The 52,986-nt window shown below is 74.0% G+C and carries 44 protein-coding genes (1 of these 44 running past the window's edge); 27 read left to right on the top strand and 17 right to left on the bottom strand.

The annotated features are described in order from the left end of the window. Positions 1–138: 138 nt before the first annotated feature. Positions 139–1,578, bottom strand: a complete 1,440-nt coding sequence (locus tag ACH4TG_RS35640) for an MFS transporter (RefSeq protein ID WP_398246809.1) — start codon at positions 1,576–1,578, stop codon at positions 139–141. 93 nt (positions 1,579–1,671) lie between these two features. Here ACH4TG_RS35640 and ACH4TG_RS35635 point away from each other — a divergent pair, with 93 nt between their 5' ends. Then, positions 1,672–2,625, top strand: a complete 954-nt coding sequence (locus tag ACH4TG_RS35635) for a helix-turn-helix transcriptional regulator (protein WP_398246808.1) — start codon at positions 1,672–1,674, stop codon at positions 2,623–2,625. A 4-nt stretch (positions 2,626–2,629) separates the two neighbouring features. Here ACH4TG_RS35635 and lpdA read toward each other — a convergent pair whose 3' ends face one another. Together lpdA and ACH4TG_RS35625 are read right to left on the bottom strand one after the other, a co-directional pair. Beyond that, positions 2,630–4,027, bottom strand: coding sequence for a dihydrolipoyl dehydrogenase (gene lpdA / locus ACH4TG_RS35630; protein WP_398246807.1), 1,398 nt, complete (start codon positions 4,025–4,027; stop codon positions 2,630–2,632). A gap of 58 nt (positions 4,028–4,085) precedes the next feature. Then, positions 4,086–4,616, bottom strand: coding sequence for a MarR family winged helix-turn-helix transcriptional regulator (locus ACH4TG_RS35625; RefSeq protein WP_398246806.1), 531 nt, complete (start codon positions 4,614–4,616; stop codon positions 4,086–4,088). Between the two features lie 79 nt (positions 4,617–4,695). On the opposite strand from ACH4TG_RS35625, the gene ACH4TG_RS35620 reads away from it, so the two are divergent. The 5 genes from ACH4TG_RS35620 (at position 4,696) to ACH4TG_RS35600 (ending at position 13,000) form a co-directional block, all read left to right on the top strand. Continuing rightward, the gene (locus ACH4TG_RS35620; protein WP_398246805.1) at positions 4,696–5,169 is read left to right on the top strand and encodes a MarR family winged helix-turn-helix transcriptional regulator; all 474 of its coding nucleotides are present in this window, start codon (positions 4,696–4,698) and stop codon (positions 5,167–5,169) included. Further along, on the top strand, positions 5,166–6,554 hold the full coding sequence (locus ACH4TG_RS35615; RefSeq protein WP_398246804.1) for an MFS transporter: 1,389 nt from the start codon (positions 5,166–5,168) through the stop codon (positions 6,552–6,554). The genes ACH4TG_RS35620 and ACH4TG_RS35615 overlap by 4 nt, the downstream gene beginning before the upstream one ends. 225 nt (positions 6,555–6,779) lie before the next feature. Next, positions 6,780–7,442 (top strand): ThuA domain-containing protein, encoded by a 663-nt coding sequence (locus ACH4TG_RS35610; RefSeq protein ID WP_398246803.1) that lies wholly within the window; start codon positions 6,780–6,782, stop codon positions 7,440–7,442. Positions 7,443–7,844: 402 nt separating this feature from the next. After that, positions 7,845–11,489: a glycoside hydrolase family 3 C-terminal domain-containing protein gene (locus ACH4TG_RS35605; protein WP_398246802.1), complete on the top strand. Its 3,645-nt coding sequence runs from the start codon at positions 7,845–7,847 to the stop codon at positions 11,487–11,489. Positions 11,490–11,827: 338 nt separating this feature from the next. Then, the gene (locus ACH4TG_RS35600; RefSeq protein WP_398246801.1) at positions 11,828–13,000 is read left to right on the top strand and encodes an ROK family transcriptional regulator; all 1,173 of its coding nucleotides are present in this window, start codon (positions 11,828–11,830) and stop codon (positions 12,998–13,000) included. Positions 13,001–13,145: 145 nt separating this feature from the next. Here ACH4TG_RS35600 and ACH4TG_RS35595 read toward each other — a convergent pair whose 3' ends face one another. Next, on the bottom strand, positions 13,146–13,937 hold the full coding sequence (locus ACH4TG_RS35595; protein WP_398246800.1) for a VOC family protein: 792 nt from the start codon (positions 13,935–13,937) through the stop codon (positions 13,146–13,148). Between the two features lie 216 nt (positions 13,938–14,153). Here ACH4TG_RS35595 and ACH4TG_RS35590 point away from each other — a divergent pair, with 216 nt between their 5' ends. After that, complete coding sequence (locus ACH4TG_RS35590) at positions 14,154–14,993, top strand: sulfurtransferase (RefSeq protein ID WP_398246799.1); 840 nt, start codon at positions 14,154–14,156, stop codon at positions 14,991–14,993. A gap of 259 nt (positions 14,994–15,252) precedes the next feature. Here ACH4TG_RS35590 and sepH read toward each other — a convergent pair whose 3' ends face one another. The 3 genes from sepH to ACH4TG_RS35575 form a co-directional block, all read right to left on the bottom strand. Continuing rightward, on the bottom strand, positions 15,253–16,326 hold the full coding sequence (gene sepH / locus ACH4TG_RS35585) for a septation protein SepH (protein ID WP_398246798.1): 1,074 nt from the start codon (positions 16,324–16,326) through the stop codon (positions 15,253–15,255). Positions 16,327–16,700: 374 nt separating this feature from the next. Then, the gene (locus tag ACH4TG_RS35580; RefSeq protein WP_398246797.1) at positions 16,701–18,056 is read right to left on the bottom strand and encodes a D-arabinono-1,4-lactone oxidase; all 1,356 of its coding nucleotides are present in this window, start codon (positions 18,054–18,056) and stop codon (positions 16,701–16,703) included. Further along, entirely contained in the window at positions 17,980–19,260 is a 1,281-nt protein-coding gene (locus ACH4TG_RS35575; RefSeq protein WP_398246796.1) for an MFS transporter, read from the bottom strand. Before ACH4TG_RS35575 ends, ACH4TG_RS35580 begins: the two co-directional genes overlap by 77 nt. 241 nt (positions 19,261–19,501) lie before the next feature. Here ACH4TG_RS35575 and ACH4TG_RS35570 point away from each other — a divergent pair, with 241 nt between their 5' ends. Beyond that, complete coding sequence (locus ACH4TG_RS35570; protein WP_398246795.1) at positions 19,502–20,644, top strand: ferrochelatase; 1,143 nt, start codon at positions 19,502–19,504, stop codon at positions 20,642–20,644. A 12-nt stretch (positions 20,645–20,656) separates the two neighbouring features. Further along, positions 20,657–21,478 (top strand): inositol monophosphatase family protein, encoded by an 822-nt coding sequence (locus tag ACH4TG_RS35565; RefSeq protein WP_398246794.1) that lies wholly within the window; start codon positions 20,657–20,659, stop codon positions 21,476–21,478. A 125-nt stretch (positions 21,479–21,603) separates the two neighbouring features. Here ACH4TG_RS35565 and ACH4TG_RS35560 read toward each other — a convergent pair whose 3' ends face one another. Beyond that, complete coding sequence (locus tag ACH4TG_RS35560; RefSeq protein WP_398246793.1) at positions 21,604–21,777, bottom strand: hypothetical protein; 174 nt, start codon at positions 21,775–21,777, stop codon at positions 21,604–21,606. Between the two features lie 337 nt (positions 21,778–22,114). On the opposite strand from ACH4TG_RS35560, the gene ACH4TG_RS35555 reads away from it, so the two are divergent. The 4 genes from ACH4TG_RS35555 (at position 22,115) to ACH4TG_RS35540 (ending at position 25,721) form a co-directional block, all read left to right on the top strand. Next, entirely contained in the window at positions 22,115–22,768 is a 654-nt protein-coding gene (locus ACH4TG_RS35555; protein WP_398246792.1) for a response regulator transcription factor, read from the top strand. Between the two features lie 5 nt (positions 22,769–22,773). Then, positions 22,774–24,057 (top strand): sensor histidine kinase, encoded by a 1,284-nt coding sequence (locus ACH4TG_RS35550; RefSeq protein ID WP_398246791.1) that lies wholly within the window; start codon positions 22,774–22,776, stop codon positions 24,055–24,057. Positions 24,058–24,568: 511 nt separating this feature from the next. After that, on the top strand, positions 24,569–24,868 hold the full coding sequence (locus tag ACH4TG_RS35545) for a DUF4193 domain-containing protein (RefSeq protein ID WP_031512922.1): 300 nt from the start codon (positions 24,569–24,571) through the stop codon (positions 24,866–24,868). 133 nt (positions 24,869–25,001) lie between these two features. Next, positions 25,002–25,721 (top strand): hypothetical protein, encoded by a 720-nt coding sequence (locus ACH4TG_RS35540; protein ID WP_398246790.1) that lies wholly within the window; start codon positions 25,002–25,004, stop codon positions 25,719–25,721. On the opposite strand, the gene ACH4TG_RS35535 is transcribed toward ACH4TG_RS35540, so the two are convergent. Together ACH4TG_RS35535 and ACH4TG_RS35530 are read right to left on the bottom strand one after the other, a co-directional pair. Then, on the bottom strand, positions 25,705–26,178 hold the full coding sequence (locus tag ACH4TG_RS35535; protein ID WP_398246789.1) for a DUF3093 domain-containing protein: 474 nt from the start codon (positions 26,176–26,178) through the stop codon (positions 25,705–25,707). The two genes, ACH4TG_RS35540 and ACH4TG_RS35535, sit on opposite strands and share 17 nt — an antisense overlap. Positions 26,179–26,205: 27 nt before the next feature. Then, on the bottom strand, positions 26,206–27,090 hold the full coding sequence (locus tag ACH4TG_RS35530; RefSeq protein ID WP_398246788.1) for an SDR family oxidoreductase: 885 nt from the start codon (positions 27,088–27,090) through the stop codon (positions 26,206–26,208). Positions 27,091–27,235: 145 nt separating this feature from the next. Here ACH4TG_RS35530 and ACH4TG_RS35525 point away from each other — a divergent pair, with 145 nt between their 5' ends. From ACH4TG_RS35525 to ACH4TG_RS35475, 11 genes are all read left to right on the top strand, one after another. After that, positions 27,236–27,841, top strand: coding sequence for a PaaI family thioesterase (locus tag ACH4TG_RS35525; protein ID WP_398246787.1), 606 nt, complete (start codon positions 27,236–27,238; stop codon positions 27,839–27,841). Positions 27,842–27,926: 85 nt separating this feature from the next. Next, positions 27,927–28,457, top strand: coding sequence for a dUTP diphosphatase (gene dut / locus ACH4TG_RS35520; RefSeq protein ID WP_398246817.1), 531 nt, complete (start codon positions 27,927–27,929; stop codon positions 28,455–28,457). 2 nt (positions 28,458–28,459) lie between these two features. Beyond that, complete coding sequence (locus tag ACH4TG_RS35515) at positions 28,460–29,227, top strand: DUF3710 domain-containing protein (RefSeq protein WP_398246786.1); 768 nt, start codon at positions 28,460–28,462, stop codon at positions 29,225–29,227. Positions 29,228–29,393: 166 nt separating this feature from the next. After that, the gene (locus ACH4TG_RS35510; RefSeq protein ID WP_398246785.1) at positions 29,394–32,738 is read left to right on the top strand and encodes an FtsX-like permease family protein; all 3,345 of its coding nucleotides are present in this window, start codon (positions 29,394–29,396) and stop codon (positions 32,736–32,738) included. Further along, complete coding sequence (locus ACH4TG_RS35505; RefSeq protein ID WP_398246784.1) at positions 32,735–35,662, top strand: hypothetical protein; 2,928 nt, start codon at positions 32,735–32,737, stop codon at positions 35,660–35,662. Before ACH4TG_RS35510 ends, ACH4TG_RS35505 begins: the two co-directional genes overlap by 4 nt. Before the next feature lie 35 nt (positions 35,663–35,697). Next, complete coding sequence (locus tag ACH4TG_RS35500) at positions 35,698–36,675, top strand: ABC transporter ATP-binding protein (protein ID WP_398246816.1); 978 nt, start codon at positions 35,698–35,700, stop codon at positions 36,673–36,675. Then, positions 36,672–37,406 carry an ABC transporter ATP-binding protein gene (locus tag ACH4TG_RS35495; protein WP_398246783.1) on the top strand — a complete coding sequence of 245 codons (735 nt, stop codon included), beginning with the start codon at positions 36,672–36,674 and terminating at the stop codon, positions 37,404–37,406. The genes ACH4TG_RS35500 and ACH4TG_RS35495 overlap by 4 nt, the downstream gene beginning before the upstream one ends. Positions 37,407–37,606: 200 nt before the next feature. Continuing rightward, complete coding sequence (locus ACH4TG_RS35490) at positions 37,607–40,162, top strand: DUF4118 domain-containing protein (RefSeq protein WP_398246782.1); 2,556 nt, start codon at positions 37,607–37,609, stop codon at positions 40,160–40,162. After that, on the top strand, positions 40,137–40,820 hold the full coding sequence (locus tag ACH4TG_RS35485; protein WP_398246781.1) for a response regulator: 684 nt from the start codon (positions 40,137–40,139) through the stop codon (positions 40,818–40,820). The genes ACH4TG_RS35490 and ACH4TG_RS35485 overlap by 26 nt, the downstream gene beginning before the upstream one ends. A 96-nt stretch (positions 40,821–40,916) precedes the next feature. Next, positions 40,917–41,315, top strand: a complete 399-nt coding sequence (locus ACH4TG_RS35480) for an OB-fold nucleic acid binding domain-containing protein (RefSeq protein WP_398246780.1) — start codon at positions 40,917–40,919, stop codon at positions 41,313–41,315. Positions 41,316–41,318: 3 nt separating this feature from the next. Beyond that, positions 41,319–42,155 (top strand): DUF3159 domain-containing protein, encoded by an 837-nt coding sequence (locus ACH4TG_RS35475; RefSeq protein ID WP_398246779.1) that lies wholly within the window; start codon positions 41,319–41,321, stop codon positions 42,153–42,155. Positions 42,156–42,258: 103 nt separating this feature from the next. On the opposite strand, the gene ACH4TG_RS35470 is transcribed toward ACH4TG_RS35475, so the two are convergent. Both ACH4TG_RS35470 and ACH4TG_RS35465 read right to left on the bottom strand, forming a co-directional pair. Beyond that, positions 42,259–42,942: a potassium channel family protein gene (locus tag ACH4TG_RS35470; protein ID WP_398246778.1), complete on the bottom strand. Its 684-nt coding sequence runs from the start codon at positions 42,940–42,942 to the stop codon at positions 42,259–42,261. Further along, positions 42,939–43,607 (bottom strand): potassium channel family protein, encoded by a 669-nt coding sequence (locus ACH4TG_RS35465; RefSeq protein WP_398246777.1) that lies wholly within the window; start codon positions 43,605–43,607, stop codon positions 42,939–42,941. The genes ACH4TG_RS35470 and ACH4TG_RS35465 overlap by 4 nt, the downstream gene beginning before the upstream one ends. A gap of 201 nt (positions 43,608–43,808) precedes the next feature. Here ACH4TG_RS35465 and ACH4TG_RS35460 point away from each other — a divergent pair, with 201 nt between their 5' ends. Further along, a complete protein-coding gene (locus tag ACH4TG_RS35460) occupies positions 43,809–45,875 on the top strand; it encodes an APC family permease (protein WP_398246776.1) in 2,067 nt (688 codons plus the stop codon). A 188-nt stretch (positions 45,876–46,063) separates the two neighbouring features. Beyond that, entirely contained in the window at positions 46,064–47,383 is a 1,320-nt protein-coding gene (locus ACH4TG_RS35455; protein ID WP_398246775.1) for a class I SAM-dependent RNA methyltransferase, read from the top strand. A gap of 42 nt (positions 47,384–47,425) precedes the next feature. Here ACH4TG_RS35455 and ACH4TG_RS35450 read toward each other — a convergent pair whose 3' ends face one another. After that, complete coding sequence (locus ACH4TG_RS35450) at positions 47,426–48,136, bottom strand: DUF4232 domain-containing protein (protein ID WP_398246774.1); 711 nt, start codon at positions 48,134–48,136, stop codon at positions 47,426–47,428. A gap of 213 nt (positions 48,137–48,349) precedes the next feature. Beyond that, positions 48,350–48,475, bottom strand: coding sequence for a hypothetical protein (locus ACH4TG_RS35445; protein ID WP_398246773.1), 126 nt, complete (start codon positions 48,473–48,475; stop codon positions 48,350–48,352). An 88-nt stretch (positions 48,476–48,563) separates the two neighbouring features. Between ACH4TG_RS35445 and ACH4TG_RS35440 the strand changes: the two genes are divergently transcribed. Further along, a complete protein-coding gene (locus ACH4TG_RS35440) occupies positions 48,564–48,818 on the top strand; it encodes a hypothetical protein (protein ID WP_398246772.1) in 255 nt (84 codons plus the stop codon). A gap of 98 nt (positions 48,819–48,916) precedes the next feature. On the opposite strand, the gene ACH4TG_RS35435 is transcribed toward ACH4TG_RS35440, so the two are convergent. The 3 genes from ACH4TG_RS35435 to abc-f all read right to left on the bottom strand — a co-directional run. After that, positions 48,917–49,480: a CGNR zinc finger domain-containing protein gene (locus ACH4TG_RS35435; protein ID WP_398246771.1), complete on the bottom strand. Its 564-nt coding sequence runs from the start codon at positions 49,478–49,480 to the stop codon at positions 48,917–48,919. Positions 49,481–49,671: 191 nt separating this feature from the next. Next, the gene (locus tag ACH4TG_RS35430) at positions 49,672–51,336 is read right to left on the bottom strand and encodes an ABC-F family ATP-binding cassette domain-containing protein (protein WP_398246770.1); all 1,665 of its coding nucleotides are present in this window, start codon (positions 51,334–51,336) and stop codon (positions 49,672–49,674) included. Between the two features lie 76 nt (positions 51,337–51,412). Further along, positions 51,413–52,986 carry the 3' portion of a ribosomal protection-like ABC-F family protein gene (abc-f, locus tag ACH4TG_RS35425; RefSeq protein WP_398246769.1) on the bottom strand. 61 nt of this gene lie beyond the right edge of the window, so 1,574 of the gene's 1,635 nt are visible here — the last part of the coding sequence; its start codon lies off the right edge, out of view — the gene reads right to left on this strand; it ends in the stop codon at positions 51,413–51,415.

Genomic DNA, 52,986 nt, shown 5'->3' with positions numbered 1-52,986 from the left:
GCGGGCCCCCCCCCCCCCCCGGCCGGGGGGCGCGGGGCCGGGGCGGGGGGGGGGGGCGCGGCCCCCCCGCCCCCCCCCGGGGGCGGGGGGGCGCCCCCCCCCCCCCCCCCCCCCCCCCGACTGGTGTCTGCGAGGACGTCATCCCGCCAGCGCGGGCGCCTTCGCGGGCTCGACCGCGGGACCCTCGGCCTCCGGGGTGCGGGCGGTCCGCCGGGGCAGGGCCGTCATCAGGGTGGCCACGATCGCGAGCGCGCCGACCATCCAGAACATCGCGTGCTCGAAGGCGCGCACCGGGGTCGGACCGGTGAAGGCGACCGAGACCAGCGCCAGGCCGAACGCGTTGCCGAGCTGGTTGGTGGTGTTGATCAGGCCGGAGGCGGACCCCGCGTGCTCCTGCGGCACGTCGGACAGGACCGCGTCCGTCAGGGGCGAGAAGACCATGCCCATCCCGGCGCCCATCACCAGCAGCGGCAGCGCCATCTGCCACGAGTGGACCGCGTGCCCGTAGCGGTGGGCCTCCGCGATGTAGAGGAGCGCGCCGGCAGCCGTGGTCAGCGCGCCGGCCTGCAGCACCTTGCGACCGAAACGCGGCACCAGCAGCTGCACGGACATCCCCGCCGAGGCCGAGCACGCGACGGTGAACGGCAGCCCGGTCAGGCCCGCGTGCAGCGGGGTCCAGCCGAGGCCGATCTGCATGTAGAGCGTCCAGACCAGGAAGAAGATGCCGCAGGCGACGCCGAAGACCAGCTGGACGCCGATGCCGGCGGCGAAACTGCGGGCCCGGAAGAGCGCCAGCTCGACCAGCGGGGAACCGTCCCTGGCCTTCTTCGCCCGCTCGTAGCGGACGAAGCCCGCGAGGACCGCGAGCCCGCCGGCCATCATCGCGTAGCCCCACAGCGGCCAGCCGTTCTCCCGGCCCTGGACCAGCGGGTACATCAGCAGCAGCAGACCCGCGGTGGCCAGCGCGACACCGATCAGGTCGAGCCGGAGTGCCTGCGCGGCCTTCGACTCGTCGATGAACCGGCGGCCCAGGACCAGTCCGGCGATCCCGACCGGCAGGTTGATCAGGAAGATCGGCCGCCACTGCAGCCCGAGGATGTCCCACTGGGTGAGCAGCGCGCCGAGCAGCGGGCCGGTGACGGCGGCCAGGCCGATGATCGCGCCGAACAGCCCGAAGACCTTGCCGCGCTCCTCACCGGAGAAGGTGGCATGGATGATCGACAGCACCTGAGGCACCATCAGCGCGGCCGCCGCGCCCTGCAGCAGGCGGGTCGCCACCAGCATCTGCGGATCGGCCGCCACGCCGCACAGCAGCGACGCGACCGTGAAGCCGGCCGTGCCGATCAGGAACACCCGCTTGCGGCCGTAGATGTCGCCGAGCCGCCCGCCGGTGATCAGGCCGACCGCGAACGCGAGGGCGTACCCCGCGGTGATCCACTGGACCGCGCTGAAGCCGGCGCCGGTGTCGCGCTGGATGCTCGGCACGGCGATGTTGACGATGGTCGCGTCGACCAGGTCCATGAAGCTGGCGGTCATCACGACGGCGAGGGCGATCCAGCGCCTGCGCTCGGTACTCATCTACGGCTCCTGCCTGCGTCTTTCGTTGACAGGCCCTACGCTATGAAGGATGTAGGACAGTTCCTGTCCTAGACGGCGCGGACGCTGGAAAACATGATGGACACCCCGGCACGACTGCTGAATCTGCTCTCCCTCCTGCAGACCCCGAGGGAGTGGCCCGGAACGGAACTGGCCGAACGGCTGGAGGTGAGCACCCGCACCATCCGCCGCGACGTGGACCGGCTGCGCGCGCTCGGCTACCCGGTCGAGGCGACGATGGGCTCGATCGGCGGCTACCGCCTGGTCGCCGGCACCGCCCTGCCGCCGCTGCTGCTGGACGACGAGGAGGCGGTCGCCATCGCGGTCGGCCTGCGCGCCGCGGCGGGCAGCGCGGTGGACGGCATCGAGGAGGCGTCGCTGCGCGCGCTGACCAAGCTGGAGCAGGTGCTGCCGTCCCGACTGCGGTACCGCGTCGGCGCGTTGGGCTCCGCGGTGGTGACGATGACCGGTGGCGGCCCGCGGGTCGAGCCCTCCGCGCTGACCGCCCTGGCCGGTGCGATCGCCAACCACGAGCGCGTCCGGTTCGCCTACCGCGCGGGTGACGGTGCCGAGACCCGCCGGCACGCTGAACCGCAGCGGCTGGTCGCCACCGGCCGGCGCTGGTACCTGGTCGCCTGGGACCTGGACCGCGACGACTGGCGCATGTTCCGGGTCGACCGGCTCACCGGCGTCACCGCGACCGGGGCGCGGGCGGCGCCGCGCGCCCTTCCCGCCGCCGACGCCGCGGAGTTCGTCGATTCCAAGCTGCGCAACCTGTGGCCCACGGCGCCGGCCGTGGTGGACGTCGACGCCCCCGCCGACGTCCTGCGGTCGAAACTCGGCCAGGCGCCGGGCGAGGTCGACTCCCTCCCGGACGGCACCTCACGCTGGCGGGTCGACGCGGACCGCGTCGACTGGATGGCCATCCGGCTGCTGATGCTGGACCTGCCGTTCCGCGTGCAGTCGCCGCCGGCCCTGATCGACCGGCTGCGCACCTTCGGCGAGCGCGCGCGGAGCGGGACGGAGTGACCTCTCAGAGGTTGATCATGTGGCCGGCGAGCCCGTGCAGCGCGTCCTGGACCGCCTCGCTCAGCGTCGGGTGGGAGTGGACGTTCCTGACGAGCTCGTTCACGGTGAGGTCCCACTTCTGCGCCAGCGTCAACTCCGGCAGCAGTTCCGTCACATCGGGACCGATCAGATGGGCGCCCAGCAGCTCGCCGTAGCGTCCGTCCGCCACCAGCTTCACGAACCCGGCCGTGTCGCCGAAGCCGTGCGCCTTGGCGTTGGCGGAGAAGGGGAACGTCGAGACGCGGACGTCGAAGCCCTCCTCGCGCGCCTGCGCCTCGGTCCAGCCGAAGCTCGCGATCTGCGGCTGGCAGAAGGTGGCCCGCGGGATCATGCGGTAGTCCAGCTCCATGGTCTCCACGCCGGCGATCGTCTCGGCGGCGACGATGCCCATGGCCTCGGCCGCGTGCGCCAGCATCAGCTTCGCGGTGACGTCGCCGATGGCGTGGATGTGCGGCGTGCTGGTGCGGCAGCGGCCGTCCACGTCGATGGCGCCGCGCTCGGTGAGCCGCACGCCGGCGGCGTGCAGGCCGGCGCCGGCGGTGCGCGGCTGGAAGCCGATGGCCTGCAGCACCTGGTCCGCCTCCAGGACCTGCTCGGTATCGCCCTGCCGGACCCGCACGCGGACGCCGTCCGCGGTCTCCTCGATGGACTGCACGGCGGTCGACGTCATGACGCGGATGCCCTGCCGCCTGAAGCGCCTGGCGAGTTCGGCGGAGACGTCCGCGTCCTCCAGCGGTGCGATCCGGTCGAGAAACTCCACGAGGGTGACGTCCACGCCGTAGGCGCGCAGCAGGTGGGCGAACTCGACGCCGATGGCGCCCGCGCCGGCGATGACCAGGCTGCGGGGAAGGGTGGCGGAGAGGATCAGCTCCTCGTAGGTCAGCACGCGCGGGCCGAGCGCCGTCCCGGGCAGCAGCTTCACCGTCGAGCCGGTGGCGATGACGGCGGAGCCGAACCCGAGGGTGATCTCGAGGTCCTCCGTCCGCACGTGCAGCGTGTGGTCGTCGAGGAACGTGCCCTGCCCCTCGAACTGGGCGATGTTGTTCTTGCGCATGAGGTAGGTGACGCCCTTGGCGCGGCCCTCGGCCACCACCCGGCTGCGCTCGTAGGCGACCCGGTAGTCCAGGCCCACGTCCCCGCTGATCCGCACGCCGAACTTCTCCGCGTCGTGGAGGATCAGCTGGGCGACCTCGGCGTTGCGCAGCAGCGCCTTCGCCGGGACGCACCCGATGTTCAGGCAGGTCCCGCCCCAGAACCGGCCCTCCACGATGGCTGTGCGCAGCCCCAGCTGGGCGCAGCGGATGGCGGCCACGTAGCCGCCCGGCCCCGCTCCCAGGACGACGACGTCGAACTCGGTGTCCACGGCACCACCCCGTTCCAGGCGGTCAGGACGTCTTCCTGCCAGGACTTCCAGGGTCTCCCTATCCCGCCGATCCCGAAACCGCACGCGCTCCGGGCCCGGAGGCCGGGGGCTCGGGGGGGGAGGGGGCGGGGTACCGGAGGGCGTCGGTCAGTTCGCTGAGGTGCTCGAGGGCGGGGACGGCGGCGGTCAGGGCCGCTGCCTCGTCCGGGGGGAGCTGGGCGATCAGCCCGGTGAACGCCTCGACGTTCCTGCGGCGCCGGGCGCGGAGGTACTCCGAGCCCGAGGGCGTGATCGCCACCAGGACCACGCGCTTGTCGCCGGGGTCGCTGCGGCGCTCGGCGAAGCCGGCCCGCTCGAGGGTCGTCACGAGCGAGGTCACCGACGGCTGGGTGATGCCCGCGATCCTGGCCAGTTCGGTGATGCGGCGCGGGCCGGTGCGCTCCAGGGCGACCAGCGTGGCCGTGGACGTCGCGCTCAGGTCGCGCGACACCTGGAAGAACAGCGACGAGAGCAGCCGGTAGACCGCCGCGGCCGGGTGGTCCAGGCCGTCCGCCTCGTCGCCGCCGTCCGCGGACGTGGAGCTGCTCATGGTCCGAAGTATAGCCATCTCTATATGCATGGCTCTTCTATATTGACCATCTATATAGAAGCCCTATACGGTTTTTCCCGTGACAGGAGACGGGCCCCTCCAGATCTCCTCGCAGGCCGCTCCGGACGAGCTGGTGGCGGTCGCGGAGGCGCTGGAGCGCATCTCGGGCTGGACCAACTGCGCGACGCCGCGCGGCGGGCCCCGCGGTGTCGCCCTGTCCGTGCTGACCACGATCGCCTCGGCGGGCCCGCTGCGGATCTCGGACCTCGCCGGGCGGGAGCGCATCAGCCAGCCCGGCATGACCCACGTCGTCGACCGGCTCGTGGAGGCGGGTCTCGCCGAGCGGCGGACCGACCGGGCCGACGGGCGGATCGTGCTCGTCGCGGCGACTCCCGCCGGCCGGGAGCACCTGGCGGCGCAGCGGTCGTCCCGGGTCGACGCGCTGGTGGCCCGCCTGAGCCTGCTGCCCCCTCGTGACCGGCACGCGTTGTGCGCATCGATCGACGTGCTGAACGACCTCAGCACCAGTCCCACCCCAGAGGAAGCCCCATGAAAAGTCCCGCCCCTGACGACGCGGCCACCGAGACGGCGAGCGCGCCCAGCCCCTTCCGCCAGCCGAAAGCCGTGTGGGCGGTGGCGTTCGCCTGCGTGATCTCCTTCATGGGCATCGGGCTCGTCGATCCCATCCTGCCGTCGCTGGCCGCCAAGCTCCAGGCCAGCCCCAGCCAGGTGGAACTGCTGTTCACCAGCTACCTGGTGGTCACCGCGGTGGCGATGCTGGTGACCGGCTGGGTCTCCAGCCTGCTGGGCGCCAAGAACACGCTGATCGCCGGACTGACCCTGATCGTGGTGTTCTCGGCGGTCGCCGGCGCCAGCGGCAGCATCGGGGAGATCGTCGGCTTCCGGGCCGGATGGGGCGTCGGGAACGCCCTGTTCATCGCCACCTCCCTGGCGGTGATCGTCGGATCGGCCAGCGGCGGCTTCAAGGGCGCGATCGTGCTCTACGAGACCGCGCTCGGCGTGGGCATCGCCTGCGGCCCGCTGCTCGGCGGCCTGATGGGCAACGTGAGCTGGCGCGGACCGTTCTTCGGCGTGGCCGTCCTGATGCTCATCGCCCTGGTGGCCACCGCGATCCTGGTCCCGCCGACGCCCCGGCCCGCCCGGCGCTCGTCCCTCAGCGAGCCGATCAAGGCCCTGCGGCACCGCAGCCTGGCCACCACCGGCGTGACCGGCCTGCTCTACAACTGGGGCTTCTTCACCATCCTCGGCTACGCGCCGTTCCTGATGCACCTGTCACCGCTGCGGCTCGGCGGCGTGTTCTGCGGGTGGGGCGTGCTCGTCGCGCTCTTCGCGGTCTTCGGCGCCCCGATGCTCAAGGCCCGCTTCGGCACGGCCGTCACGCTCTACGGGTCCATGGTGCTGATGGCCCTCGACACGCTGGTGATCGGCATCTTCCCCGACCACCCGGGCGTCGTCATCGGCGCGGTGATCGTGTCCGGAGTCTTCATCGGCACCAACAACACCCTCGTCACCACGGCCGTGATGAGCATCGCCCCGGTACCGCGCCCCGTGGCGTCCGCGGCCTACGGGTTCGTGCGCTTCATCGGTGGCGGACTCGCCCCGTACGTCGCGGGCAAGCTGGTCGAGCACTACAACGTGCACGTGCCCTTCGTGCTGGGCGCGGTGACGGTGCTGGCCGCCGCCGTCGTGCTGAGCACGGTCCACCGCGCGCTGTGCGACGCCGACGCAGAGGAGACCCACGCGGGCCCGTCGCGGGAGCGCAGCGACGCCGAGGAGGCGGTCCGCGAGACGCCAGGACTGCCCGAGGAGGCCATCCTCGCGGAGACGGCCCTGGCCGAGGACCGCGCGTTCGGCGGCGGGACCGCCGGCCGTGGCGCCGCGAGCGAGGGCGGCGCGGAGGACGCCCGCAGGCCCTGACGCCGCTCCGAACCGGCAGCGGCTCCCGGCCGGTAGCGGCTGCCGCTTCGGCCGGGCACCGGCGGGGCCGCATGCCGCGGGTCCGGCGCCCCTGCCCGGAGGGGGCGTTGACCCCGCCCGCGGGAATGGCCAGAGTGGGGACGGACCTGCGACGGCCGTCCTGCGTTCGGGACCGCCGTGGACGTCGGCCGCGGGCCGCAGCACCGAGGGGAGCGTGCAACGCCCGTGAGCGACCCGTCGAACCGCCGTGCACTGGTGGTCCGCGGTGGCTGGGAGGGCCACGACCCCGTCACGATCACGGACCTCTTCGTGCCGTTCCTGAAGGACCGCGGGTACGCCGTCGAGACCGCGGACGACCTCGCGGTCTACGAGGACGCGGAACGCCTGGCCGCCACCGACCTGGTCGTGCAGTGCTGGTCCATGGGCGACATCACCGCCGCGCAGAGCCGCGGCCTGTCGGCGGCCGTGCGGGCCGGCACCGGCTTCGCCGGCTGGCACGGCGGCATCGTCGACGCCTTCCGCGGCGACCTGGACTACCTCCTGCTGACCGGCGGCCAGTTCCTCATGCACCCGCCGGGCTTCCACGACCACGCCGTGGACCTGGTGCCCGGGCGCTCGCACCACCCGGTCGTCGACGGGCTCACCGGCTTCCGGGTGCACACCGAGCAGTACTGGGTCGCCACCGACCCGGCCGTCGACGTGCTCGCCACCACCACCTTCGCCGCGGACGAGGAGCGCGAGGCCCCCGTCGTGATGCCCGCGGTGTGGACGCGGAAGCACGGCGCGGGACGGGTGTTCGTCTCCACCATCGGCCACAAGGCGGACGACTTCGACGTGCCCGAGGTGCGCGCGCTCACCGGACGGGGACTGCTCTGGGCGAGCCGGTGACCCCGCGGGGAGCCGGGGACCGGCCGCGACGGCACGGCGTGTGACGTCGCGTACCTCCGCCCGGGGATCCGCGCCGGCCCCGGCCGGTACCTGAACGGCGGCCCCTCCACCGCGACGTGAGCGCCTGCGCCGGGGAGTTCGGCGAGCCGCGCGCGACCGCGTCCGGCCGGAAGGATCCCGGCAGCCGCCCCGGGACGGCTCGGGTACGCGACCCGCGGAGTTCGGGGGTTTTGTCGTCGTCAGTCAAAACTCTGGGCACCAACTCCCGTCGTGAGTCTTGACGTTGGGAGAACGAAGGACACAAACTCCCACACTGACACCGCAAGCCCCGGACTTTCTTCGGACTTGCACGGAAGTCCGCCGAACGGACCGGGTCCCCTGCTCGATGACGACGGAGGCAGGATGGACAAGCGAAAGCGCCGGCTCGGCACTCTTGCCGCGGTCTGCGCGCTGGCCTGCACGGCCGCACTCGGCGCCACCGGCGGCGGCACCGCCCTCGCGCAGTCGCCGCGCGCCACGGCCGGCGGCACCCCGATCTACCGCGACACGCACTACTCGTTCCCTGAGCGCGCCGCCGACCTGGTGTCCCGGATGACGCTGCAGGAGAAGGTGCAGCAGCTGAGCACCAACAGCGGGCCGGCGATCCCGCGGCTGGGCGTGCAGCAGTACACCTACTGGAGCGAGGGCCAGCACGGCGTCAACAGCCTGGGCGCCGACCAGCACAACGGCGGGGTCCAGGGCGGCGTGCACGCCACCAGCTTCCCGACCAACTTCGCCTCGTCCATGTCCTGGGACCGGGACCTGATGTACCAGGAGAGCACCGCGATCTCCGACGAGGTCCGCGGTTTCGTCGACAAGTCGCTCTTCGACAAGGGGCAGAACAACCTCGGCCCCTCGGCCGACGACTACGGCTCCCTGACCTACTGGGCGCCCACCGTCAACCTGGACCGCGACCCGCGCTGGGGCCGCACCGACGAGGCGTTCGGCGAGGACCCGTACTTCGTCGGCCAGATGGCCGGCCAGTTCGTCGACGGCTACCAGGGCAACAACCAGGACGGCAGCCCGCAGACCGGCTACCTCAAGGTCGCGGCGACCGCCAAGCACTACGCCCTCAACAACGTCGAGGACAACCGCACCGGCATCAGCTCCGACACCACCGACACCGACCTGCGGGACTACTACACCGCGCAGTTCCGCAGCCTGATCGAGGACGCGCACGTCGCCGGGCTGATGACCTCGTACAACGCGATCAACGGCACGCCCTCGGTCTCCGACACCTACACCACCAACGAACTCGCCCAGCGCACCTACGGGTTCGGCGGCTACATCACCTCCGACTGCGGCGCGGTCGGCACCAACTGGCGCCAGTTCCCCGGCGGCCACGACTGGGCGCCGCCCGGCTGGACCACCGACCACAAGGCGTCGCCGACCTGGACCGAGACCGCCACCGGCACCACCCTGTCCGGCCAGGCCGGCGGGCAGGCGTACGCGCTGCGGGCCGGCACCGACCTCAACTGCACCGGCGACGAGGCCACCACCGCCAACATCGCCGAGGCGATCAGCGCCGGCGCGCTCAGCGAGGGCGTCGTCGACACCGCGCTGGTGAAGGCCTTCACCATCCGCATGGCCACCGGCGAGTTCGACCCGCCCGGCTCGGTGCCCTACACCGCCCTCACCAAGGACCAGATCGAGAGCCCGGCCCACCAGGCGCTGGCCGCCAAGGTCGCCGACAACTCGCTGGTGCTGCTGAAGAACGCCGCGCCCGCCTCCACCGGCGCCCCGCTGCTGCCCGTCGACCCGGCCAAGGCCGGCAAGGTGGTGGTCCTCGGCGACCTGGCGAACACCACCTCGCTGGGCCTGTACAGCGGCGAGCCCACCCACACCACCAGTCCGGTGCAGGGCATCACCGACGCCCTCAAGGCCGCCCACCCCGGCGCCGACGTGGTGTTCGACGCCGCCGGCACGTCCTCGACCGCCGGCGGCGCCGCGGTGCTCAGCGACCAGACCAAGGCCGACATCCGCAGTGCCGACCTCGTGGTGCTGTTCGTCGGCACCACCAAGGCCAACGGCGACGAGGGCAACGACCGCGACAGCATCGCCATGCCCGGCAACTACGACTCGCTGATCGACCAGACCGCCGCGCTCGGCAACGACAAGCTGGCCCTGGTGATCCAGTCGGACGGCCCGGTGAAGATCGACGACGAGCAGGGCAAGGTCGCCTCCGTCGTGTTCAGCGGCTACAACGGCCAGGCCCAGGGCACCGCGCTCGCCGACGTGCTCTTCGGCCGGCAGAACCCGGCCGGGCACCTCAACTTCACCTGGTACAAGGACGACTCGCAGCTGCCCGACAAGCAGAACTACGGTCTGACCCCGGCCGCCACCGGCGGACTCGGCCGCACCTACCAGTACTTCACCGGCACCCCGACCTACCCCTTCGGCTACGGCCTGAGCTACAGCAGCTTCGCCTACTCCAAGATCAAGGCCGACCACAGGACGGCCACCGCGGACGGCTCGGTCAAGATCGGGTTCAACGTCACCAACACCGGCAGCACGGCCGGCGCCACCGTCGCGCAGCTGTACGCGGCGACCCCGTTCGCCGTGCCCGGCGTGGACCTGCCGAGGAAGCGGCTGGCCGGCTTCGCCAAGACCCAGGTCCTCCAGCCCGGGCAGACCCAGCACATCGACCTCACCGTCAGGGCCGCCGACCTCGCCACGTGGGACGCGGCGCACTCCCGGCAGACCGTCTGGAACGGCACCTACCAGTTCCAGGTCGGCGGCGACTCCGCGCACATCGCCGGGACCGCCCCGGTGACGATCAGCGGCCGGCTCACACCGAAGGTGCAGTACGTCACCGTGCAGCCGGAGAACGTCGTCCACGACGCCGGCGACACCTTCAGCCTCACCGCGAAGAACCGGTGGATCAAGGACGACACCGACCCGGCCAAGGAGCAGCGGGACCGGTCGCTGACCGCGGACGGCGTCGTCGAGGCGGTCGCACGCGACCAGTCCTTCGTGGACCTCGCGCACACCCCGGTCCGGTACGCCAGCAGCAACCCGGCGGTGGCGACCGTCGCGGCCGACGGCACCGTGCACGCGGTCGCCGACGGCGTCGCCACGATCTCGGCGACCGTCGGGGGCGTCACCGGCTCCGCGCCCGTCGTGGTGCGCAACTCCCTGACGCTGAAGGCCCTGCCGATTGCCAGGGCGGGCAGCACGCTGACCGCCACCACCACCTACACCAACGGCGGCGCGTCCGCGGTGGACGGCGTCGCGGTCACGCTGGACGCCCCGGCCGGCTGGACCGCCACCGCGACCACCCCCGCCACCTTCCCGACCGTCGGCGCGGGCCAGGCCGTCACCACCACCTGGTCGGTGAGCGTCCCCGCGGGCACCGACCCGGCGTCCTTCACCCTGGACGCCGCCGTCAGCACGCCGGGCGGCGAGCACACCGCGCAGGCCCCGGTGACCGTGCCGTACGCCTCGCTGGCCGCGGCCGCGAACAACTCCGCGATCAGCGACGACAGCACGCCCGGCACCGGCAACCTCGACGGCGGCGGCGCGAGCTTCTCCGCGCAGGCGCTCGCCGCGGCCGGCTGGACCTCCGGCGCCTCCACCGTCCACGACGGGGTGTCCTTCGCCTGGCCGGCGACCGCGGGCACCGGGCAGCCGGACAACACCGTCGCGGGCGGCCAGGCCGTCGAACTCACCGGCAGCGGCGGCAAGCTGGGCTTCATCGGCACCAGCGACTTCGGGTCGTCGTCCGGCAGCGGCACCATCGTCTACACCGACGGCACGACCCAGACGTACGCGCTGGCGCTCGCCGACTGGTGGGCGGGCAGCGCCTCGCAGGGCAGCGACATCGCCGCCACCACGCCGTACCTCAACAACGGCGGCGGGCACCAGAACCAGACGGTGCACCTGTACGGCGCCACCGTCGGCCTGCTGCCCGGCAAGACCGTGCAGGCCGTCACCCTGCCCGACGTCAGCCAGGGCGTGGCCAACGGCCAGCTGGCGATGCACGTGTTCGCCGTGGCGGTCGGGGGCTGACCCCGGCCCGGCCCGGCCCGGTCCCGGCGCGAGCCGGGACCGGACGCGTGGCAGACCGGTGTGCCGCCCGTGTCAGGGAGGGCGGACGGCACACCGGGACCCGGGGGGACGGGAACGCGGCGGTCCCTTCGCGAGGGGACGGCGATCGTTATTCGTTCGGCATCGACTGAAACTCGCGGCATCGGGTAGAACAGGTCGCGAGTTTCTGCCTGAACTCCCGCATAAGTCAAGGCTCTTGACGGGAATGTCGGTGAGAGGGCACGGTGCGGGCAGACGCTACGCGACAGTACGCACGGACTCCGGGGGTCACGATCGACACGCCAGTGAACCTGCGCGAGGTGGGACGGCTGAGGGTCCTGGAGGCCCTGCACGCCGCGCCGCGCAGCAGCCGGCCGGAACTCGTCCGGGTGACGGGCCTGTCCAGGGCCACCGTCTCCTCACTGATCGCCGACCTCATCGCGGTCGGCCTGGTCACCGAGGACGAGGGCGCCGACGACACCGAACCGCGCCGCACCGGACGCCCCGCGCAGTCCCTCTCGCTGGTCCCCAGCGCCGGCTACGCGATCGGCGCCGACATCGGCCACCAGCACGTACGGGTCATCCTGTGCGACCTGTTCGGCGCGGTGATGTGGGAGCACTGGGTGGCCAAGGAGGTCGACCGGGCCCCCGAGGAGACCCTCGACCTGGTCGCGGTACTCGTCGGGCGCGCCCTTCAGGAGACCGGCGTCGCCCGGGACCGGGTGCTCGGCATCGGCGCGGGCATCGCCTCCCCGGTCGAACTGGGCAGCGGCGCGCTGGGCGCCGAGGGGATCATGCCCGGCTGGGTCGGCCTGCGGCTCACCGACGAGCTGCGCCGCCGCACCTCGCTGCCGGTCCGCGTCACCAACGACGCCAACGCGGGCGCGCTCGCCGAGCGGATGTACGGCGCCGGCCGGGAGGCCGGCGACATGGTCTACGTCCGGCTTTCGGCCGGGATAGGAGCCGGGATCGTCAGCAACGGCCGGCTGCTGCTGGGCGCCCGCGGCCTGGCCGGCGAGATCGGGCACCTGCCGCTGATCGCCGACGGCCTCATCTGCCGCTGCGGCAACCGCGGTTGCCTGGAGACGGTGGCCAGCCCGGTCGCCATCGCCCGCCTGCTGTCCGACAGTTGGGGCCATCCCGTGGCGCCGCGGGACCTGCCCGCGCTGATCGAGCAGCGCAACACCGGGGCGCTGCGCGCCGTCCGCGACGCCGGGGACGCGGTGGGCCGTGCCCTGTCCACCCTGGTCACCCTGCTCAACCCGCAGCTGATCGTGGTCGGCGGCGACCTGGCCGGCGCGGGCGAGGACATCCTGGAGCCCATGCGGGCCGGCGTGCGGCGGCACACCCTGCCCTCGGCGGCCGACGGCATCGAGATCGTCACCGGCGGCCTCGGCGACGGCGCCGAAGTACGCGGCGCGGCCGGCCTGGTGCTGGCCGACGCCCCCCAACTGCTGTCCGCGACACCGGCGATGACGGCGGACTCCGCGTAGGCGACGTCTGTGCCGGGCGCGGTCAGGGCGCGGCCATGACCCCGGAGTGCGGGGCGCGACCGCCGTTCCGGGGCGCGGGTTCGGCCGTGGTGGGTTCTGCGGGCCCTCTGCGGCCCGGGCTCGAAGAGCCTGGGTCCGGCGGGAGTCAGTCCTGCGCGGCGCGCGGGGCCGTGGCGGTGACGAGCGCGAAGGTCGCGCCCTCGGGGTCGGCGACCGCGGCCAGCCGGCCGTGGCGCGAGTCGCGGGGCGGCTCCAGCACCCGTGCGCCCAGGTCGGCCGCCCGCGCCGTCGCCGCGTCGGTGTCGGCCACCGCGAAGTACGTCATCCAGTGCGCGCCCCGCTCGCGCGGCAGATCGCGTCCCAGGCCCCGCACGCCGGCCACCTGCTGCCCGCCCGCGGCGAGCACCAGCCGGTCGGCCCCGCCGTCCTCCGGTGCCTGCACGGCGAGGCCGAACACCGCCTGGTAGAACTTCGCCACGAGCGCCGAGTCCCGGGTCAGCAGCTCGCTCCAGGCGACGGTGCCGGGCTCCCCGGTCGCCTCGGCGCCCGGCAGCCTGCCGCCCTGCCAGATGCCGAACACCGCGCCCGACGGGTCCACCGCGAGCGCCAGCCGCCCCTCCTCGCCCGCGTTCAACGGGCCGATGCCGACCGTGCCCCCGCACTCGCGCACCAGCTCCGCGGCCGCGTCCGCGCCGTCCGACGCGAGCATCGTGGTCCACGCCACCGGCCGGTGCGGCTCGGCGTCGCCCTCGCCGATGCCGGCGACCCGCCGCCCGTCCCGCACCGCGATCCGGTAGGGACCCAGCTGGCGCGGCCCGGGCACGAACTCCCAGTCGAACAGGGCGCCGTAGAACTCCAGCGCGCGATCGACCCGGTGGGCCATCAGGCTGGCCCAGCAGGGCGTGCCGGGGAACCGCCGGCTCGGTACGTCGGTCATGGCGCAGCGACTCCTCGGGACGACTCCGGTGAACGTGGCACGGAACGTGCACGCCGATCGTTCCATCCGGGGCTGTCCGGTGCGCCCCGACCGCGCCGGATTCATCACCCTGGTGCTGAGGAGCGGCCGAAACGGTACCCACCGGGCCGTAACCCACCGGGCCGTAACCCACCGGGCCGTGGCCGCCCGCCGCGCGCGGGCCGCCACAATGGCGGTATGGAACCGATCATCTCCGCGGCCGGCCTGGCGGCCGAACTGGGCGGCGCAGGCGAGCCGCCCGTCCTGATCGATGTGCGCTACCGGATGGGCGGGCCGCCCGGGCACGGCGAGTACGCCAAGGGCCATGTCCCCGGCGCCCGGTACGTCGACCTGGACGCCGAACTCGCCGGCCCGCCCGGTGCCGGCGGCCGCCATCCGCTGCCCGGCATCGAGGTGTTCGGCGCGGCGATGCGCCGGGCCGGAGTCAGCGCCGGACGCGACGTGGTGCTCTACGACGACTGGAACGGCTGGGGGCCGGCCCGCGCGTGGTGGCTGCTGCGCTGGGCCGGCCACGAGCGGGTGCGGGTGCTGGACGGCGGGCTCGCCGCCTGGACCGCGGCGGGGCTGCCGCTGAGCACCGAGGAACCGCCGCCGGGCGACGGGGACTTCGTGCCCGCGCCGGGCGGGATGCCGGTCCTCGACGCGGACGGCGCGGCGGCGCTCGCGCGGCGCGGCGTGCTGCTGGACGCGCGGGCGGGGGAGCGTTACCGGGGCGAGGTCGAGCCGATCGACCCGGTCGCCGGCCACATCCCCGGCGCGGTCAGCGCGCCCACCATGGACAACGTGGCCGCCGACGGCACGTTTCTGCCCGCGGCACGCTTGGCGGAGCGGTTCGCCGCGGTGGGTGCGAAGGGGGGTGCCGAGGTGGGCGTCTACTGCGGGTCGGGCGTCTCGGCCGCGCACCAGATCCTCGCGCTCGCCGTCGCCGGCGTGCCGGCCGCTCTCTACCCCGGCTCCTGGAGCGAGTGGACCGCCCACCCCACCCGCCCCGTAGCCACAGGCCCCACCCCGGCCTGACCGCTTCCGTGTTCGCCTCTCCGAAGCAGGTCACGCTCAAGGGGCGCGGGGAACTGCGCGCCCGGCCCGTCACCGGCGGCTGGTCCGGTGGCGACCGCCATTGCCCCTTCGGGCCGGCGGCGACGGGCGGGCTTCATCGTGGTTGGTCGCGCAGTTCCCCGCGCCCCTGAGGGGTGACCCACTCCGCGAGGGTGCGGCCTCGAAAGGGTGACCCCTTGGCGGGGGAGGGGCGCCCCGCGTCAGAGCGGGGCGCGGCCCGTTATTCCTGCTTCTTGCGGCGGCTGCCGAAGACGATCTCGTCCCAGCTGGGGACGGTCGCCCGGCGGCCGGGACGGACGCCATCCGCTTCGGCCTGGCGGTCCGTGGTGCCGACGAGGCGGTCGCGGTGGCCGGCCACCGCCCGCGGCATGAGGACGTCCGCGTACGCGGCCCCCGCGCTGGCGGCCGGCGCCTGCTCCTCGGCCTCCTCGGCCGGCTCCTCCACCGAGGGCGCCGACTCCGGCGCGCTCGGGGGCGGCCCCGGCACGACCATGTCGCCCCGGAAGTTCGGCACCGCCTCCAGCAGGCTGGTCAGCGAGTCCCGCTCCTCCGGCTCCGCGGCCGCCCGCTCCTCGGGCCGCTCCGGCGCCTTCTCCGACTGGCGGTCCAGGGCGCGGTCCAGCGGCCGGTCGCGCGGCAGCCGGGCGATCCTCGGCACGAACGGGAAGCTCGGCTCCTGCGCGGCGCTCGGCATGGTCTCGCCGATCAGCGACCTGGCCTCGTCGTCGACGGCCTGGACCAGCCGGCGCGGCGGGTCGTACGTCCAGCTCGCGGAGTGCGGCTCACCGGCCACCCGGTAGACGAGCAGCACCTCCCAGGTGCCGTCGTCCCGGCGCCAGGAGTCCCACAGGACGGTGTCCTTCTCGGCGCCGCGGAGCAGCAGCCGCTCGGCCACCGCCTCGCCCAGTTGCGGCCCGGTCGTCTCGCCCTGCCGGCGCACCGGCGTCTTCCTGGCCCGCTCGGCCATGAACGCCCGCTCGGCGAGCACCGGACCCTCGAAGCGGCGCACCCGCTCGACCGGGATACCGGCCAGCTGGGCGACCTCCTCCGCCGAGGCGCCGGCACGTATCCGCGCCTGGATGTCTCGGGGCCGCAGATGGCTCTCGACCTCGATCTCGATCTGGCCGAGCCGCGCACGGTCGTTGCGCACGGCGGCGCGCAGCCGCTCGTCGATGGGGAGGGTGTATTCCGTGCTGTCGGCAGCCTTGAGCACCAGTCGTGTGCCGTCGTTGCTGACGGCCACGACGCGCAGTTCGGGCACGGTTACCTCCCGGGTGGTGCCTGCCGACGTCACGTGCGTCGCTGCTCCCGTTGGACAGAGTGTGGCCTGCCCGGGTGCAGCGTGCCACAACCTTGCTGAGTTACCCGGCGTGTCGGGCCTGCTCGGTGACACGCCGTTATGGGACTGTAGTCGATTGGCCACGCTGCGTGACCGATCGCCAGTGCCCCGGGGCACGCACTCCTGGCCCCTCCCCATCTGCCCGGGCGACCGGACGGGCACCGGGAGCCAGGATTCGTCACGGTACTCCATTTGGGCCAGTGGAGGGCGGCTGCCGCGCCGCCGAATGTCCTGCGGGGGGCGGGAGTTGGGTGACGCGGGTCACGCGTGAGCCCCTCGTGCGCCGGGCAAAAGCGGACACAGTCCAATGAACCGTCCCGCGAACCGCCCTACGCCCCCAGCACCCTTCGGAGGTAGTGGTTGGTGAACAGCCGATCCGGATCCAACCTGTCGCGCAATTCCGTGAATTCGCCGAACCGCGGGTAGACCCCGCGGAAATACTCTGCGTCACGCGTGTGGATCTTCCCCCAGTGCGGGCGGCCGCCGTGGGCGACCATGATCTGCTCCACCTCGGTGAAGTACCGCTGGTACCCGCTGCCCCGGTACATGTGCACCGCCACGTAGGCGCTGTCGCGCCCGGACGCGGTGGACAGCGCGATGTCGTCGGCCGGCGCGACCCGGACCTCCACCGGGAAGCTGATCCGCAGGTCCGACCGCTCGACCATGGCCTTGAGTTCGCGGATCGCCGCCACCGCGGCCTCCCGCGGGATCGCGTACTCCATCTCCACGAACCGCACCCGGCGCGGGCTGGTGAACACCTTGTACGGGATGTCGGTGTAGGTGCGGGCGGACAGCGCGCGGCTGGAGACCTTCGCGATGCCGGGAATCGCCGCGGGCACCGCCTTTCCCAGCGCGCAGGCGGCCTGGAAGACGCCGTTGGACAGCAGTTCGTCGTCGATCCAGCCGCGCACCGCGGGGACCGGGGCGGCCGGGCCCTGGCTGCGGTTGTTCCGCTTGGTGTTGCAGCCGTCGGTGTGCGGGAACCAGTAGAACTCGAAGTGCTCGTTCTCCGCGACGAGTTGGTCGAACTCCGCCATCACCCGGTCGAAGGGCATCGGCTCCTCGCGGGCGGTCAGCAGGAAGATCGGCTCCACCCCGAAGGTGATCGCGCTGACGACGCCGAGCGCGCCGAGCCCGATCCGGCCTGCGGCGAAGACCTCGGGGTTCTCTTCGGGCGAGCAGGTGAGCACCGAACCGTCGGCCGTCACCAGCTCGAACGCGCGGATCTGCGCGGCTATGGACGCCGAGTCCCGGCCGGTGCCGTGGGTGCCGGTGCTGGTGGCGCCGGCCACCGTCTGCACCATGATGTCGCCCATGTTGGTGAGCGACAGGCCCTCCGCGGCCAGCACCGCGTTGAGCTGGCGGAGTTGCACGCCCGCCTCCGCGGTGACGGTGCCGGCCTCGCGGTCGACGGAGCGGATCGCGGTCAGCGCCTCGGGGCGCACCTGCACGCCCCGGGTGGCCGCGGTGGCGGTGAAGGAGTGCCCGGCGCCCACCGCCTTGACCGTGAGGCCGTCAGCGGCCGCCTTGCGCACCTCGGCGGCCAGCTCGTCCACCGAGGCGGGCGCGACCGTGCGGGCGGGCGTCGCGGAGACGTTCCCCGCCCAGTTACGCCACGCCTTCCCGGTGGTCGCGTTCCGCGTCCCGGCCGGCCCATCCGTCTGCTTCGCCCACGTCCCCGCCATGCCTGTGCGGCTCCTCCCGCTCCGACGCCGGCCGCAGCCGGCGGTTCCCCAGGACCGCCACCGCCACGGCGACGACCGCAGCGACGGCGGGTACCGCGAACGCGGCGGAGGCGCCGCTGGTGTCGACCACCCGGCCGGCCAGCGATGCCCCCACGGCGACGCCGACGGCGAGCCCCGTGGAGATCCACGTCATGCCCTCGGTCAGCTTCGCCCGCGGTACCAGCTGCTCCACCAGGCCCATCGCGGTCACCATCGTCGGCGCGATGGTCAGGCCCGAGAAGAACAGCGCACCGGCCAGGAACCACAAGTTTCCGACCAGTAGTGGCGGGATCATACTCACCGCCATCAGCGACACGCCCAGCAGGAAGCGCCGGGGAGCCGATCCCCGGGGCTTCACCAGCCCGAACACCAGGCCCGCCAGGCACGAGCCCAGCGCGTACGTCGCCAGCACCAGGCTGGCCAGCGCCTTGTGGCCGCGCTCGTCCGCGAACGCCACCGTGGTCACGTCCACCGCGCCGAAGACCGCCCCGGTGCCCACGTACACGGCCGTCATCAGCGCCAGGCCCGGCGTGCGCAGCGCGGAACCGCCGGTCAGCTGGTCGTGCGGGTGCGGGGGCGGCTCGGTGGCCCGCTGCGCGGTCAGCAGCAGCACGCCGACCCCCAGGAACAAGGCGGCCAGCAGCGGCCCCGCCTCGGCGAACCAGGCCGTGCACAGGCCGATGGACAGGATCGGGCCCAGGATGAAGACGACCTCGTCCACCACGGACTCGAACGAGTAGGCGGTGTGCAGCAGCCGCGGCGAGTCGTGGTGGATCACCGTCCAGCGGGCCCGCACCATCGCGCCCATGCTCGGCGTCAACCCGGCGAACAGCACGCAGACGAAGTACACCCAGTCCGGTGCGCCCGTGCGCACCGCGACCAGCAGCGCCGCCAGCGCGGCGACGGTGACCGCGGACACCGGGCGCAGCACCCGCCGCTGCCCGTACCGGTCGACCAGCCGGGACACCTGCGGGCCGCACACCGCCCCCGCGAGCGCCAGCGTCGCCGACAGCGCGCCGGCCAGCCCGTACCTGCCGGTGACCTGGGAGATCATCGTGACGATGCCGATGCCGAGCATCGACAGCGGCATCCGGCCCACCATGCCCGCCACCGAGAAGGCCCGGGTTCCGGGAGCGGCGAAGATCGCCTGGTACGGACTGCTCACTGGTGCTCCCGGGCGTCGCCGCCGTCGCTCGGCGGACACACGGGTGGCGTGTGTCCGTAAGGAACATAGATGGTCCGTACAGCTTACGAACGGGGGCAAGTCCTTTTCCGGCCAGACCTGCGGGGCCGCCCCGCCGCCCCTCCCGGCGGGTCCCGGCGGCCCGTGCGCAGGCCCGGTCGGGCCCACTACGGCCGGTGCCTCCGGTGCGGGCGGTTCTGCCGGGGATGGCAGGATCGGAGACATGCCCGATCAGCCAGACCAGCCCGACTCCGCGGCCCGTCCCGACGCCGCCCCCTATGACGCCCTGCTGCTGCTCTCGTTCGGCGGCCCGGAGGGACCCGACGACGTCGTGCCGTTCCTGGAGAACGTCACCCGCGGACGCGGCATCCCGCGCGAGCGGCTGAAGGAGGTCGGCCGGCACTACTTCCTGTTCGGCGGCGTCAGCCCGATCAACGCGCAGAACCGCGAGCTGCTGCACGCGCTGCGCAAGGACTTCGCCGAGCACGGCCTCGACCTGCCGGTCTACTGGGGCAACCGCAACTGGGCGCCCTACCTGACCGACACCCTGCGGGAGATGTCCGACGCCGGGCACCGCAGGATCCTGGTCCTGGCGACCAGCGCCTACGCCTCGTACTCCGGCTGCCGCCAGTACCGCGAGAACCTCGCCGCCTCGCTCGCCGTGCTCGCCGAGGAGGGCCGGGCGGTGCCGCGGGTGGACAAGCTGCGGCACTACTTCAACCACCCGGGCTTCGTCGAGCCGATGACCGACGCGGTGCTGGCCGCGCTGGCCCAACTGCCCGAGGAGGTGCGGGACGGCGCCCGGCTGGCCTTCACCACCCACTCGATCCCGACCGCGTCCGCCGACACCTCGGGGCCGGTACCGGGGCACGGGAACGGCGGCGCCTACGTCGCCCAGCACCTGGACACCGCGGCCGTGATCGCCGAGGCGGTGCGGGCGGCCACCGGCGTCGACCGACCGTGGCAGCTGGTCTACCAGTCGCGCAGCGGCGCCCCGCACATCCCCTGGCTGGAGCCGGACATCTGCGACCACCTGGAGGAGGTGCACGCGGCCGGCGCGCCCGCCGTGGTGATGGCGCCGATCGGCTTCGTCTCCGACCACATGGAGGTCAAGTACGACCTGGACACCGAGGCCGCCGCCAAGGCCGAGGAACTGGGCCTGCCGGTCGCCCGTGCCGCCACCGTCGGCGCCGACCCGCGGTTCGCCGCCGCGGTGCGGGACCTGGTGGTGGAGCGTGCCGCCACCGAGCGGGGCGGCACGCCCCGGCGGTGCGCGCTCGGCGCGCTCGGCCCCAGCCACGACGTCTGCCCCGCCGGCTGCTGCCCGGCCAGGACCCCGCTGCCGGCCGCTGCCGGCACCGACTGAGGAGCCACCACGATGAGCACACCGCAGACCGCGGCCGCTCCCGAGCTGCTCGACGAGCTGCTGCAGATCGCGCTGGACGCCGCCCGCAGGGCCGGCGACCTGCTGCGCGACGGGCGCCCCGCCGACCTCGGCGTGGCCGCCACCAAGAGCAGCTCCATCGACGTCGTCACCGAGATGGACATCGCCGCCGAGAAGCTGATCACCTCCGTCATCGGCCGGGCCCGCCCCGAGGACGGGTTCCTCGGCGAGGAGGGGGCCAGCAGCGAGGGCACCAGCGGCATCCGCTGGGTCGTCGACCCGCTCGACGGCACCGTGAACTACCTGTACGGGCTGCCGTCGTGGGCGGTCAGCATCGCGGCGGAGCTGGACGGCACGACGGTGGTCGGGGTGGTGGCGGCGCCGATGCGCGGCGAGACGTACCAGGCGGTGCTGGGGCGCGGCGCCCTCGTCAACGGCCGGGCCGCGCACTGCCGGCCGGCACCCGTGTTCGCACACGCCCTGGTCGGCACCGGCTTCGGCTACATCGCCGAGCGGCGGGCCGCCCAGGCCGAGGTGGTCCGCGTGCTGGTGCCCCAGGTCCGGGACATCCGGCGGGCCGGCTCGGCGGCCATCGACCTGTGCGACGTCGGCTGCGGCCGGCTCGACGCCTACTACGAGCGCGGGCTGAACCCCTGGGACCTGGCCGCGGGCGAGCTGTTCGCCCGGGAGGCGGGCGCGCTGACCGGCGGGCGGCCGGGCCGGCCGGCCTCCGGCGAGCTGACCGTCGCGGCGCCGCCCGGGCTCTTCGAGCCGCTCCAGGAGAAGCTGGACGGGCTCGGCGCCTGGCACGACTGAGCCCCGTCCGACCCTCGCCCGCCATGCCGCCGTCCCGGCGGCCGCCCGCCCGCCCGCGGGCATGCGAACGCCCCGGCACCTTCCTGGTGACCGGGGCGTGCGGCTTGGGGGTCCGCCGGGACGGCTCAGGCGACCTTGGGCCGTACGTCCACGCCGTGCTCGGCGGCGAGGCGGCGGAGATCCTCCAGCTCGCTCTGTTCCACGTCGGCGAGGAAGTCGTCGCCCACTTCCCGGGCCCGGCGCAGATCGGACTCCGTGGTGTGTATGCGCTGCAGGATTCCGGTGGTGAACGCGTCCATGGCGCCTCCTCGTCGTCTCCGTTGACACGGGGATGTGTCTGCCCCGGGTGCCACACGTGGGAAACGGGTGGCAGGGCACGGTGGGTGGGTGTAAAGCCGTCCTCCCCGCATGACTGATGCCGGAAACCTCTCCGACACGAAAGAAATTCCCCTGGATCCGGCGGGGGCCGCCCCGCCTGCTGCGCGTTCAGCCGCCGTTCGATCCCCGTTCCGAACCTGCACGCGGTCTCCACACGCTCCGCTCACGTCCCGCCCGGCTCTCGCTTACCGCCGGTTTACGGCCCTGCGGTGCAGGATGTGTGGAGGATCCCCACAGTTCACCGGAAAGGACACGGCCTTGCGCGTTCTGGTCGTCGAGGACGAGCAACTGCTCGCGGACGCGGTTGCCATCGGCCTGCGCCGCGAGGCGATGGCCGTCGACGTGGTCTACGACGGCGGTGCCGCCCTGGAGCGGATCGGGGTCAACGACTACGACGTGGTCGTCCTCGACCGCGACCTGCCGGTCGTGCACGGCGACGAGGTGTGCCGGCAGATCGTCGGGCTCGGCCTGCCCACCCGGGTGCTGATGCTCACCGCGGCGGGCGACGTCAGCGACCGGGTCGAGGGCCTGGAGCTGGGCGCCGACGACTACCTTCCGAAGCCGTTCGCGTTCACCGAGCTGACCGCCCGGGTCCGCGCGCTCGGCCGGCGGACCACCGCCGCGCTGCCGCCGGTCCTCGAACGTTCCGGCATCCGGCTCGACCCGAACCGCAGAGAGGTGTTCCGGGACGGCAAGGAGGTGCACCTCGCGCCCAAGGAGTTCGCCGTGCTGGAGGTCCTGATGCGCAGCGAGGGCGCGGTGGTCTCGGCCGAGCAGCTTCTGGAGAAGGCTTGGGACGAGAACACCGACCCGTTCACCAACGTGGTGCGGGTGACGGTCATGACGCTCCGCCGCAAGCTCGGCGAGCCGCCGGTGATCGTCACCGTGCCCGGCTCCGGCTACCGGATCTGATCGCCATGGCCACCCAGTACCCCGGTCACCCCGCTTCATCGTCCTCGGCGGCCTCGCGGGGCGCGACCCCGCCCGCCAGGCCGCCCGCCCCGCCGCGCCCGTCCTGGGACCCGCCGCCCGCAGAGCACCCGCCGCCGCCCTGGCTGCGGCCGACGATCCGTATACGGCTGACCGTGCTGTACGGCGGCATGTTCCTGATCGCCGGCGTGATCCTGCTGTGGATCATCTACCTGCTGGCGGCGCACGCCATCCACGAGGGCTCGAGCCTGCCGTTCCAGGTGACCGGCATCAACGTGCCGCCGGGCGGCTGCCTCGCCGCGAGCCACAGCAGCGACATCAACACCGCGATCAACGAGTGCATGCAGCACCAGCGCGACGTCGCGCTCAACACCCTGCTCAAGCGCTCCCTGATGGCCCTGATCGGCCTCGCCGTGGTCGCGTTCGCGTTCGGCTACGTGATGTCCGGGCGGGTGCTGGCGCCGCTCGGCAGGATCACCAGGACGGCCCGCAGCGTGGTGGGCTCCGACCTCAAGCGCCGGATCGAGCTGGACGGCCCGGACGACGAGCTGAAGGAGCTGGCCGACACCTTCGACGGGATGCTGGACCGGCTGGAGCGCTCCTTCGACGCCCAGCGACGTTTCGTCGCCAACGCCTCGCACGAGCTGCGCACCCCGCTGGCGATCAACCGGACGCTGCTGGAGGTCCAGCTGTCCGACCCGGAGGCGTCGCCCGACCTGCGCCAGCTGGGCAAGACGCTGCTGTCCACCAACGAGCGCAGCGAACAGCTGGTGGAGGGCCTGCTGCTGCTCGCCCGCAGCGAGAACGAGATCGTGGACCGCAAACCGGTGGACCTGGCCGAGGTGGCCTCCCAGGCCGTCGAGCAGACCCGTGCCGAGGCCGAGGGCCGGCATGTGGAGCTGCGCGAGAACCTCACCTCCGCGGTCGTCCCGGGCAACGGGGTGCTGCTGGAGCGGATCGCCCTGAACCTGGTCCAGAACGCCGTGCGGTACAACGTGGCCCAGGACGGCTGGGTGGAGGTCTCCACGGCCGTGGAGGGCGGCCAGGGGCTCCTGATGGTGGTGAACACCGGCCCCGTGGTCCCCGCCTACGAGATCGACAACCTCTTCGAGCCGTTCCGGCGGCTGCGCACCGAGCGGACCGGCAGCGACAAGGGCGTCGGCCTCGGCCTGTCGATCGCCCGCTCCGTCGCCCGGGCGCACGGCGGCGTCATCTCGGCCGAGCCCCGCGAGGGCGGCGGCCTGGTGATGCGGGTCGCGATCCCGGTCTGACCAGGCGCTCCCGCTCCATGTCCGGCAGCTGTGCCCCGCGACGGGGTCCCCCGCGGACCCCGTCGCAGGACAGGTGTGTCCGTCGCTGTGAAACCTGTCACCCCCGTTGTGCGTCCTGGAGGGTGGCCGGGCCCGGGACGTGTTCGCTATGCGAGTAATTTCCGGTTCTGTTCGAGCGGCGGAGCGGCTGTGATCGATTGCACACCAACTTCGCACAGCGTGTACGCTCGGTGATCGCCAGGCCAGGGGAAAAGACCGGAAAATCCATGTTTCCCCAGGTCATGATCACGGGAAGTACACGTGAAGGCGTTCACGGCGTATGAATTTCGGACCGCCGTGGATCATGATCGGCCACCGGCGCGATCACCTCTTCGGGGGGCGTGTCGGGTGTCGATTGAGTAACAGGGCTTGATGTGAGGCAAAATCTCCGCCTCGAGGCGGGCACAAGTCCGGCCTCCCGCGCGTTACGTGCGCTGGAGACACCGCAGACACCCACAGGGGGAGAGCGAAAATGGCTACGGATTACGACACCCCACGCAAGACCGACGATGACGTCAACGAGGACAGCATCGAGGAACTGAAGGCCCGGCGGAACGAGAAGACCACCTCCGCGGTGGACGTCGACGAGTTCGACCAGGCCGAATCCCTGGAGCTGCCCGGAGCTGACCTCTCCAACGAGGAGTTGTCGGTCCGCGTGCTGCCCCGCCAGGCGGACGAGTTCACCTGCATGAGCTGCTTCCTCGTCCACCACCGGAGCCAACTGGCCTCGGAGAAGAACGGCAACCCGATCTGCCGCGACTGCGCGGCCTGACCCGCGGGCGCCCGTGACCGGATCGCCGGACAGCCGCGAGGGCGACGAGCGAGGCCGCAGGGCCTCGCTCGCGGCCACGACCGCTCGCGGTGTCGGCCGGGGGTTCAGCAGCGGCGCCCGCCGGGGCGGACGGATGGCCAGGACCGGTTTCGGATCGGTCGCCGAGCGGCTCATCGAGACCGCTCCGCGGATCCCTGTCCGCGATCTGGCGACCCTCCGCCGCCAGTTCCCGGGCCTCGGCCCCGAGGACATCGCGGACCGGCTGATCGCCGCCGCGGTGAAGGGCACGATGACGGTCGGCGCCGGTGTGGGTGCGGTCGCGATGCTGCCCACCCCGCCCACCATGCCGGCAGAACTGGCCACCGAGACCCTCGGCGTTGCGGCGATCGAGTACAAGCTCATCGCCGAGCTGCACGAGGTCTACGGGCTGCGCTCCGCCGGCAACGCCCGCGAGCGCGCCACCGCCTACCTGTGGTCGTGGACCGAGCAGCGCGGCATCGACGTGCTCCGGCTGTCCACCGTCAACGTGGCGCTGGGCACGAGCATGAAGCGGCAGATGCGCCAGCGCCTGCTGCGGCGCACCGTGCGCCACGCGCCCTCGCTGACCCCGTTCATGATCGGGGCGGCCGTCGGCGCCACCCTGAACCGCCGGGAGACCCGCAGGCTCGCCGAGCGCGTGCGCCACGACCTGCGCGAGCTCCAGAAGCCGTGGGCCGAGAAGGAGCCCCCGCCGCCACCGCCGGTCGGCGGGACGCCGGAACTCCCCCCTCCGCCCGGGTTCAGCGGGCCCACCGGGAGCCCGCCGGACACCGAGGGGCCCACCGGGACCACCGGTCCTACCGGGGCGTCCTGACCGCCGCCAGGGCCTCCGCCAGCCGCTGCGGCGACCGCGTCGAGAGGTAGACGTACGGCGTCGGGTCGGCCGGATCGGTCACCTCCACCTTCAGCGCCGTCGGCACGTACGAGCGCATCAGCATGAACGCCCGCGGGTCCGCCTTGTGCGACCGCCAGGCCACCGCCTCGGCCGGGTCGAGGACGCTCGCGTTCCCCAGCGCCTCCACCGGGATCCTGGCCTTGCCCGCCACCAGGGAGCCGGCCACCACCCTGATCCGCGCCGACCCGTACGAGCTGACCGCCGCCATGGCCAGGGCGGCGCCGCCGACCAGGCCGGCGAGCATCGCGAGCGGGCCGAAGGGGTAGACGATCAGCGCCATCGCGACGCCCACGCCCAGGGCCATCAGCCACCAGGAACGCGGCACGGTCAGTCGCTCGTCGTAGTCGCCGCCGAGCGGAGGCATCACACCAGACATGGCACCAGACTGCCATGCCCTGCTGTGTCATCTGCCGCGGAGGCGCGCAAGAGCGCGGGTGACCCGGGGCGGAGCCGTGCGCAGGCCGGTCGCCAGCTGCTTGACCCGGTCCGACGCCGCGGTCGGGGCGACCGCGTCCAGCACCGCGGTGGACCGCGCGCCGCCGCCCACCAGATAGCGCGACTGCGGGCGCCGGGCGGTCAGCGCCTTGCGGACCGCGAGCGCCACCGGGCGCGGGCCCGGCAGATGGCGCACCCCGCGCAGCACCTCCTCCGCGGCCGCGTACTGGTCCCCGTACGCCGAGGAGTGCTCGTCCGGCAGCAGCCCGGCGCCGGCCTCCCAGATGCCGGTGCCGTAGGAGCGCGGCTCGACCAGGCTGACCTTCACGCCGAACGGCTCGGTCTCCATCCGCAGCGCGTCCGTCACCGACTCCAGGCCCCGCTTGCTCGCGCAGTACCAGCCCAGCATCGGCAGCGAGACCCGGCCGGCGATCGAGGAGACGTTCACGATCCGGCCGGTCCGCCGGTCGCGCATCGCCGGCAGCACCAGCCGGGCGATCCGGGCCGGCGCCACCAGGTTGGTCTCCAGCTGCCGCCGGACCAGTTCGTCGTCCACGTCCTCCACGGCGCCCGGCTGGGCGAACCCGGCGTTGTTCACCACCGCCCACGGTCCGCCGCCCGTCATCCCGGCGATCCGGGTGAACGCCTGCACGCAGGACGTCGGATCCGCGACGTCCAGCAGCACCGTGCGCACCGCGGCGCCGCTGCGCGCCACCTCGGCGCGCAGTGCCTCCGCGCGGTCCTCGCTGCGGACCGTGCCGATCACGTCGAAGCCGGCATGCGCCAGCTCCAGGGTGATGGCCCGGCCGATACCGCGGCCGGCTCCGGTGACGACGACGCTCCTGGGATTCATCCGGACTCCGGGATACGGGGAAGACGTGCGGGAGCGGGCGCGGGACCCGCGCGGGGCGGGCGCGCGACGACCCGAGCGAGCGCGACCCCGAAGAGCAACGGACGCAGGACGGGAAAGGATCCCGCAGGAGGGTAGGGTCTGCGGCGTGAGTGCAGCTACGACACCCTCCGGCGGCGGCCGGCCGGGTCTGACCCCGCCGCCCGACGCGACACCGCCCGTGCGGCACCCCGACGCCCCGGCGCCGGGGGAGCTGCTGGGCTCACACTACGACCAGTGCTTCGCCTGCGGCGAGAACCAGCCGCACGGACTGCACCTGGCCGCCCGGGCCGGCGAGGGCGTCAGCATCACCGCGGAGTTCACCGTGCAGCCCGCCCACCAGGGCGCGCCTGGTCTGGCTCACGGCGGCGTGCTGGTGTCCGCGCTCGACGAGGCGCTGGGCTCGCTGAACTGGCTGCTGCGGGTCATCGCGGTCACCGGCCGGCTGGAGTCCGACTTCGTGCGCCCGGTGCCGGTCGGTTCCACCCTCCACCTGTCGGCGCGCTGCGTCGCCGTCGCCGGCCGCAAGATCTACAGCAGGGCGGAGGGCCGCATCGGCGGCCCCGACGGACCCGTCGCGGTCCGCGCCGAGGCCCTGTTCGTCGAGGTCAAGCTCGACCACTTCACCAGCAACGGCCGCGCCGACGAGGTCCGCGCCGCGATGTCCGACCCGGACCAGGTCAAGGTCGCCCGCGCCTTCGAGGTGAACCCGTGAGCGGCGCGCGCGAGGCCACCGGGCGGGTGGCGGGGTTGATGCCGGTGTGTCGCCGAGCGGGCGGAGAAGCGAACGGGTGGGAACAGTGAGTGCCCAGCGGCCGCCTGTCGACGTGCTGCTGCGGCGGCTCGATCCGTCCGTGCCCGTGCCGTCGTACGCGCATCCTGGGGACGCCGGCGTGGACCTGGTGACCACCGAGGCCGCGGAACTGGCGCCCGGCGAGCGCACCGTGCTGCCGACCGGCATCGCGCTGGCCCTGCCCGACGGGTACGCCGCCTTCGTGCACGCGCGCTCCGGGCTGGCCGCGCGCTGCGGAGTGGCCATGGTGAATGCCCCGGGGACGGTCGATGCCGGGTACCGTGGAGAGATCAAGGTGATCGTGGTCAATCTCGACCCGCGCGAGAGCGTCAGGTTCGAGCGGGGCGACCGGATCGCCCAACTGGTCGTCCAGCAGGTCGAGCGGGTCCGCTTCCACGAGGTGGCGGAACTGCCGGGATCTGCAAGGGCCGCGGGGGGCTTCGGCTCCACGGGGGGGCACGCCGCGGTGGAGAAGCCGTCGGCGGGCACGTCCAGCAACGGATACGCAGCGGTCGGCACCGACCGGGAAGGACAGTGACCGTGTTCCGTCGTCGCAAGGAGCGCGAAGACGCCGTCGACGAGTTCGACGAGGCCGAAGGCCCGGACGAGTCGGCTGAGGACGCCCAGGAGCCGGACGACTCCGGTACGGAGTCCCGGTACAACCTTCCGCCCGCCCCCCGCCCGGACGGGCCGTGGGACCTGGGCGAGGTGAAGGAGCCCGGCGACGGCCGGGTGGACCTGGGCGGGATCTTCGTGCCCGGCGTCGAGGGCATGGAGCTGCGGGTCGAGGTGGCCGGCGAGTCCATCGTCGCCGCGACCGTGGTGCTGCGGGACAGCGCCATCCAGCTGCAGGGCTTCGCCGCACCGAAGTCCGAGGGCATCTGGGGCGAGGTCCGCGAGGAGATCGCCGCCGGCATCACCCAGCAGGGCGGCATCATCGACGAGGTCGAGGGCCCGCTCGGCTGGGAGCTGCGCGCGCAGGTCCCGGTGCAGCTGCCTGACGGCACCAACGGCGTGCAGCTGGTGCGCTTCGTCGGATGCGACGGCCCGCGCTGGTTCCTGCGCGGCGTGATCTCCGGCCAGGGCGCGGTGCAGCCCCAGGCCGCCGGCGTGCTGGAGGCCGTGTTCCGCGACACCGTCGTGGTGCGCGGCGAGGCTCCGATGGCCCCGCGTGACCCGATCGTGCTGAAGCTGCCGAACGACGCGCAGATGGTCCCGGACGGCGGCGCCCCGGACCAGAGCGAGTCGAAGTTCGGGGACGGCATCGACCCGATGCGGCGCGGCCCGGAGATCACCGAGCTGCACTGACCCGGCCCACCGGCCGCGTCGGACCCACCGCGCGCAAGTCGCGTGCAGGAGTACGCAATCCCCTGTGCGTTCGACTGGAACCGTTGCACAGCCCACCCGGTCGCCGATACGTTCGGCGGCCGGGTGAGTTCGTCTCGCCCGTGGACACACGGGGGTTGGCACGCGCATGGGGACAACGGGGGTACGGCCCAGGGCCGTTGCCGGACGCCGCCCGGCAGCCCCGGCCACGGTGCGCGGCGGCGCCCACCACGGCATGGTGCTGGCCGCGGCTGCGCTGGCCGTGCTGCTGTCGGCGACCGTGCTCGCGGCCGTCGCCTCGCTCGCCGACCGCTCGGTGGAGGGCGGCATCCAGCAGCGGCTGGCCGGAAACCCCGCGACCACCGTCCAGGTCATCGCCCACTACCGGGCGCAGGGCATGCCCGCCGCCGACACCTCGATCCGCGCCGAGCTCGGCCGGGTCTTCGGCGACGTCCCGCACACCACGTACACCGCCCTGCGGACCCCCTCCTCGCTGTCCTCGCAGTACGAGGTGCTGCGGCCGGACGGCGTCCGGCGCGGCGCGTCCGTCACCCTCGTCGGCCTGCCCGACGCGGCCCGGCACGCCCGGCTGCTCAGCGGGCACTGGCCGCGCGCCACCGCGCCCGGCGGCCCCGTCGAGGCCGCGCTCAACGGCACCGTCGCCGCCCGTACCGGGCTGCACCCAGGCGACCTGTTCGCGATCAACCTCACCCGCGACAAGCGCCTCCAGCTGCGGGTCAGCGGCCTGTGGACGCCCGCGGCCGGCGACCCCGGGGTGCTCGCCGGGCTGGCCAGCACCTTCGACACCGTCGACAGCATCGCCCTGATGCCCTGGGACGGCTTCACCGCGCAGCCGGGCCTGACCGCCGACGCGCTCGCCGAGTGGATCGCCGCCCCGGTCACCTCGCGGCTGCGGCTCGGCCAGGTCACCCCGCTGCGCGACCGGGCCGCCGACTTCGCCGGCAGCGACACCGGCGTCTCCGTCTTCCACGGCGGCACCCCGCCGCTGGACGGGGTGCACGCCGACTCCGCACTTCCCTCCGAGATCGACGACCTGGCCGCGCCGATGGCCGTCGCCCGGGCCGGGATCGACATCCCCGGCACCCTGCTCGGCGCCCTGGCCGTCGCGGCGCTGGTGCTCACCGCACGGCAGCTCGCCCAGTCCCGCGCCGCCGAGGTCGCGCTGATGGGCGCCCGCGGCGCCGGCACCGGGCGGCTGGTCGCCGGAACCGCCGCCCAGTGGGCGCTGGTCGCGGTGCCCGCCGCGGTCGCGGCGCCCTTCCTCGCCGGCCCACTGCTGCACGGCCTGCACCGCGCGGGGCTGCTCGACGGCGGCGTGCCCGGCACCGCCGCGACCACGGCCGGCCGGCTCGCGGCCCTGCTCGCGCTCGCCGTGCACGGGGTGTCCGTCCTCGTCCCGACCGCCGTGCAGTCCGCCGACCACCGCGCCGCACTGCGGCTGCGGCTGCGCGGCCCCCGGGCGGCCGCGTTCCAGCGGGCGGGCACCGACCTCGCGCTGGCCGCCGTGGCCGTGCTCGGCTGGCTCCAACTGCGCCAGTACCGCACCCCGGTGGCTTCCGGCGGGGTGTCCGGCGTCTCCGTCGACCCGGTGCTGGTCCTCGCCCCGGTGCTGATGACCGCCGCCGCGACCCTGCTGTCGCTGCGGCTGCTGCCGCTGGCCGCCCCGCTGATCGACCGCGCCGCCCGGCGCGGCAGCGGGCTGGTGCTGCCGCTGGGCGGCTGGCAGGTCGGCCGGCGCGCGGCCCGCCACGCCGGGCCCGCCCTGCTCATGACGCTCGCTCTGGCGGTCGCGGCGCTGAGCACGACGGCGCTCGGCATCCTCGACCGCGGGGCGGGCGACCAGGCCGCTTTCGCCACCGGCGCCGACGTCAAGGTCGTGCCGCAGCCGGACGGCGGGCAGGCGCCGCCGGTCCAGCAGCGGCACGCGGTGTACGCGGCACTGCCCGGGGTGCGGGCCGTCACGCCGGTCACCGACGTGCAACTGGCCGCAGGCGACACCCAGGTGGACGTCGAGGGCGTCAACACCGCGGCGGTGGCGGCCACCTGGCACGCGCCGGCCGGCGGCGGCCCGGTCCCGGCGATCCGCTCCGACCTCACCGACCGGCCGGTGGCGGGCCTGCTCGCCGGCCTCGGCGCCACGGTCCCCGACCACGGCTACGCCGTTCCGGGGCGGCCCACCGCGCTGCCGCTGACCGTGCGGCTGTCCGCGGACGGCGTCGCCCCCGGGCAGGAGGTGCCGGTCCGGCTCACGCTCACCGTCGAGGACGCCGACGGGCTGCCCAGCACCGTGACCGTCCCGCTGCCGGTCACCGACGGCACCCCGTACCGGGTGACGCTGCCGCTGGCCGGCGGGGGCCGGGCGGGCGCGGCGCGGCAGTACCCGCTGCGGATCACCGGCATGTCGCTGAACATGCTCGGCGCGCACGCCCGCCGCACCTACCACTTGGCGGTCTCCGTTCCCGGCGTCACCGCCGCCGGCGGCGTCTGGCACGACCTGACCAACGGCATCAACGCCCCCGCCGACGCCGCCTGCCCCGGCCTCGACCCCAGCGGGAACACGGTCGACCCGCCGGTGCTCTGCACCAGCACCGCCCACCCCGGAGACCTGTTCGACGGCCTGCTGCGCGGCCCGGACACCACCGTGCGGCTCCCGATGTGGCAGATCGACCTGGCCCCCGTCCACCACGGCACGCCGCCGCCGGTGCCCGCGCTCGTCGACGACACGCTCGCCGCCACCGGCCAGTTCACGGTCGGCGACACCGTGGTGCTCACCCGTACCGACGAGGCGCGGGTCACCGTGCGGATCGTCGGGCGGATCGGCGCCGTGCCCGGTTTCGACCGCGAGCACGGACGGCTGCTGGTCGACTCCCGGGTGCTCGCCGCGCACCTGGCCGCGCAGGGCCTGGCCCAGCCGCAGGAGGCGTTCTGGTGGCTGTCCGCGCAGGGCGGCGCGGCCGCCGCCGCGCTGCGCGCCGACCCCTCGCTCGGCGCGGTCACCACCGCGGCCCAGGCGCGCGCGGACCTCACCCACGACCCGCTGCGGACCGGCACCCGCTCCGTGCTGCTGCTGTGCCTGGTCCTCGCACCGGCCTTCGCGGTCGTCGGGTTCACCCTGCACACCGCCATGTCGGCCCGGCTGCGCCGCCGCGAGTTCGCGCTGCTGCGCGCGATCGGCGTCCGCCGCCGCCAGCTCGCCGCGCTGCTGTGGACCGAGCAGTTGTGGATCGCGCTGCTCGCCGTCGTCCTCGGCACCGTCCTGGGGGCCGCGCTGGCCGTCGTGATCATGCCGCTGGTCACCGTCGACGACACCGGCCGGCCGGTGTACCCGCGGCTGCTGGCCGACGTCCCGTACCTGGACGTCGCCCTCGTCGCGCTGCTCACCGCCGGCCTCATCGTGGCCACCGTCACCCTGCTGTCGCGCACTCTGGCCCGCATCGACCTCGTCCGCACCCTGAGAGCAGGCGACGAATGACCGGCCCGGACGGCACCCCCGACCCCACCGCCGGCCGCCCGCCCCGGCCGCCGCGAGGAACGGCCGTGCTGCGGCGGCGGGTTGCCGGGCTGCTGCCGCGCGGAGTGGGGGCGGCCCGCGAGGCGCGCGGTGAAGTGGCGCTGCTGGCCTGCCTGTTCGCGGTGGTGACACTGCTGACGGTGGTCGCCGCGGCCGGGCCGCCGCTGCTGGACCGGCTCGCCGGCCAGGCGTTCGCCGCCCGGGCGGACGCCGCGCAGCGCACCCAGCCGCTGGTGCGGCAGAGCGCGGTGCTGCACCGGCCCGACGACGCGGCGATCGACCCCTCGGGCAGCACCGTGGCGGCCCAACTCGCCACGATCGGGGCGGACCTGCTGCGCACCGCCAGGCCGCCGCTCGCCGGGGCCCTGCGCCACCAGTCCACCCGCGTCGAGGTGTCCCCGGCGAACACCAGCACCGCCGCGGGCCCCGGACAGCTCGCCCTGCTCTACGCCGACGACGCCCCCGCGCGCTCGGCGTACCTCCAGGGCGGCCCGCCGGCGCGGTCCACCATGGGCGGGCCGATCGGCATCGCCGTCTCGGTCCGCACCCGCGACACCCTGCATCTCGCACTCGGCCAGCTGCTGGACCTGAAGGCCGCCGAGGACCGGTACGTCACCCCCGCCCGGGTCACCGGCTTCTTCACCGCCCCGCCGGACGGCCGGGCCCCGCTGTGGCGCCAGGAGCCGCTGCTGCAGCGGCCGTCGGCGGACGCCGACGGCTGGCACGCCCAGGCGGTCGTCGACGCCTCGGCGCTCGACGCCCTCCAGGACCGCGGCGCCGGCGACCTGACCGTGACGTGGAGCGCCGCGCTGCACGCGACCGGCACCGAGGCGACCCGGATGGCCACCCCGGCGGGCCTGACCGCGCTGCGGCGCGCCGCCAACGCCTACGCCACCGCCTCCGGCGACCGGTACTGCCCGCCCGGCGACGGCGGTTACTCCGCCGCCCTGTGCATGGTCGCCGGCCACCCCACCGACGCGCTCGCCACCGCGAACGACATCCCCGCGCTGGCACAGGAGTTCGCCGCGGAACGGGCCCAGGCCCGCACCCTGGAGTCGTTCGCGCTCGCCGGCCTGCTCGCGGTGGGCCTGGCCACTGTCGTGGTCACCGCGCGCCTCGCGCTGCACCGCAGGGCCGCCGCCCAGGCGCTGCAGCGCGCCCGCGGCGCCTCCGCTGCCGACCTGGCCCTGGTGCGGCTGCTGCAGACCGCCCCCGCCGCACTGCTCGGCCTGCCCGCCGGTCTCGCCGCGGCGCGACTGCTCGCCCCTGCGGGGACGGCCCTCGGCTCGCCGCTGCCCGCGGCCGTCCTGGCGGCCGCCGCCTGGCTGGTCCTGCCCGCGATGACCTGGGCGAGGCTGCGCGACCGCGGCCGGCGCCGCGAGCAGGCGCCGACCGGGACCCGGCGGCTCACCGCCGAGGCGGGGGTGCTGCTGCTCGCGGCCGCCGGGGTGCTGGCCCTGCGCTCGCGGGGCTCGGCCGGCTCCTCCTCCGGCTCCTCTTCCGGCGTCGACCTCCAACTGGCCGCCGTCCCCGCCCTGCTGGGCCTGGCCGCCGTGGTGCTGCTGATCCGCGCCTACCCGCTGCCGCTGCGCCTGCTGGCCCGCGCCGCGCGGCGCGGGCGCGGCGCGGTGGGGACGATCGGGCTGTCCAGGGCCGCGGGCGAAGCCCCGGGCCACGCCCTCACGCTGCTGGTCCTGGTGACCACGCTGTCCACTGCGGTCTTCGGCGGCCTGGTCTCGCGCACCGTCAGCGACGGCCGCCGGGCAGCCGCGGTGTGGAGCGCCGGTGCCGACGCGACCGTCATCGGTGCCGGGCGCGACGGCACCGCCGAGCCCGACCTCGTCCACGTCCCCGGCGTGCGGCACGCGGTCACCCTGCGCGGGGCCACGTCCCGGCTCACCAGCGGCCGGGACGGCACGAGTTGGGACCAGGTGCGGATCGCCGGCGTCGACGCGGCCGCCCTGCACACAGCGGCCCCGGGCTCGGCGCTCGCCCGCGCCCTGCTGGCCGCGCACCCCGGCGCGGCGGCCGCCGGCCCCGGCGGCCGGGTCGTCCTGCCGGCGCTGGCCTCCGCGGACTTCGGCACGGCCGCGGTCGGCGACGTCTTCGCCTCGTCGCTGCACAACGCGCACGTGTCCTTCCGCGTCGTCGGCGTCCTCGACCTGTCCGTGCGCCAGGACCCGGCGCTCGGCCCGCTCATCGGCACGGACGCCGCCCGCACCGCCGGCCCCGGCAACGACACGACGGCGGTGCCGCCCCTGCCCATGCTGGTGCTCGACGCGGCAGCGGCGTCCGTGCTCACCGCCCGCGACACCGACTACGCGCAGGTGCTGCTGTACGGCCCGCACCTGGACGCCGCCGCCCTGCACGTGGCTGCCGCCCGGGTCGCCGGGCCCACCGGCCAACTCCTCCTGCGCAGCGAGGAACTGGACGCCGCCCGCCACGACGGCCTGCTGCGCGGCGTGCAGCGCGTCTACGCCGCGGGCACCGCCGTCGCCGTGCTGCTGGCCCTGCTCGCCCTCGTCCTGGAACTCCTGATGACCGCCCAGGACCGCGGCCGCACCGCGTCCCGGCTGCGCACCCTGGGCCTGCCCACCCGCGGCATCGCCGTGCTCGACGCCCTGGAGCTGCTGCCGATGGCGCTGGCCGCGGCCGCCGGCGGGGTGGCCCTCGGCCTGGCGACGCCCGCCGTCCTCGGGCCCGCGCTGACCCTGCGCCGCTTCACCGGCGGGCCGCAGGCGCCGCCGCTGCACACCGACTACCTGCTGACGGCGGCGCTCGGCGCGGGCCTGGCCGCGCTCGTCGCCGCCGCCGTTGCCGCCGAGACCTGGCTGGGCCGCCGCCGCGGCCTGGGCACCGTCCTGAGGCTGGGGGACCCGGTATGAGCCCGCAGCACCGCCACGACCCTCCGGGGGAGCCGATGCCCGAACCCGCCGCGGCCCCCGTGCCGGCCGCGCCCGCCGACCTGGCGACCCTTCAGGCCCGCGCGCTGGCCGGCGCCGCCCCGGCCCCCGACGAGGGGCTGATCGTCTGCGACAACGTGGTGCGGGTCTTCCGCACCGAGGGCGTCGAGGTGCAGGCGCTGCAGGGCCTGGACCTGACGGTGGAGGAGGGCGAGGTGCTGGCCGTCGTCGGCGCGTCCGGCTCCGGCAAGTCCACCCTGCTGGGCATCCTGTCCGGCCTCGACCTGCCCACCGCCGGCCGCGCCCGGGTCGCCCACCACGACCTGCTCGCCATGAAGCGCCGCGAGCGCCTGGAGTACCGCCGCACCACCGTCGGCTTCGTCTGGCAGCAGACCTCCCGCAACCTGCTGCCGTACCTGACCGCGCTGGAGAACGTCACCCTGCCCATGGGCTACGCGCGGGTGCCGCGGGCCCGCCGCGCGGAGCGCGCGCTGGACCTGCTCGACCTGCTGGGCGTCGCCGACTGCCGCCACCGCAGGCCCGGCGAGCTGTCCGGCGGCCAGCAGCAGCGGGTGGCGATCGCGGTCGCCGGCGCCAACGACCCGCGGGTGCTCTTCGCCGACGAGCCCACCGGCGAACTCGACACCGCCAGCGGCGAGGAGGTGTTCGCGGCCCTGCGCCGCGCCAACCGCGAACTGGGTGTGACGGTCCTGATCGTTACCCACGACCCGCTGGTTTCCGGCCAGGTGAGGCGTACGGTACGGATACGTGACGGCCGCACCGCCACCGAGGTGCTGCGACCGTCCCAGGGCGCCGGGGAGGAGTACGCGGTGCTCGACCGGGTGGGGCGGCTGCAACTGCCCCGCGAGTACACCGAGCGCTACGGTCTGCGCCGCCGGGTGCGGCTGACCGCCGAGCAGGACCACATCGGGGTCTGGCCCGATCGCGACGACCCCGTCGCGGACGAGGGCCGGCAGGGGGAGGAAGACGCATGAGCGAGCAGTCCACCGGGCACGCGGGAACCGCGGTCGCCGACGGGCCGCACACCGGCGACATGGTCGTCGTGGAGGACCTGCGCCGCACCTACGGCAGCGGCGACACCGCCGTGCACGCCCTGCGCGGCGTGTCCTTCTCGGTGCCGCGCGGCGAGCTGGTCGCGCTCAAGGGGCGCTCCGGCTCCGGCAAGACCACCATCCTCAACCTCGTCGGCGGCCTGGACTCGCCCGACGGCGGCCGGATCATCCTGGACGGCACCGACCTGGCCGGTCTCGGCGACGACGACCTGCTCGCGCTGCGCCGCGACCGGATCGGCTTCGTCTTCCAGTCCTTCGGCCTGATCCCCATCCTCACCGCCGCGGAGAACGTCGGCGTGCCCATGCGGCTGCGCAAGGTGGCGCCGCGCGAGCGCGAGGAGCGCGTCGAGCTGCTGCTCGCCCTCGTCGGCCTGGCCGACCACGCCGCGCAGCGGCCCGGCGAGCTGTCCGGCGGCCAGCAGCAGCGGGTGGCCATCGCGCGGGCGCTGGCCAACCGCCCGGTGCTGATCATCGCCGACGAGCCCACCGGCCAGCTCGACGCCGACACCGGCCTGGCCGTCATGGAGCTGCTGCGCGCCGTGGTGCGCAGTGAGGGCGTCACCGCGCTCGTCGCCACCCACGACGCGCAGCTGCTGGCGCTGGCCGACCGGGTCCTGGAACTGCGCGACGGCCGCATCGTCACCGACGAGTAGCGCACCCGGCGCGCCGCGGCCGGCTTCCGCGCGGCGCTCCGGCAACCCATACGCGTTCTTGACGCGGACGGGCCTTGGGGCCCGTCCCGCGGCGCCCCGGGGCGCCTAGTATCGGCCTACGTGTCCACGACCAGGCAGTCCGTCCGTCCCCCCGCGCACCGGGCCTCGCGGGTGCCCCGGCGCGGGAGGACGATTGAGCCATGACACGCGGCACGCTGCGCATCTACCTCGGAGCGGCGCCCGGGGTCGGAAAGACCTACGCCATGCTCGCCGAGGCACGCCGCCGTCTGGAGCGCGACACGGACGTGGTCGTCGGCTACGTCGAGCACCACGCGCGGCCGCGCACCGAGGAGCTGATGGCCGGCCTGGAGGAGGTCCCGCGCCGGCACCTGGAGCACCGCGGCCGGGTCCTGGCGGAGATGGACGTCGACGCGATCCTGCGCCGCGCCCCGCAGTCCGCGCTGGTCGACGAGCTGGCCCACACCAACGCCCCCGGCTCGCGCAACCCCAAGCGCTGGCAGGACGTCGAGGAGCTGCTGCGGGCCGGCATCGACGTGGTGTCCACCGTCAACATCCAGCACCTGGAGTCGCTCGGCGACGTGGTGGAGTCCATCACCGGCGTGCGGCAGCAGGAGACCGTCCCCGACGAGGTGGTGCGCCGCGCCGACCAGATCGAGCTGGTCGACATGTCGCCCCAGGCGCTGCGCCGCCGGATGGCGCACGGCAACATCTACCCGCCCGACCGGGTCGACGCGGCGCTGTCCCACTGGTTCCGGCCCGGCAACCTGACCGCGCTGCGCGAGCTGGCGCTGCTGTGGACCGCCGACCGGGCCGACGAGTACCTCCAGCAGTACCGCGCCGACCACCGGATATCGGCCGCCTGGCAGGCCCGTGAGCGGATCGTCGTCGGCCTGACCGGCGGCCCCGAGGGCCGCACCCTGATCCGGCGGGCCGCCCGGATGGCCGCCAAGGCGTCCGGCAGCGAGATCCTCGCCGTGCACATCGTGCGCAGCGACGGCCTGGTGTCCGGCTCCGCCAAGGAGCTGGCCGTCCAGCGCACCCTCGTGGAGGACCTGGGCGGCACCTTCCACAGCGTCGTCGGCGACGAGGTGCCCGGCGCCCTGCTGGACTTCGCCCGCGGTGTCAACGCCACGCAGATCGTGCTCGGCTCCAGCCGCCGCAAGACCTGGCAGTACGCCTTCGGACCCGGCGTCGGCGCGACCGTCGCCCGCGAGTCCGACGACATCGACGTGCACATCGTCACCCACGAGCAGGCCGCCAAGGGCCGCGGGCTGCCCGCCTCCCGCGGCGCCGGCCTGGGCCGCTCCCGGGTCGTCGCCGGCTGGCTGACCGGCGTGGCCGGCCCGGCGCTGCTCACCGTGCTGCTCGACCAGTGGCACCCTGGACCCGGCCAGTCCACCGACATGCTGCTGTTCCTCACCATGACGGTGGCCGCGGCGCTGGTCGGCGGGCTGTGGCCGGCGCTCGCCAGCGCGCTGCTCGGCTCCCTGCTGCTGAACTTCTTCTTCACCGCGCCGACCCACTCGTTCACCATCGCCGAGCCCGAGAACATCATCGCGATCATGATCTTCGTGGTGGTGGGCGTGGCCGTCGCCTCGGTCGTCGACCTGGCCGCCCGCCGCACCCAGCAGGCGGCCAGGCTGCGCGCGGAGGCCGAGATCCTCTCCCACCTGGCGGGCAGCGTGCTGCGCGGCGAGAACACCGCGGAGGCGCTGCTGGAACGGGTCAGGGAGACCTTCGGGATGGAGTCCGCGGTACTGCTGGAGCGGTCGGCCGGGCACGGCCCGTGGACCCGGGCGGCCGGCGTCGGCTCCCACCCGTGCCTGCGGCCCGAGGACGCCGACGTCGAGGTCGCGGTCAACGACCGGCTGACGCTCGCGCTGACCGGGCGGGTGCTGCCCGCCGCCGACCGCCGGGTGCTGTCCGCGTTCGCCGCGCAGACCGCGGTCGTGCTGGACCGCGAGCGGCTGGCCGGTGAGGCGGCCCGGGCCAGGGAGCTGGCCGAGGGCAACCGGATCCGCACCGCGCTGCTGGCCGCCGTCTCGCACGACCTGCGCACCCCGCTGGCCGGCATCAAGGCGTCGGTGTCCAGCCTGCGCTCCGAGGACGTGGCCTGGTCCCCGCAGGACGAGGCCGAACTGCTCGCCGGCATCGAGGACGGCGCCGACCGGCTGGACCACCTGGTCGGCAACCTGCTCGACATGTCGCGGCTGCAGACCGGCACCGTCACCCCGCTGATCCGCGTCGTGGACGTCGACGAGGTGGTGCCGATGGCGCTCGTCGGGGTGCCGGAGAACAGCGTCGCCCTGGACGTCCCCGAGACCCTGCCGATGGTCGCCGTCGACCCGGGCCTGCTGGAGCGGGCCGTCGCCAACATCGTCGAGAACGCCGTCAAGTACAGCCCGGACGGCCAGAAGGTGCTGGTGGCCGCGAGCGCGCTCGGCGACCGCGTCGAGGTGCGGGTGGTCGACCGCGGGCCCGGCGTGCCGGACGCGGCCAAGGAGCACATCTTCGAGCCCTTCCAGCGCTACGGCGACGCGCCGCGCGGCACCGGCGTGGGCCTGGGCCTCGCGGTCGCCCGCGGCTTCCTGGAGGCCGTCGGCGGCACGCTCCAGGCCGAGGACACCCCCGGCGGCGGGCTGACCATGGTCCTGACGCTCCCCGCCGCCGCGGGCGCGCCCCCCGTACACGACAGAAGAGAGAAGACGCATGCACCGGGTCCTCGTGGTCGATGACGAGCCGCAGCTCGTCCGGGCGCTGGCGATCAACCTGCGGGCCCGTTCCTTCGAGGTCGACGCGGCCCACGACGGGGCCGGCGCTCTGCGCGCGGTGGCCGCCCGCCAGCCGGACGTGGTGGTGCTCGACCTGGGCCTGCCCGACATGGACGGCGTGGAGGTCATCCGCGGCCTGCGCGGCTGGACCCGGGTGCCGATCATCGTGCTGTCGGCCCGGCAGGCCTCGGGTGAGAAGGTCGAGGCGCTCGACGCGGGCGCCGACGACTACGTCACCAAGCCGTTCGGCATGGACGAGCTGCTCGCCCGGGTGCGCGCCGCGGTCCGCCGCTCGACGCCGGCCGGGCCCGAGGAGGGCGCGGCGATCGTGGAGACCGAGACGTTCACCGTCGACCTGGCCGCGAAGAAGGTCAACCGCGGCGGCTCGGACGTCCGCCTCACGCCCACCGAGTGGCACCTGCTGGAGGTCCTGGTGCGCAACCCGGGCCGGCTGGTCGGCCAGAAGCAGCTGCTGCAGGAGGTCTGGGGGCCCGCCTACGGCACCGAGAGCAACTACCTCCGGGTGTACATGGCGCAGCTGCGCCGCAAGCTGGAGGCCGACCCCGCCCGCCCCCGCCACTTCATCACCGAACCCGGCATGGGCTACCGCTTCGAGCCGTAGGCCGGCGCAGCGGGTCCCGGCGGGGTCCCGGCGGCGGCCCACCCGCCCCGTCCGCGGCCTCTGGAAGTCGCCCGCCCGGCCGGTACCCTTGGCGACATGAGTGGTGCCATGCGATCCGATCGGCCGGCGGGCCGCTTCCGCCGCATGCTCGACCGCCTGTCCTCCACTCAGGAGGAGCTGCACTCGGAAGAGCTGCAGAAGGACGCGCTGGCCACGGGGTGCACGCCCATCCAGGACTGCACCGACCGCCAGATCGTCTCCGTGACCGGTACGCTGCGTACGGTCACGTTGCGTCCTCGGGCCGGCGTGCCGGCACTGGAAGCCGAGCTGTTCGACGGATCCGCCGCGCTCGACGTGGTGTGGCTGGGCCGCCGCAGCATCGCCGGTATAGAACCCGGGCGCATGATCATCGCGTCCGGCCGGATCTCCATGAACCGGGGCCGTCCGGTGCTGTTCAACCCCAAGTACGAGCTGCGTCCGGTCGGACAGGAGTAACACGTGACGTCGATCGACAACGGCGAGGCGGCCGCCGAGCCGACCGCCGGCACGCGCGGGCAGTCCTCGCCAGACCCCCGCAACGCGCCCGGCGGGGCCACGCAGGCCGGCGCCACCGAGGTCTCGGCCGAGGCCCGCGCGGTCACCGAGGCCGCGCTCTTCGAGGCGTTCGGCGGGGTCCGCGGCATGGTGGAGACCACCGTGCCGGGCCTGGTGTTCGTCGCCATCTACACCGTCAACCGGAACATCACGTCCTCGGCGATCGCCGCCTTGGCGCTGTCCGTGCTGATGGGCGTGGCCCGGGTGGCCCAGAAGGACACCCTCAAGCACGCCTTCAGCGGGGTGTTCGGCGTCGCCTTCGGCGCGGTCTTCGCGATGATGTCGGGCAACGCCAAGAACTTCTACCTGCCGGGCATGCTCTACACCTTCGGCCTGTCGCTCGCCTACATCATCTCGGCGATGGTGCGCTGGCCGCTGCTCGGCCTGATCCTCGGGCCGATCTTCAAGGAGAACCTGTCCTGGCGGAAGCGGAACCCCGGACGGCTGCGCGCCTACACCAAGGCCAGCTGGGCCTGGGGCCTGATCCTGCTGGGCAAGTCCGCGATCCTCTTCCCGCTCTACTGGTGGGGCAACGCCACCCAGCTGGGCTGGGTCAAGGTCGCCCTCGGCATCCCGCCGTTCCTGCTGTCGGTCTACCTCACCTGGATCTTCCTGGTGAAGGCGCCGCCGCCGATCGACGTCATCGCCGAGATGGAGGCCGCGGAGAAGGCCGAGAAGGAGCAGGCGGAGCAGGGCCGGGCCGGGGACTCCGCCCGGACCGGCAACGGCAACGCGGGCTGACGCGCCCGACCCGACGCCATGCGAGGGGCCCGGACCGATGCGGTCCGGGCCCCTCGCACGCTCAGGCGGCACGACCGGCGCCGCGCGGCGCCGGTCGCTCCCGTCACTCCTTGGCGGCCGCCGGGCCCTCCTGGACCGACAGCAGGTCCTCCAGCTGCTCCTCGCGGTGCGGCGCGGCCACGAACAGCAGCTCGTCACCGGCCTCCAGCGCGTCGTCCTTCGACGGCGTGAGCACCCGGTTGCCGCGGATGATCGTCACCAGCGAGGTGTCCGTCGGCCACTCGACGTCGCCGACCCGGGTGCCGACCAGCACGGCCTCCTCCGGCAGCGTCAGCTCCACCAGGTTCGCGTCGCCCTGGCTGAAGCGCAGCAGCCGCACGAGGTCGCCGACGCTCACCGCCTCCTCCACCAGCGCGGACATCAGGCGCGGCGTGGACACGGCGACGTCCACGCCCCACGACTCGTTGAACAGCCACTCGTTCTTCGGGTTGTTCACCCGGGCGACGACCCGCGGCACGCCGTACTCGGTCTTGGCGAGCAGCGACACCACCAGGTTGACCTTGTCGTCGCCGGTCGCGGCGATCACCACGTTGCAGCGCTGCAGCGCCGCCTCGTCGAGCGAGGTGATCTCGCAGGCGTCGGCCAGCAGCCACTCCGCCTGCGGCACCCGCTCCACCGAGATCGACGTGGGGTTCTTGTCGACCAGCAGCACCTCGTGGCCGTTCTCCAGCAGCTCGCCCGCGATCGAGCGGCCGACCGCGCCGGCTCCGGCGATGGCGACCCTCATGAGTGCGCCCCCTCGGGTCCCTTGGCGAAGGCCGCCTCGACCTCTTCGATGCCGTCGGTGCGCATCATGGCGTGCACCAGGTCGCCCTCCTGAAGGACGGTCTGGGAGGTCGGCAGCATCGCCTCGCCGAGCCGGGTGAGAAACGCCACACGCACCCCGGTCTCCTCCTGGAGCCTGCTGACCTTGTGGCCGATCCACGCCGGCGGGGTGTGGACCTCGGCGAGCTGCACGCCGCCGCTGGGATCGCGCCACAGCGGCTCGGCGCCCGACGGCAGCAGCCGGCGCAGCATCTGGTCCGCGGTCCAGCGCACCGTGGCCACCGTGGGGATCCCCAGCCGCTGGTAGACCTCGGCCCGCCGGGGGTCGTAGATCCGGGCGGCCACGTTCTCGATGCCGAACATCTCCCGGGCCACGCGGGCCGCGATGATGTTGGAGTTGTCGCCGCTGCTGACGGCCGCGAAAGCGCCCGCCTCCTCGATACCGGCCTCACGCAGCGTGTCCTGGTCGAACCCGACTCCGGTCACCCGGCGCCCGCCGAACCCGGGGCCCAGACGCCGGAACGCCGTCGGGTCCTGGTCGATCACCGCAACCGTATGACCTTGCTGTTCGAGGGAGTAGGCGAGGGTGGAACCCACCCGCCCGCATCCCATAATCACGACGTGCACGACCGTCCTTCCGTGGCGATCACTGCCGACTGCTGTGCCGACTGTTCAGGCTGTGCCGCTCAAGCGTCTCAGACCGCGCCCAAAGCTACACACGCGTGGTGCCGGCCTAAAGGTTGCGTCATGAGCGGCTCACAAGTTCGCCACACTCCCTTAGTGCACAGGGGGGACGCGCCCGTCTTGACGATCCCTTAACATCGCGGGGTGTCCAAACTGACCGACCTGCCGAAACGGGTCCTCATCGGCCGGGCGCTGCGCAGCGACAGGCTGGGCGAGACGCTGCTGCCCAAGCGGCTGGCGCTCCCGGTGTTCGCGTCCGACTCGCTTTCGTCGGTGGCGTACGCGCCCGGTGAGGTGCTGCTCGTCCTGTCGATCGCCGGCGGGGCGGCCTACCACTACAGCCCGTGGATCGTCGTCGCGGTCGCCGTGGTGATGTTCACCGTCGTCGCGTCCTACCGGCAGAACGTGCACGCCTACCCCTCCGGCGGCGGCGACTACGAGGTCGCCACCACCAACCTGGGCGCCAGGGCGGGCCTGACCGTCGCCAGCGCGCTGATGGTGGACTACGTCCTCACCGTCGCGGTGTCGATCACCTCGGGCATCGAGAACCTCGGGTCGGCGGTGCCGTTCTTCGTCACGCACAAGGTGATCGGCGCGGTCGGCGTGATCATCGTGCTGATGCTGATGAACCTGCGCGGGGTGCGCGAGTCCGGCACGATCTTCGCCATCCCCACCTACGCGTTCGTCGCCGGCGTCTTCTGCATGATCGGCTGGGGCGTGCTGAAGATCGCCACCGGGCACGGCATGCACGCGCCCACGGCGAACCTCACCATCCACGCCGAGTCCTCCGGCCTCGGCGGCTTCGCCCTGGTCTTCCTGCTACTCCGTGCCTTCTCCTCGGGGTGTGCCGCGCTCACCGGCGTCGAGGCCATCAGCAACGGCGTCCCGGCCTTCCGCAAGCCCAAGTCGAAGAACGCCGCGACCACCCTCGCCCTGATCGGCCTGCTCGCGGTCACCATGCTGCTCGGCATCATCGCGCTCGCGGTGAACACCAAGGTCAAGATGGCCGAGAACCCCGCCACCGACCTTCTCAACCACGGCAAGCCGGTCGGCTCCGGCTTCACCCAGAACCCGGTCATCGCCCAGGTCGCCGAGGCGGTCTTCGGCCACAACTCGGTGCCGTTCATCTTCCTGGCCACCGCGACCGCCCTGGTGCTCTTCCTGGCCGCCAACACCGCGTACAACGGCTTCCCGGTGCTCGGCTCGATCCTCGCGCAGGACCGCTACCTGCCGCGCCAGCTGCACACCCGCGGCGACCGGCTGGCCTTCTCCAACGGCATCGTGCTGCTCGCCGGGTTCGCGATCGTACTGGTGATCATCTACGGCGCGGACTCCACCCGGCTGATCCAGCTCTACATCGTCGGCGTGTTCGTCTCCTTCACGCTCAGCCAGACCGGCATGGTCCGGCACTGGAACCGCCACCTGCGCACCGAGACCGACCCGGCCAAGCGCCGCCACATGATCCGCTCGCGGGCGATCAACACCTTCGGCGCGTTCCTCACCGGCCTGGTCCTGGTGATCGTGCTGCTCACCAAGTTCACCCACGGCGCCTGGGTCGCGGTGCTCGGCATGGTGGTCTTCTACGGCACCATGACGGCCATCCGCCGCCACTACACCCGGGTCTCCGAGGAGATCGCCGCCGCCGACGCCCCCGGCGAGGACTACGTGCTCCCGTCGCGGGTGCACTCCCTGGTGCTGGTCTCCAAGCTGCACAAGCCAACCCTGCGGGCGCTGTCCTACGCCAAGCTGATGCGCTCCGACACCCTGGAGGCGCTCAGCGTCAACGTCGACCCGCAGGAGACCAGGGCGCTGCAGGACGAGTGGCAGACCCACGGCGTCGACGTCCCGCTGAAGATCCTCGACTCGCCCTACCGCGAGGTCACCCGGCCCGTCATCGACTACGTCAAGGGCCTGCGCCGCGACAGCCCGCGCGACGTCGTCAGCGTCTACATCCCGGAGTACGTGGTCGGCCACTGGTACGAGCACCTGCTCCACAACCAGAGCGCGCTGCGGCTCAAGGGCCGGCTGCTGTTCACCCCGGGCGTCATGGTGACCTCGGTGCCGTGGCAGCTGGAGTCCTCGGAGGCGGCCAAGCTGAGGGCCCGCCGCCGGGCCGACTGGAGCGCGCCCGGTGCCATCCGCCGCGGGCCGGTGGGGCCGCCGCGGCCCGCCGACCGGGAGCAGCCGGCGCGATCGCGGCCGGGCGAGTAGCCCTGGCCGCGGGGGGGAGGTCGCGTCGTGAGGCGCTGAGCGGTGCCCCGGGGCCGGGGCGGCGGCGGGGCGTGGCGGGGCCACGTAGACTGGTCGGTCGGCGCCGGACGAGGCGCGGGCGCGTCCCGCCCGACTCGCGTCCCCGACCTGTCCCGTCCCCTCCCGTTGCAGCCAGGAGCAGCTCCGCCATGCAGACCGAACCCGCCCGCTCCCTCGTCGGCCGCGAGTACGAGGTCGAGGTGGGGCCGGTCGCCCACGGCGGCCACTGCGTCGCGCGCACCGAGAGCGGCCAGGTGCTGTTCGTCCGGCACACGCTGCCCGGCGAGCGGGTCGTCGCCCGGGTCACCGAGGGCGAGGAGGGCGCGCGGTTCCTGCGCGCCGACGCCGTCCGCGTGCTGACGGCCGCCAAGGACCGCGTCGAGGCGCCGTGCCCGTACGCGGGTCCGGGCCGGTGCGGCGGCTGCGACTGGCAGCACGCCGCCCCCGGAGCCCAGCGCCGGCTGAAGGCCGCGGTGGTCGCCGAGCAGCTCTCCCGGCTCGCCGGGCTCACCCCGCAGGACGCCGGCTGGGACGGCACGGTGGCGCCGGCGCCCGGCGACAAGGTCGCCAAGGGCGAGGTGCCCGCGTGGCGGACCCGCGTGCAGTACGCGATCGACGCGGAGGGCCGCGCCGGGCTGCGGCGGCACCGCTCCCACGAGGTCGAGGTGATCGACCACTGCATGATCGCCGCGCCCGAGGTGAGCGAACTGGGCGTCGAGGCGCGCCGCTGGCCGCAGATGGCCACGGTGGAGGCGATCGCCGCCACCGGCTCCCACGACCGCCAGGTGATCCTCACGCCCCGGCCCGGCGGGCGGCTGCCGATCGTCGAGCTCGACCGGCCGGTGTCCGTGCAGCGGGTGGGGGAGCGGGACAAGGCCGTGCACCGCGTGCACGGGCGTCCCTTCGTCCGGGAGCGCGCGGCCGGACGCACCTGGCGGGTCGGCGACGGCGGCTTCTGGCAGGTCCACCCGAAGGCCGCGGACCTGCTCGTCGAGGCCGTGATGCAGGGGCTGATGCCGCGCAAGGGCGACATGGCCCTGGATCTGTACTGCGGCGTCGGGCTGTTCGCCGGGGCGCTGGCCGAACGGGTCGGCGAGCGGGGCGCGGTGCTCGGCATCGAGTCGTCCCGGCGTGCGGTGGAGGACGCCCGGCACAACCTCCAGGACCTGGACCGGGTCCGGATCGAGCAGGGCAAGGTCGAGCAGGTGCTGCCGCGCACCGGTATCGCCGAGGCCGACCTGATCGTCCTCGACCCGCCCCGCGCGGGCGCCGGCCATCCCACGGTCCGCCACCTCGCCGGCCTCGGCGCCCGCCGCATCGCCTACGTCGCCTGCGACCCCGCCGCCCTCGCCCGGGACCTGGCCTGGTTCGCCGAGGAGGGCTACCGCCCCGTCACCCTCCGCGCCTTCGACCTCTTCCCGATGACCCACCACGTGGAGTGCGTCGCCATTCTGGCCCCGGCCAAGTAGCCCACCGGGGCCGCGGGTTCCCGTGGCGCCGCAGGGGATCGGTTACTCGTCGCCGACGGGGCCGACGTAGGTGCCGGGGTGGGTGGCGCCGTCCTGGAGGAGGACGGGCTGGAACTCCCAGGCGACCTTGGCGGACGTGGTCTCGTTGGGCGGGGTGATGACGATGGTCTTCACGTCCAGCTTGCGGCCGTCGCCCGCGGCGTAGGGCAGGTACGTGATGGTGAAGGTGGTCCTGCCGCCCGGGCGGAGGGTCACGAGGTGCGGGGTGACGGACGTCTGGCGGCTCAGCGACCACGTCTGCCCGGCTCCGGTCAGGTCGATGCCCGGGTAACCCTTCATCGTGCACGTGCGGGAGCCGTGGTTGGTCATCGTGATGATGACCGGTCCGGCCGAGCCGACGGACTGCGCCCCGCTTCCGGGCGCGATCGCGAAGGAGAGGCCGGCGGTGTGGCAGCGCTCGCTCGCGGTCGATCCGCCGGACCCCTTGCCGGCGTCCGGGGCCTGCGAAGAGCCGCCGGACGAGCCCGACTTGGCGGGGTCCGCCGTGCTCGCCGGATCGGCCGAGCCGCCGTCGTCGGCCGGCGAAGCCGAGGAGGTGTCCGTGGTGCCCGGGGTCGCGGTCGCGGAGGGGCTCTTCGACGCGCCGTCGGTGGCCGAGGCACTGTCCTTGCCCGATCCGCCGCCGCAGGCGGTGAGGACCATGCCGGCGCTCAGCACGGCAACGGCAAGAGAGACGATCTGCGGACGACGCATGGGAAACCTCACGTGGGGAATGGCCGGATATCCAGGGCCTGTTGGGCCCCTTCGGTGTTCACTCTGCCCGAGGCGGACCCGCTGGCGGCCGCCTGTGGGACGGCCATTACGGCGCTGTTGATCGTCTGTGACATGGCCACATTTCCGCGGCTTCCCGGAACTCCTGGGGAATCTGATGCGCCGCCGGTGCGGTCGGGGTCCGCGGACCGCGGTTCAGCGCGCCTTCTCGTCCTGGTGCCCGCCGGCCTCCGGGGCCGTGACGCCCAGGCGCCGGGCGACGGGGACCGCCGCCAGGACGGGTGCATCACCGGCTTGACCAGTGATGAGAACGGCTGCCATGATGGCGTCACCGCTTCAACTGGTGACGACAGAGGTGCACTGGGGGAGGCGGTCCAGGAGGCCCGATCCCGGAGAGGGAGCACCCGTCATGGCTGCCAGTCACACCGCCGTCGCCGGCTTCGGCCGGGGGGACGGGAAGGGCGCTCGTGCCCGCGTCGCGGGCCGGCTGCGGGAGGCCGGGCCCGCCGGGCTCGACGAGCCGGGCGGAGCCGGGCGCGCGAACCCGCGGGCGGTGCTCGACGGCGAGGACCCGGCATGGCCCGCCGCGGCGCAGGTGTGGAACTGGGCGGAGGGCGCGGTGCTGTCCGGGTACGGCCCGCAGGCGTCGAGCTTCCTCGGGTGAGCGTGCGTGCGGGCGCGAGCCCGTGAACCTGCAAGCCCGCGAAACCGTGAACCCGGGCCTGTAGCCCAGGGGTTGGGGGTCTTTGAGAGAGCCTGGGGTCAGTGCCCGGCGGCGGCGGGCGCGGACTTCTTGCGCGCGCGGTAGGCGGCCGCCTTGATCTTGTTGCCGCACGACTCCATGCCGCACCACTGCCGCCGCATGCCGCGCGAGCGGTCGATGTAGACGCGGGTGCACTCCGGGTTGCCGCACTCCTTCATGAGGGGCACGTCCGGGCCGCTGAGCAGTTCGACGGCCTGCCGGGCGACCGTGGCCAGGGCCTGCCCGGGGGTCGCCTCGGTGTGCCGCCCGGTGAGGGTGAGCTGGGGCGTCGCGGGCGGCTTGCGCGCGGCGCCGTTGACGACGGCGAGTGCCTCGCGGTCGAAGCCCTCGCCGAGGCGCCGGTCGGTGACGAGCCGGTAGATGGCCTCGCGGACCGTGGTCGCCTCCCGGATGTCCTCTTCCGTCCCGGGCGTGATGGTGTCCACAAGCCCGGACTCCACGTACCAGGCGTTGAGCCGCTCCGGCGACACGAACATCTCGAACCGGGCCGAGCGCCGGGCGCGCAGGGTGGCCGCGAAGTCGAGAGCCGGGTTGCCGCATACGAAGACATGCTGAAGATTCACATCACCATTTTGATAGGTGACTGGTGCCCAGTGCAAGGCCCGTCACCGCTTCGGGTGGTGCTTCCCCGTGCTTCCCTGGGCTTCCCAGGTTTCCCGGGCTTCCCGGGCTTCCCCGGGCACGCGGGGCGCGGGCCTGCTCCGCCACGGTACGGCAACGGGCGCGGCGGATGCGGCGGACGCAGCGGATGGGGTCAGATCCGGGCCTCGGCCGCCCTCCCGTCGTCGGACCGCCCTCGCCCGGGCTCCAGCCGGAGCTCGCGCCCCTGCCACCGGCGGCGCAGCCAGCGGTCGTGGGTGGCGACGACGATCGCCCCGGGGCCCGGGCCGAGGGCGGCCTCCAGCTCGTCGCACAGCGTGGGGGAGAGATGGTTGGTCGGTTCGTCGAGCAGCAGCAGGTGCGGCGGGCGGGCCACCAGCAGGGCCAGTGCGAGCCGTCGCCGCTGCCCCACGGACAGCTGCCCGACCGCCTTGTCCAGATCCGCCTCGTGCAGCAGGCCGAGTGACGCCAGCGGCACCTTCTCGGCGCGTTCCGGGCCGAGCGACCGCTCGTAGGAGTCCCGGACCGTGCGGTCGGGCCGGTCGACGACGGTGTCCTGGGCGAGCAGCCCGACCGTCAGACCGGGCTGCTTGCGGACCTCGCCGCCGGCCGCCAGACGCCCGGCGAGCACGGCGAGCAGCGTCGACTTGCCGGCGCCGTTGCCTCCCGTGACCAGCAGCCGGTCGCCGGCCGGCAGCTCCAGGCCGTCCAGCGCCAGCCGGCCCGGCACCCGCACGTCCCGCAGGGACACCAGAGGGCGCGGGCACTCCTCCACATGTGCGGCCAACTCGGCGGCAGCGAAGCGCAGTTCCCGCGGCGGCTCGGCGACCTGGGCGCGCTCCAGCTCCACCAGCCGCCGGGCGGCGTTGCGCACCCGGCGGGAGACCTGCTGCTGCACCCGGCCGGCCCGGTGGCCGTAGCCCATCTTCTCGTTGTCCCGCCGCTCGCGGTCCGGGGCGACGCGGTGCGCGGTCACGTTCGCCGAGTGCCGCAGCTCGGCGAGTTCCTCCTGCTCCTCGGCGTACCGCCGCTCCCAGCGCTTCCGCGCGGCACGGCGCTCGCCGAGGTAGGCGCTGTACGTGCCGGCGTAGCGGACCGGGCCGGCCACCGCCGGGTCGAGGTCGACCAGGTCGGTGCAGACGGCGTCGAGGAACGCCCGGTCGTGGGAGGCGACGACCACCGCACCGGGCAGGCCGCGGACCTGCTCCTCCAGGTAGGCGGTGGCCGCGTCGTCGAGGTGGTTGGTCGGCTCGTCCAGCAGCAGCGCGGACGGCCGCCGGACGAGGAGCGCGGCCAGCGCGAGCCGGCTGCGCTGCCCGCCGGACAGCGAGCCGAGCGCCCGGCCGTGCTCCAGCGCGCCGAGGCCCAGGCCGTCCAGCGCCAGGGCCGCGCGGCGGTCGGCGTCCCAGGACTCCCGGTCCTGCGCCCGTTCCAGCCTGGCGCTGTAGGCGCCGAGGAGTTCCCGGTGGCCTGGGTGGCCGTCCGGGACGCGGGCGAGCTCCGTGCCCAGCCGTTCGAGCTCCGCGAGGTCCTCGCGGGCCTCGCGCAGCGCGTCGTCCAGCACCGCGGCAACGGTCGAGGCGGCGTCGAACGGCATCTCCTGGTGCAGGAAGCCCAGGTCGGCGGGGCGGGTGACGCTGCCGGCGTCGGGCCGGTCGGCGCCGGCGAGCACCCGCAGCAGGGTGGACTTGCCGGCGCCGTTCTCCCCGATCAGGCCGATGCGGTGGCCGGGGGAGGCGGTGAGGCCGACGCCGTCGAGGACGCGCCGGTCTCCCAGGACGCGGACCAGGTCGTGGGCGAGCAGGGCGGGCTGGGGCACGGGGAACCTCCGACGTGAGGGGTGGTCGGCCGGCCGGGCGCAGAGCCTCGGGCGCGGGCCACGGCACATCGGCGGCTCACACCGCGGGCGCCCCCGTCTCCTCGAGCGTCCCGCCGGCCAGCCGCAGCCACCGGTTCACGCCGATCCCGTCGAGGAACCGCTCGTCGTGGCTGACCACCAGGAAGGCGCCCTGGTAGGAGTTGAGGGCGCTCTCCAGCTGGCCCGCGCTCACCAGGTCGAGGTTGTTGGTCGGCTCGTCGAGCAGCAGCAGGTGCGGGGCCGGCTCGGCGCACAGCACGCAGGCCAGCGTGGCGCGCAGCCGTTCCCCACCGGACAGCACCCCCACCGGCAGGTGGGCCCGGGCGCCGCGGAAGAGGAAGCGGGCGAGCAGGTTCATCCGCTCGGCCTCGGGGCGCTCGGGGGCGAACGCGGCGAAGTTCTCCGCCACGGTGCGGTCCAGGTCCAGCAGGTCGAGGCGCTGCGAGAGGTAGGCGATCCGGCCGTCGTTCCGCCTGATCTCGCCGCCGTCGGGTGCGAGATCGCCGGTCACCAGGCGCAGCAGCGAGGTCTTCCCCGCGCCGTTGGGCCCGGTCAGCGCGATGCGCTCGGGGCCCCGGACGGTCAGGTCGACGCCGCCCTCGGCGAACACCGGCCGGTCGCCGTGGCGCACCTGCATCCCCGTGCCGAGGAAGAGGGTGCGCCCGGCGGGCACCTTGGTGCCGGGCAGTTCCAGGGTGATCCGCTGCTCCTCGCGCAGCGCGCGTCCCGCCTGGTCGAGCCGCGCCCTGGCATCGGTGACCCGGGCCGCGTGCGTCTGGCCGGCCCGGCCCGCGGACTCCTGCGCGCCGCGCTTCATGTTCCCGGCGAAGATGCGGGGCAGCCCGGCGTTCTTGAGGTTGCGGGCGGCGTTGCTCGCGCGGCGCTCGGCGCGTTCGCGGGCCTGCTGCATCTCCCGCTTCTCCCGCTTCAGTTCCTGTTCGGCGTTGCGGACGTTCTTCTCCGCGACCTCCTGCTCGGCCTGCACGGCCTCCTCGTACGCGGTGAAGTTGCCGCCGAACAGCCGCAGTTCGCCGCCGTCGAGTTCGGCGATCCGGTCCATGCGGTCGAGCAGCGCGCGGTCGTGGCTGACCAGCAGCAGGCAGCCGCCGAAGTCGGCCAGCACGTCGTAGAGCCGGTGCCGGGCCTCCAGGTCGAGGTTGTTGGTGGGTTCGTCGAGCAGCAGCACGTCCGGGCGCCGCAGCAGCTGTGCCGCCAGGCCGAGTTGGACGACCTGGCCGCCGCTGAGCGTGTGCAGGGTGCGGTCCAGGGCGAGATCGGCGAGGCCGAGGCGGTCGAGCTGGGCGCGGCTGCGCTCCTCGATGTCCCAGTCGTCGCCGATGGCGGTGAAGTGCTCCTCGCCCACGTCGCCGCTCTCGACGGCGTCGATGGCGCGGATCACGGCCGCGACGCCGAGCACCTCGGCGACGGTGAGGCCGCCGGTCAGCGGCAGGTCCTGCGGGAGGTAGCCGAGCGTGCCGGCCACGGTGACGGAGCCGGCGCCGGGTGCCAGTTCACCGGCGACCAGCCTGAGCAGGGTGCTCTTGCCGGAGCCGTTGGGCGCGACCAGGCCCGTACGGCCGGCGGTCAGCGAGAAGGAGAGGTCCTGGAACA

Origin of the sequence: Streptomyces sp. NPDC020917 (genome assembly GCF_044333795.1) — a bacterium.
GTDB lineage: Bacteria > Actinomycetota > Actinomycetes > Streptomycetales > Streptomycetaceae > Actinacidiphila.
Note: the sequence above shows the minus strand (reverse complement) of the source record. Positions and strands in the feature narration are given on the sequence as shown.

Coding starts and splice junctions, on each gene's coding strand:
- ACH4TG_RS35640 (WP_398246809.1), bottom strand. CDS start 1,578: ATGAGTACCGAGCGCAGGCGCTGGATCGCCCTCGCCGTCGTGATGACC.
- ACH4TG_RS35635 (WP_398246808.1), top strand. CDS start 1,672: ATGATGGACACCCCGGCACGACTGCTGAATCTGCTCTCCCTCCTGCAG.
- ACH4TG_RS35625 (WP_398246806.1), bottom strand. CDS start 4,616: ATGAGCAGCTCCACGTCCGCGGACGGCGGCGACGAGGCGGACGGCCTG.
- ACH4TG_RS35615 (WP_398246804.1), top strand. CDS start 5,166: ATGAAAAGTCCCGCCCCTGACGACGCGGCCACCGAGACGGCGAGCGCG.
- ACH4TG_RS35605 (WP_398246802.1), top strand. CDS start 7,845: ATGGACAAGCGAAAGCGCCGGCTCGGCACTCTTGCCGCGGTCTGCGCG.
- ACH4TG_RS35595 (WP_398246800.1), bottom strand. CDS start 13,937: ATGACCGACGTACCGAGCCGGCGGTTCCCCGGCACGCCCTGCTGGGCC.
- ACH4TG_RS35590 (WP_398246799.1), top strand. CDS start 14,154: ATGGAACCGATCATCTCCGCGGCCGGCCTGGCGGCCGAACTGGGCGGC.
- ACH4TG_RS35580 (WP_398246797.1), bottom strand. CDS start 18,056: ATGGCGGGGACGTGGGCGAAGCAGACGGATGGGCCGGCCGGGACGCGG.
- ACH4TG_RS35570 (WP_398246795.1), top strand. CDS start 19,502: ATGCCCGATCAGCCAGACCAGCCCGACTCCGCGGCCCGTCCCGACGCC.
- ACH4TG_RS35565 (WP_398246794.1), top strand. CDS start 20,657: ATGAGCACACCGCAGACCGCGGCCGCTCCCGAGCTGCTCGACGAGCTG.
- ACH4TG_RS35560 (WP_398246793.1), bottom strand. CDS start 21,777: ATGGACGCGTTCACCACCGGAATCCTGCAGCGCATACACACCACGGAG.
- ACH4TG_RS35550 (WP_398246791.1), top strand. CDS start 22,774: ATGGCCACCCAGTACCCCGGTCACCCCGCTTCATCGTCCTCGGCGGCC.
- ACH4TG_RS35545 (WP_031512922.1), top strand. CDS start 24,569: ATGGCTACGGATTACGACACCCCACGCAAGACCGACGATGACGTCAAC.
- ACH4TG_RS35540 (WP_398246790.1), top strand. CDS start 25,002: ATGGCCAGGACCGGTTTCGGATCGGTCGCCGAGCGGCTCATCGAGACC.
- ACH4TG_RS35535 (WP_398246789.1), bottom strand. CDS start 26,178: ATGTCTGGTGTGATGCCTCCGCTCGGCGGCGACTACGACGAGCGACTG.
- ACH4TG_RS35530 (WP_398246788.1), bottom strand. CDS start 27,090: ATGAATCCCAGGAGCGTCGTCGTCACCGGAGCCGGCCGCGGTATCGGC.
- ACH4TG_RS35510 (WP_398246785.1), top strand. CDS start 29,394: ATGGGGACAACGGGGGTACGGCCCAGGGCCGTTGCCGGACGCCGCCCG.
- ACH4TG_RS35505 (WP_398246784.1), top strand. CDS start 32,735: ATGACCGGCCCGGACGGCACCCCCGACCCCACCGCCGGCCGCCCGCCC.
- ACH4TG_RS35500 (WP_398246816.1), top strand. CDS start 35,698: ATGCCCGAACCCGCCGCGGCCCCCGTGCCGGCCGCGCCCGCCGACCTG.
- ACH4TG_RS35495 (WP_398246783.1), top strand. CDS start 36,672: ATGAGCGAGCAGTCCACCGGGCACGCGGGAACCGCGGTCGCCGACGGG.
- ACH4TG_RS35490 (WP_398246782.1), top strand. CDS start 37,607: ATGACACGCGGCACGCTGCGCATCTACCTCGGAGCGGCGCCCGGGGTC.
- ACH4TG_RS35485 (WP_398246781.1), top strand. CDS start 40,137: ATGCACCGGGTCCTCGTGGTCGATGACGAGCCGCAGCTCGTCCGGGCG.
- ACH4TG_RS35480 (WP_398246780.1), top strand. CDS start 40,917: ATGAGTGGTGCCATGCGATCCGATCGGCCGGCGGGCCGCTTCCGCCGC.
- ACH4TG_RS35470 (WP_398246778.1), bottom strand. CDS start 42,942: ATGAGGGTCGCCATCGCCGGAGCCGGCGCGGTCGGCCGCTCGATCGCG.
- ACH4TG_RS35455 (WP_398246775.1), top strand. CDS start 46,064: ATGCAGACCGAACCCGCCCGCTCCCTCGTCGGCCGCGAGTACGAGGTC.
- ACH4TG_RS35450 (WP_398246774.1), bottom strand. CDS start 48,136: ATGCGTCGTCCGCAGATCGTCTCTCTTGCCGTTGCCGTGCTGAGCGCC.
- ACH4TG_RS35445 (WP_398246773.1), bottom strand. CDS start 48,475: ATGGCAGCCGTTCTCATCACTGGTCAAGCCGGTGATGCACCCGTCCTG.
- ACH4TG_RS35440 (WP_398246772.1), top strand. CDS start 48,564: ATGGCTGCCAGTCACACCGCCGTCGCCGGCTTCGGCCGGGGGGACGGG.